Source organism: Sulfurospirillum halorespirans DSM 13726 (assembly GCF_001723605.1).
GTDB classification, from domain to species: domain Bacteria; phylum Campylobacterota; class Campylobacteria; order Campylobacterales; family Sulfurospirillaceae; genus Sulfurospirillum; species Sulfurospirillum halorespirans.
The window spans coordinates 2470073-2527317 of the sequence record NZ_CP017111.1; the positions used below are offsets into that span (position 1 = coordinate 2470073).

Annotated in this window: 65 protein-coding genes and 1 tRNA gene (2 of these 66 running past the window's edge); 8 read left to right on the plus strand and 58 right to left on the minus strand. The window is 42.6% G+C overall.

Translation table 11 applies throughout. The features are described 5' to 3' along the window. The 5 genes in view from SHALO_RS12380 to SHALO_RS12400 are tightly spaced (at most 53 nt apart) and all read right to left on the minus strand, a layout consistent with a single transcriptional unit that may run on beyond the window. A protein-coding gene (locus SHALO_RS12380; protein ID WP_069478785.1) for a chemotaxis protein CheA crosses the window boundary here: on the minus strand, positions 1-1875 show its 5' portion. 147 nt of this gene lie to the left of the window's left edge; only the first 1875 of its 2022 coding nucleotides appear in the window; the start codon lies at positions 1873-1875; the stop codon falls past the left edge of the window. Further along, entirely contained in the window at positions 1868-2137 is a 270-nt protein-coding gene (locus tag SHALO_RS12385) for a hypothetical protein (protein ID WP_025345808.1), read from the minus strand. The genes SHALO_RS12380 and SHALO_RS12385 overlap by 8 nt, the downstream gene beginning before the upstream one ends. 53 nt (positions 2138-2190) lie before the next feature. Next, positions 2191-4170, minus strand: a complete 1980-nt coding sequence (locus SHALO_RS12390) for a methyl-accepting chemotaxis protein (RefSeq protein ID WP_069478786.1) — start codon at positions 4168-4170, stop codon at positions 2191-2193. 12 nt (positions 4171-4182) lie between these two features. After that, positions 4183-4677, minus strand: coding sequence for a chemotaxis protein CheW (locus SHALO_RS12395; RefSeq protein WP_069478787.1), 495 nt, complete (start codon positions 4675-4677; stop codon positions 4183-4185). A gap of 2 nt (positions 4678-4679) precedes the next feature. Further along, positions 4680-5066: a response regulator gene (locus SHALO_RS12400; RefSeq protein WP_025345811.1), complete on the minus strand. Its 387-nt coding sequence runs from the start codon at positions 5064-5066 to the stop codon at positions 4680-4682. Positions 5067-5249: 183 nt separating this feature from the next. On the opposite strand from SHALO_RS12400, the gene SHALO_RS12405 reads away from it, so the two are divergent. Both SHALO_RS12405 and SHALO_RS12410 read left to right on the plus strand, forming a co-directional pair. Continuing rightward, entirely contained in the window at positions 5250-5768 is a 519-nt protein-coding gene (locus SHALO_RS12405; RefSeq protein ID WP_069478788.1) for a J domain-containing protein, read from the plus strand. 49 nt (positions 5769-5817) lie between these two features. Continuing rightward, positions 5818-5893: transfer RNA gene (locus tag SHALO_RS12410), tRNA-Ala, on the plus strand. Positions 5894-5993: 100 nt separating this feature from the next. Here SHALO_RS12410 and SHALO_RS12415 read toward each other — a convergent pair. The 25 genes from SHALO_RS12415 to SHALO_RS12535 all read right to left on the minus strand — a co-directional run bounded on the left by SHALO_RS12415 (position 5994) and on the right by SHALO_RS12535 (position 25750). Beyond that, complete coding sequence (locus SHALO_RS12415) at positions 5994-6428, minus strand: MOSC domain-containing protein (RefSeq protein ID WP_069478789.1); 435 nt, start codon at positions 6426-6428, stop codon at positions 5994-5996. Then, positions 6412-6849, minus strand: coding sequence for a DsrE family protein (locus SHALO_RS12420; RefSeq protein ID WP_069478790.1), 438 nt, complete (start codon positions 6847-6849; stop codon positions 6412-6414). Before SHALO_RS12420 ends, SHALO_RS12415 begins: the two co-directional genes overlap by 17 nt. A gap of 47 nt (positions 6850-6896) precedes the next feature. After that, the gene (soxB, locus tag SHALO_RS12425) at positions 6897-8687 is read right to left on the minus strand and encodes a thiosulfohydrolase SoxB (protein WP_069478791.1); all 1791 of its coding nucleotides are present in this window, start codon (positions 8685-8687) and stop codon (positions 6897-6899) included. A 12-nt stretch (positions 8688-8699) separates the two neighbouring features. Next, on the minus strand, positions 8700-9017 hold the full coding sequence (locus tag SHALO_RS12430; RefSeq protein ID WP_145923260.1) for a hypothetical protein: 318 nt from the start codon (positions 9015-9017) through the stop codon (positions 8700-8702). Between the two features lie 8 nt (positions 9018-9025). Then, positions 9026-9934, minus strand: coding sequence for a sulfur oxidation c-type cytochrome SoxA (soxA, locus tag SHALO_RS12435; protein WP_069478793.1), 909 nt, complete (start codon positions 9932-9934; stop codon positions 9026-9028). A 258-nt stretch (positions 9935-10192) separates the two neighbouring features. Continuing rightward, a complete protein-coding gene (gene soxZ / locus SHALO_RS12440; RefSeq protein WP_069478794.1) occupies positions 10193-10486 on the minus strand; it encodes a thiosulfate oxidation carrier complex protein SoxZ in 294 nt (97 codons plus the stop codon). A gap of 58 nt (positions 10487-10544) precedes the next feature. Next, positions 10545-10997 carry a thiosulfate oxidation carrier protein SoxY gene (gene soxY, locus SHALO_RS12445; RefSeq protein WP_069478795.1) on the minus strand — a complete coding sequence of 151 codons (453 nt, stop codon included), beginning with the start codon at positions 10995-10997 and terminating at the stop codon, positions 10545-10547. 15 nt (positions 10998-11012) lie between these two features. Further along, positions 11013-11381, minus strand: coding sequence for a sulfur oxidation c-type cytochrome SoxX (gene soxX, locus SHALO_RS12450; protein ID WP_069478796.1), 369 nt, complete (start codon positions 11379-11381; stop codon positions 11013-11015). A gap of 10 nt (positions 11382-11391) precedes the next feature. Then, positions 11392-12510, minus strand: a complete 1119-nt coding sequence (locus tag SHALO_RS12455; RefSeq protein ID WP_069478797.1) for a c-type cytochrome — start codon at positions 12508-12510, stop codon at positions 11392-11394. Then, a complete protein-coding gene (soxC, locus tag SHALO_RS12460) occupies positions 12488-13801 on the minus strand; it encodes a sulfite dehydrogenase (RefSeq protein WP_145923261.1) in 1314 nt (437 codons plus the stop codon). The genes SHALO_RS12455 and soxC overlap by 23 nt, the downstream gene beginning before the upstream one ends. 53 nt (positions 13802-13854) lie before the next feature. Beyond that, positions 13855-14592 (minus strand): alpha/beta hydrolase, encoded by a 738-nt coding sequence (locus tag SHALO_RS12465; protein ID WP_069478798.1) that lies wholly within the window; start codon positions 14590-14592, stop codon positions 13855-13857. Further along, positions 14583-15191, minus strand: coding sequence for a pentapeptide repeat-containing protein (locus tag SHALO_RS12470; RefSeq protein WP_069478799.1), 609 nt, complete (start codon positions 15189-15191; stop codon positions 14583-14585). Before SHALO_RS12470 ends, SHALO_RS12465 begins: the two co-directional genes overlap by 10 nt. Before the next feature lie 3 nt (positions 15192-15194). Then, positions 15195-15593 carry a thioredoxin family protein gene (locus SHALO_RS12475; RefSeq protein WP_069478800.1) on the minus strand — a complete coding sequence of 133 codons (399 nt, stop codon included), beginning with the start codon at positions 15591-15593 and terminating at the stop codon, positions 15195-15197. Between the two features lies 1 nt (position 15594). Further along, entirely contained in the window at positions 15595-16374 is a 780-nt protein-coding gene (locus SHALO_RS12480; protein ID WP_069478801.1) for a cytochrome c biogenesis CcdA family protein, read from the minus strand. A gap of 318 nt (positions 16375-16692) precedes the next feature. Next, complete coding sequence (dgt, locus tag SHALO_RS12485; RefSeq protein WP_069478802.1) at positions 16693-18135, minus strand: dGTPase; 1443 nt, start codon at positions 18133-18135, stop codon at positions 16693-16695. Between the two features lie 16 nt (positions 18136-18151). After that, complete coding sequence (locus SHALO_RS12490) at positions 18152-19009, minus strand: transglutaminase-like domain-containing protein (RefSeq protein WP_238585329.1); 858 nt, start codon at positions 19007-19009, stop codon at positions 18152-18154. Between the two features lie 2 nt (positions 19010-19011). Then, positions 19012-19239, minus strand: a complete 228-nt coding sequence (locus SHALO_RS12495) for a DUF350 domain-containing protein (protein WP_069478804.1) — start codon at positions 19237-19239, stop codon at positions 19012-19014. Between the two features lie 8 nt (positions 19240-19247). After that, the gene (locus SHALO_RS15565) at positions 19248-19694 is read right to left on the minus strand and encodes a hypothetical protein (protein WP_069478805.1); all 447 of its coding nucleotides are present in this window, start codon (positions 19692-19694) and stop codon (positions 19248-19250) included. Position 19695: 1 nt separating this feature from the next. Further along, positions 19696-20028, minus strand: coding sequence for a virulence RhuM family protein (locus tag SHALO_RS12505; RefSeq protein WP_069478806.1), 333 nt, complete (start codon positions 20026-20028; stop codon positions 19696-19698). Further along, on the minus strand, positions 20029-21015 hold the full coding sequence (locus SHALO_RS12510; protein WP_069478807.1) for a virulence RhuM family protein: 987 nt from the start codon (positions 21013-21015) through the stop codon (positions 20029-20031). It abuts the gene before it with no gap. 156 nt (positions 21016-21171) lie between these two features. After that, positions 21172-22341, minus strand: coding sequence for a hypothetical protein (locus SHALO_RS12515; RefSeq protein WP_069478808.1), 1170 nt, complete (start codon positions 22339-22341; stop codon positions 21172-21174). After that, positions 22338-23321: a nucleoid-associated protein gene (locus tag SHALO_RS12520; protein ID WP_069478809.1), complete on the minus strand. Its 984-nt coding sequence runs from the start codon at positions 23319-23321 to the stop codon at positions 22338-22340. Before SHALO_RS12520 ends, SHALO_RS12515 begins: the two co-directional genes overlap by 4 nt. 160 nt (positions 23322-23481) lie before the next feature. After that, positions 23482-23856, minus strand: coding sequence for an ASCH domain-containing protein (locus SHALO_RS12525; RefSeq protein WP_069478810.1), 375 nt, complete (start codon positions 23854-23856; stop codon positions 23482-23484). Continuing rightward, positions 23834-24886, minus strand: a complete 1053-nt coding sequence (locus SHALO_RS12530) for an acetyltransferase (RefSeq protein WP_069478811.1) — start codon at positions 24884-24886, stop codon at positions 23834-23836. The genes SHALO_RS12525 and SHALO_RS12530 overlap by 23 nt, the downstream gene beginning before the upstream one ends. A gap of 585 nt (positions 24887-25471) precedes the next feature. Then, entirely contained in the window at positions 25472-25750 is a 279-nt protein-coding gene (locus tag SHALO_RS12535) for a DUF6471 domain-containing protein (RefSeq protein ID WP_069478812.1), read from the minus strand. 123 nt (positions 25751-25873) lie between these two features. On the opposite strand from SHALO_RS12535, the gene SHALO_RS12540 reads away from it, so the two are divergent. From SHALO_RS12540 to SHALO_RS12555, 4 genes are all read left to right on the plus strand, one after another. Next, positions 25874-26512 (plus strand): PspA/IM30 family protein, encoded by a 639-nt coding sequence (locus tag SHALO_RS12540; RefSeq protein WP_069478813.1) that lies wholly within the window; start codon positions 25874-25876, stop codon positions 26510-26512. After that, complete coding sequence (locus SHALO_RS12545; protein WP_084010922.1) at positions 26505-27155, plus strand: YqiJ family protein; 651 nt, start codon at positions 26505-26507, stop codon at positions 27153-27155. The genes SHALO_RS12540 and SHALO_RS12545 overlap by 8 nt, the downstream gene beginning before the upstream one ends. A gap of 3 nt (positions 27156-27158) precedes the next feature. Further along, on the plus strand, positions 27159-28814 hold the full coding sequence (locus tag SHALO_RS12550; RefSeq protein ID WP_069478814.1) for a flotillin domain-containing protein: 1656 nt from the start codon (positions 27159-27161) through the stop codon (positions 28812-28814). A 317-nt stretch (positions 28815-29131) separates the two neighbouring features. Continuing rightward, complete coding sequence (locus tag SHALO_RS12555) at positions 29132-29764, plus strand: cytidylate kinase-like family protein (protein WP_069478815.1); 633 nt, start codon at positions 29132-29134, stop codon at positions 29762-29764. Positions 29765-29773: 9 nt separating this feature from the next. Here SHALO_RS12555 and SHALO_RS15225 read toward each other — a convergent pair whose 3' ends face one another. From SHALO_RS15225 to SHALO_RS12620, 13 genes are all read right to left on the minus strand, one after another. Continuing rightward, on the minus strand, positions 29774-30112 hold the full coding sequence (locus SHALO_RS15225; RefSeq protein ID WP_238585245.1) for a hypothetical protein: 339 nt from the start codon (positions 30110-30112) through the stop codon (positions 29774-29776). Positions 30113-30241: 129 nt separating this feature from the next. Next, complete coding sequence (locus tag SHALO_RS12565) at positions 30242-32341, minus strand: heavy metal translocating P-type ATPase (RefSeq protein WP_069478817.1); 2100 nt, start codon at positions 32339-32341, stop codon at positions 30242-30244. Between the two features lie 4 nt (positions 32342-32345). Then, complete coding sequence (locus SHALO_RS12570) at positions 32346-32648, minus strand: hypothetical protein (RefSeq protein WP_069478818.1); 303 nt, start codon at positions 32646-32648, stop codon at positions 32346-32348. Beyond that, entirely contained in the window at positions 32648-33007 is a 360-nt protein-coding gene (locus tag SHALO_RS12575) for a magnetosome protein MamC family protein (RefSeq protein WP_069478819.1), read from the minus strand. The genes SHALO_RS12570 and SHALO_RS12575 overlap by 1 nt, the downstream gene beginning before the upstream one ends. After that, the gene (locus SHALO_RS12580) at positions 33004-33210 is read right to left on the minus strand and encodes a hypothetical protein (RefSeq protein ID WP_069478820.1); all 207 of its coding nucleotides are present in this window, start codon (positions 33208-33210) and stop codon (positions 33004-33006) included. The genes SHALO_RS12575 and SHALO_RS12580 overlap by 4 nt, the downstream gene beginning before the upstream one ends. 30 nt (positions 33211-33240) lie before the next feature. Beyond that, entirely contained in the window at positions 33241-33900 is a 660-nt protein-coding gene (locus SHALO_RS12585; protein WP_069478821.1) for a ferritin-like domain-containing protein, read from the minus strand. Between the two features lies 1 nt (position 33901). Continuing rightward, a complete protein-coding gene (locus SHALO_RS12590) occupies positions 33902-34219 on the minus strand; it encodes an HMA2 domain-containing protein (RefSeq protein WP_069478822.1) in 318 nt (105 codons plus the stop codon). A gap of 160 nt (positions 34220-34379) precedes the next feature. Further along, positions 34380-34874: a Fur family transcriptional regulator gene (locus SHALO_RS12595; RefSeq protein ID WP_069478823.1), complete on the minus strand. Its 495-nt coding sequence runs from the start codon at positions 34872-34874 to the stop codon at positions 34380-34382. A gap of 9 nt (positions 34875-34883) precedes the next feature. Beyond that, on the minus strand, positions 34884-36005 hold the full coding sequence (locus SHALO_RS12600) for an Opr family porin (protein WP_069478824.1): 1122 nt from the start codon (positions 36003-36005) through the stop codon (positions 34884-34886). Between the two features lie 85 nt (positions 36006-36090). After that, positions 36091-36543 carry a hypothetical protein gene (locus SHALO_RS12605; protein WP_069478825.1) on the minus strand — a complete coding sequence of 151 codons (453 nt, stop codon included), beginning with the start codon at positions 36541-36543 and terminating at the stop codon, positions 36091-36093. Then, positions 36533-38092, minus strand: coding sequence for a PepSY-associated TM helix domain-containing protein (locus tag SHALO_RS12610; RefSeq protein ID WP_069478826.1), 1560 nt, complete (start codon positions 38090-38092; stop codon positions 36533-36535). Before SHALO_RS12610 ends, SHALO_RS12605 begins: the two co-directional genes overlap by 11 nt. Positions 38093-38100: 8 nt before the next feature. After that, positions 38101-38397: a hypothetical protein gene (locus SHALO_RS12615; protein ID WP_069478827.1), complete on the minus strand. Its 297-nt coding sequence runs from the start codon at positions 38395-38397 to the stop codon at positions 38101-38103. A 2-nt stretch (positions 38398-38399) separates the two neighbouring features. Further along, complete coding sequence (locus SHALO_RS12620) at positions 38400-40415, minus strand: TonB-dependent receptor domain-containing protein (RefSeq protein WP_069478828.1); 2016 nt, start codon at positions 40413-40415, stop codon at positions 38400-38402. Between the two features lie 94 nt (positions 40416-40509). On the opposite strand from SHALO_RS12620, the gene SHALO_RS12625 reads away from it, so the two are divergent. Together SHALO_RS12625 and SHALO_RS12630 are read left to right on the plus strand one after the other, a co-directional pair. Then, on the plus strand, positions 40510-41217 hold the full coding sequence (locus tag SHALO_RS12625; protein WP_069478829.1) for a response regulator: 708 nt from the start codon (positions 40510-40512) through the stop codon (positions 41215-41217). Further along, positions 41210-43108: a histidine kinase dimerization/phosphoacceptor domain -containing protein gene (locus SHALO_RS12630; protein WP_069478830.1), complete on the plus strand. Its 1899-nt coding sequence runs from the start codon at positions 41210-41212 to the stop codon at positions 43106-43108. The genes SHALO_RS12625 and SHALO_RS12630 overlap by 8 nt, the downstream gene beginning before the upstream one ends. Before the next feature lie 26 nt (positions 43109-43134). Here SHALO_RS12630 and SHALO_RS15310 read toward each other — a convergent pair whose 3' ends face one another. The 15 genes from SHALO_RS15310 to SHALO_RS12700 all read right to left on the minus strand — a co-directional run. Next, positions 43135-43254, minus strand: a complete 120-nt coding sequence (locus tag SHALO_RS15310) for a FeoB-associated Cys-rich membrane protein (protein ID WP_145923262.1) — start codon at positions 43252-43254, stop codon at positions 43135-43137. A 22-nt stretch (positions 43255-43276) separates the two neighbouring features. After that, positions 43277-45739, minus strand: coding sequence for a ferrous iron transport protein B (gene feoB, locus SHALO_RS12635; RefSeq protein WP_069478831.1), 2463 nt, complete (start codon positions 45737-45739; stop codon positions 43277-43279). Beyond that, positions 45736-45960, minus strand: a complete 225-nt coding sequence (locus tag SHALO_RS12640) for a FeoA family protein (protein ID WP_069478832.1) — start codon at positions 45958-45960, stop codon at positions 45736-45738. The genes feoB and SHALO_RS12640 overlap by 4 nt, the downstream gene beginning before the upstream one ends. A 179-nt stretch (positions 45961-46139) precedes the next feature. Continuing rightward, positions 46140-46559 carry a hypothetical protein gene (locus SHALO_RS12645; protein WP_069478833.1) on the minus strand — a complete coding sequence of 140 codons (420 nt, stop codon included), beginning with the start codon at positions 46557-46559 and terminating at the stop codon, positions 46140-46142. Positions 46560-46688: 129 nt separating this feature from the next. Further along, a complete protein-coding gene (locus tag SHALO_RS12650) occupies positions 46689-49040 on the minus strand; it encodes a TonB-dependent siderophore receptor (protein WP_084010926.1) in 2352 nt (783 codons plus the stop codon). Between the two features lie 90 nt (positions 49041-49130). Further along, positions 49131-50078 carry a FecR family protein gene (locus SHALO_RS12655; RefSeq protein ID WP_069478834.1) on the minus strand — a complete coding sequence of 316 codons (948 nt, stop codon included), beginning with the start codon at positions 50076-50078 and terminating at the stop codon, positions 49131-49133. Next, positions 50075-50563 carry an RNA polymerase sigma factor gene (locus tag SHALO_RS12660; protein ID WP_069478835.1) on the minus strand — a complete coding sequence of 163 codons (489 nt, stop codon included), beginning with the start codon at positions 50561-50563 and terminating at the stop codon, positions 50075-50077. The genes SHALO_RS12655 and SHALO_RS12660 overlap by 4 nt, the downstream gene beginning before the upstream one ends. 5 nt (positions 50564-50568) lie before the next feature. After that, positions 50569-51822 carry an alpha/beta hydrolase-fold protein gene (locus tag SHALO_RS12665; RefSeq protein ID WP_069478836.1) on the minus strand — a complete coding sequence of 418 codons (1254 nt, stop codon included), beginning with the start codon at positions 51820-51822 and terminating at the stop codon, positions 50569-50571. A 13-nt stretch (positions 51823-51835) separates the two neighbouring features. Then, positions 51836-53857 carry a TonB-dependent receptor gene (locus SHALO_RS12670; protein WP_084010930.1) on the minus strand — a complete coding sequence of 674 codons (2022 nt, stop codon included), beginning with the start codon at positions 53855-53857 and terminating at the stop codon, positions 51836-51838. Between the two features lie 104 nt (positions 53858-53961). Then, a complete protein-coding gene (locus SHALO_RS12675) occupies positions 53962-54651 on the minus strand; it encodes a TonB family protein (protein WP_069478837.1) in 690 nt (229 codons plus the stop codon). A gap of 39 nt (positions 54652-54690) precedes the next feature. Further along, complete coding sequence (locus SHALO_RS12680) at positions 54691-55074, minus strand: biopolymer transporter ExbD (protein ID WP_025345841.1); 384 nt, start codon at positions 55072-55074, stop codon at positions 54691-54693. Further along, the gene (gene exbB / locus SHALO_RS12685; protein WP_069478838.1) at positions 55052-55486 is read right to left on the minus strand and encodes a TonB-system energizer ExbB; all 435 of its coding nucleotides are present in this window, start codon (positions 55484-55486) and stop codon (positions 55052-55054) included. Before exbB ends, SHALO_RS12680 begins: the two co-directional genes overlap by 23 nt. Positions 55487-55602: 116 nt before the next feature. After that, the gene (locus SHALO_RS12690; protein ID WP_084010932.1) at positions 55603-56577 is read right to left on the minus strand and encodes a cation diffusion facilitator family transporter; all 975 of its coding nucleotides are present in this window, start codon (positions 56575-56577) and stop codon (positions 55603-55605) included. A 15-nt stretch (positions 56578-56592) separates the two neighbouring features. After that, entirely contained in the window at positions 56593-57153 is a 561-nt protein-coding gene (locus SHALO_RS12695) for a manganese efflux pump MntP (RefSeq protein ID WP_069478839.1), read from the minus strand. Next, positions 57132-57245, minus strand: the end of a protein-coding gene (locus SHALO_RS12700) for an MFS transporter (RefSeq protein ID WP_238585246.1). Its footprint extends 1068 nt past the window's final position; only the last 114 of its 1182 coding nucleotides appear in the window; its start codon lies beyond the right edge, outside the window; it ends in the stop codon at positions 57132-57134. Before SHALO_RS12700 ends, SHALO_RS12695 begins: the two co-directional genes overlap by 22 nt.

Sequence of the window (57245 nt, forward strand, 5' to 3'; positions counted from 1 at the left end):
TGCAAATTTACCCCGCGCATTTTCAATGCAAACCAGCGTACACTCCCAAGGATTTGGCATGCCATCATCCAATTCAAGCACACGAGAAAGGCGCACAATCGGCAAAAGTTCGGAACGCAACTGCACAAATTCCTCTTTGCCGCCTGCACTGTGCACGCTCGTCTCTTTGGGTCTAAAAGACTCGGTGATGCACAGCGTTGGGATAATAAAAATCTTCTCGTTGGAGCGGACAATCATTCCATCAATAATCGCAAGTGTGAGAGGTAAAACGATGGAAAACGTCGTTCCTTTTCCCTCTTCTGAGCTAATATCAACTTTCCCGCGCACCACTTCAATGGCTGTTTTAACCACATCAAGCCCAACACCGCGCCCCGAAATGTCGCTGATAACATCGGCAGTCGAAAACCCTGGTTGCATGATGAGGGCGTAAATTTGGGCATCGCTGAGCTCTTCATCTTTTGACACAAGCCCACGCTCTAGCGCTTTGTGATAAACTTTGGCTTTGTTGATGCCTCGTCCATCATCTTTCACTTCAATGATGATAGTGCCCCCTCGATGGTAAGCGCGAAGGTTCACCATGCCCTCTTCGCTTTTACCTGCTTTGAGGCGCTCTTCCACACTGCTTTCGATGCCATGATCGATGGCATTACGAATGATATGCACCAAAGGATCCGAAAGCGCTTCCACCATCGTTTTATCGATCTCGGTCTCTTCACCCTCAAGCATCAGATGAATCGGTTTATTGACCTTTTTAGAAGAGTCCCGCACCACACGTTTCATCTTATCAAACGTGTCACGAATCGGAATCATCCGCAAACTCATCACACGGTTTTGAATGAGGCGCGTGATCTTGGAGAGGTTTTCAATTGTTTTGGTCACCTCAGCATCGGCAATTGCTTTAATTTTCGTATTTTCACCCAGATAATTTTGGGCAATCACAAGCTCGCCAATAGAATCAAAGAGTTCATCCAGTTTCAGAGCATCGATCTTGAGGAAGTTTTTAGAAACAACGGTACTTCGTTTGATCTCCTCTTTCTCTTCAGGCAAAACCACACTTTTAGATGCCTCAACACTCTGGGGCGCAACTGCTTTGGCGTGGATTTCTTCCACTACGTACTCATTCTCTTCTAAAAAAGCAAAAATATCTGCAATGCTTTCAGCCTCTTTTTCACTCGCGAGATACAGAGTCACTTCTTGAATAGCGTTACGCTCAACATCGAAAAGTTCTTCAGCACTATACTCAGGCACTCGCCAAAATGAGGCTAAAATTCTCCCTACATGTAAAAGGTTTTTGAAGTATAAAAAATGGTCAAATCCGCGCAGGTAAATATCTTCATCAAAGCGCAAAATGATCTTAAAAAGGGTTTCATTCGGGCGCAGTTCTACTAAAAAATCTTCACTGACTGCGCTGGGAACTTGAAAAAAAGCATCATTGCCAAACTCCAAAGAGAGGTCATTATTGGAGCTCTCTTCAGGGGCTTTAATGTCGTTTACATGTAAAAGAATTTGCTGAATCTTTGCGAGGCATGGCGTGTACTCCACAGGCAATTTTTCGCTCTCATCCACCTCACACAGCAGTGTCTCTTTGATGACATTGACACTCTCTAAAAAAAGGTCCACATCCACACTGCTCGGCGTTACATCGCTGTTTCTAAAGTAGTCAAGGACATCTTCAAAATGGTGAACAAACTCTCCAAGTCGCGCAAAATTAAACGCATTGGCACTGCCTTTGAGGGTATGGACACCTCTGAAAATTTCATTGAGCAGTGCTTTATCATTCGGCGATTCTTCATAATTGATAATATCGACATCCATCTTTTCGATGATCTCGTTTGCCTCTTCGATGAAGATTTGTCTTAGTTTTTCTCTACTCATGCGTTATCCAATTCATCATACCATACGACTCAAGATCAAGACGCATTGAGTCAATAAAATCGATCTTAAGAGAAGGTTTGGTCCGTTTGATCCAAAAAAGCAACGCGAAAAGTGCCGAAGTCGAAGGGATGCCATCGCGAGAGCGCAATAAGACAATCTCCTCAATATACCCCAAACGATCTTTGATGAACTCTTGAAGCGTTTTGACCTCTTCTAAATCCATCTCAATATCCAGTTCTAGCACATCTCCATCTATATACATTGCACACCTTTGTCACAGATCTTTTACACGACGCTTTACATGTAAAGGGAACACTAAAACTCTTTTAAATCATCTTCATCCAAAGGGAACACCTCTTCGTTACTGCGTTTTGAAGCAGAACTAAAGGTCGACTTTGTTCGTTTAGGAGCCATTGCTAAACGCTTTGGAGGCATACTAAGGCTTGAAGTCGAGGCACGTTTAAGAGACGCTGCTTTTGAAGCCTCTTTTCCCATATCGTACCCTGCAAGAGCTGCAATCTCCGCCACACTCTCCAGCATCGAAAGCGCTTGCGCATTAAGCTCCTCAGCCGCTGCTGCGGTCTCTTCAGACGCTGAAGCATTTTGTTGGGTGATTTGATCAACCGAACCCATTGCTGTAGCGATTTGATTCATCCCTTCGGCTTGCTCTTTAGCTGAAATGGCAATCTCACCAATCAAATCAGAGGTCTTTTTAATGCTTGTCAATATCTCGGTAAACGACTCTTTCGTACGGTTCGCCACTTCGGTTCCCATCTTCACTTGATCGATGCTCGCTTCGATAATTCCCGTAATCTCTTTCGCCGCTCCCGCACTGCGTTCTGCTAGGTTTTTAACCTCTTCCGCGACCACGGCAAACCCAAGACCATGCTCACCTGCACGCGCCGCTTCTACGGCTGCATTGAGCGCTAAAAGGTTGGTTTGGAATGCGATTTCATCGATTGTTTTAATGATTTTGGCAATTTTTTGAGACGAATCGGTGATCTTCTCCATCGCCACCATCAGGTCGCCCACTTGTTGATTGCCGATGCGTGCAGCGTCATTGGAGTGTTGCGCCAAAAGATTGGCTTCACGGCTATTGTCTGCGTTTTGATTATTGCTTGCCGTTGCTTCCTCGATGGTTGCACTGACCTCTTCCACACTGCTCGCTTGTGAACTTGCCCCTTCAGCCAAAGAGACTGAAGCAGAGCTAATTTGCTCACTCGCGCTTACCACCTGAGCCGTTCCCTCGGAAAGGGATTTGACAGAGTCAACGACCACTTTTACAATACTTCGGATCAAGAAGAATGCAAGAATAATACTAATGATTAAACCTACGATCACACCCACAATCATCGCAAAAGAAGCAGTAGAAAGTGAACTACTGGTCTCTTCCGCAATGGTGACAATGGAGTTAAAGCCCTCTTCTGTAATAGCATCAATCGCGATGGAAAGCTCCCCAACAACTTGCAAACGTTTCTTTTGCACTTCATTCGTCTCTTGCATGACCGCAACAAACCCTTTTAAAGACTCTTCATACACTTTAGCTGAAGATTCAATGGCATTAAGATACCCTAAAGCGACACTGTCCGTTGTTTGCGCCTTCAATGCGCTTACATCTTGAAACAAAACATCAAATTTTTTGATCGCACTTTCAAGTAACGCTGGATCTCTCTTGACCTGAGCACGTTGTCCATAGACCCTTGAGTAGGTTCCAATACTTAGAACATCATCAATTTTTGCAAGTTTACTGTAGCGTTGTTTTAATTCAGCAGGCGAAATACGATCATTCATCTCTTTAAAAAGCTGCTCTTCTTGTGTCTGTCGATACAACTCAACGCTTTTAAGAAACAGTGCTGCGTTGTTGACAGTCGCTTCATCAAATAGTTTTTTCTTAACTAAAATCTTCTCATTTTGCTCTACTGTGGTGACATACTCTGCCAATGCTTTCGCTGCTGCTTTTTGATGTTCCAATAATTTTTTGAGATTGTTTTTTTTACCAAGCTCTTCGACTTTAAGAAGATTGGCTTGAAGATCTGCAAAATTGGTTTTTGCTTTGCTTAAAGCCACTTCATCATCAATGGAGATAAAACTCAAAATGTTATAGCGTGCATTGCTAAAATTTTGCATCACCTGACTTGCAAGTGTGACTTCTGGCACATACACCGCTGAAAGACGTGTCGCATCCGAAGAAGCACTGCGCATTGAGATAATACCTGTTAACCCAATAATCAATACGATGGCGATTAAAACCCCAAATCCTAGTGAAATTCTATACCCTAATGTTGCATTTTTCATGACACTTCTCCTTTACGCTTCGCTGGCTGTTTTACTTAAATTTTGTACCATAGTGAGTTCCTCTTCACCAAACAAAGCGAGTAGGTCTAAGATCATGACCACTTTTTGTTTGTATTGCGCCATATTTTTAATAAATTTGGTATCGATGTGACCACCAAATTCGGGTGGAATGCTTAAATGCTCCTCTTCCACATTGATGACCTCTTCCACCTTGTCAACAATAAAACCAATCTGCTTTTCCCCAAGTTTGATGATAACAATCGCGGTATACATATGCGCAGGAATGGAAGGCATATCGAATTTAAGACGCATATCGACCACGGGGATAATATTACCCCTTAAATTCATCACCCCTTGAATAAACTTGGGGGTTTTAGGCACTGGAGTGGTTTTCATCATCGCGATGATCTCTTTCACATCGGAGATGTGCACCCCATAGACCTCCTCTTCTAAATAAAACGTCAAGAAACGATTGCTCGTTCTATCGTTGTGTTTTTTTTGCTCCATTGCTATAGTCCCAATACCATGCTAATCGCTTTGACCAATTTGTCATCGCTAAAAGGTTTGACCATCCAGCCTGTAACGCCGATAGCTTTACCGCGAGCTTTCATCTCAGGAGAACTTTCTGTTGTTAAAATTAAAATAGGTCGATTTTTAAATTTATCATGGGCTTTTAATTCAGACGCAAGATCAAGTCCACTCATTTGTGCCATGTTGATGTCACTGATTAAAAGATCATAATCTTCACTTCCCCTCAAAAGGGCATCGCGTAATTCAGCAGGATTGAGATACGTAGCAAGCTGAATAATTCCTTTGTTAACCATCTCCTCAAGCGCCATCTGCGCTGTTGCAAGAATCGTCTTGGAATCATCCACTAAAATGACTCGTTTACTCACATCATCTCCTTGTTAATTATTGATATGTATCCTACCATAATTGTCATACGGTCACATTACGGTCATATTCGCTTTACCTGAAAATATAACTTAAAGAATATTAAAAAAGTGTTAATACCGACGAAGAAAGGGTACTAAATAAGGAATTAATTTTGCTTAGGTTCTTTAAGCAAAGGAGGAATCATGAAACTGCATCTCAAATCGGATAGTATTACCATTCACGCTGCAGAGAACTCTTCACACTATTTACATGTAAGCCATATTTTGACGCATATACTCGGTCGATCCTTTTGGGTCAATGATACTCTGATTAACTTCGTGACGCCTCAAAACAGTGAACAACGTCAAGCGTTTTTAACCTCGTTATACTACGCCTGTGCCCTTAGCTCCAAAACTCACAATGCCTCGTTCTTAGAAAAGCTCCTACACGCTTCCCAAAAACCCATTCGACTTGTCAAAAAAAGGTTGATTCGCCCTTTCAAAGAGGTACCAATAGATCCTTATGGCTTGCTCAACGCCAAAAAGACAGAGAGTCTAGCCTCCATTCGCAAAAAATACCTCACCCTTGCAAAGCTGTTCCACCCTGATGCCATCGCCCAAGAAGATGAAACGAGTGTGAAAGCATCCACAACAAAATTTCAACAGATTCATGAAGCGTATGAGAGCATCAAAGCAGAAAAAACAAAAAAGATCGCCGCGTAAGAGCTTTTCTTAAGCTACGCTTGGTTAGAATCTCATTTCCACTTTATGTGGGGCATTAGCTCAGCTGGGAGAGCGCGACGCTGGCAGCGTCGAGGTCAGCGGTTCGATCCCGCTATGCTCCACCATTCTTCAAGCCATCTTCTTTACTCTTCCCTCTAAGCAATAAGTCATTTCAACGCATACCATATCTTTACATGTAAAGATATAGAAAAAGAAATGGCGACTCTAAAGCAGTACCACATTAGATTTTTTTGTGACAATACCGCTTTGAATAATCTTGCAATACATTCCACGATGTTCGCATATAAGGGTTGGAAGGGTTGTGTCAAATGCTGATAGGTGCGTGCAGATGGAGCATTTTTCGGTTATTTGAAGTTTGGCATCCCCAATTTGTATCATTTTGCCAAGAGATAATTCATGTGGGTCGAAGCTTAGGAGTATGTTTTCGCCCAAAGAGCCTTGCTCTAGCTCGATACCGTGTTGTTGTGCAATGTCATAAGCGATACTTCCCACTATCATCACAGAACGCTCTACATTTTTGCCAGCAAATTTGTCATTTTTGATGCCGTGTCCTTCGAGCAACTCCAAGTGCTTGACACGGGGTCGAATAGGACCTTTAAACTCGTTTGGAGCGCTAAAGAGTTCAATAAGGTGTAACATCGATCCATCCACCGTTCACGCGTTCTATCACCTCAGCAACCCCTGCTTGAACATAACTTACCCCTTCTATAAGATCACCTGTTTGCCAGCTCATGCTTTCCATCGTATTTTTACATGCAATGAGCTCAATTTCATACGCCGTTAACGACTTAATGCGTGCAAGCGTTTTGGCGTCAAAATCTTTTTTGATGACTCTTACACCTTTTGCGTAAAAAATGAGCGCTACTTTTAAGGACTCTGGTGGGTACTCTTTGAGGACGTTATTGACCGTATCCAGTGTATGGTTGATTGTTTCAAGATCATTGGTGGAAATTCTAATCACCCATTTGCGTGGCGCCTCAAAGCTAGGTTGAGGATCGCTAAAATTCATCTGTGCAAACAGCGATAGACTCAGCATCAAAAGAAGAAGAATTGGTTTCATGTATGGCACCTAAATTTGGACAAAGCAGACGCTTTGTCCTTGTAATGTTAACGTTTGTATAAAGAGAGCTCAATACCTGGATTATCTTTGACTCCGATGATATCGGGAGATTCCAGTTTGATACTTTTGATATGCTTATGATCTTCGAGGTATTTGCTCACCGTATCCCAGATAGGCTCGCCTTCTGATTGTGACCCAACGGTTGACCACCCTGCTAGCTTATACACTTTTGCAGCTTCGATCTCTTGGCCTGAGCTTAATTTCAGATTGGTGATGCGTTGACCTATCTTTTTCATAGGATCGATTGTATACGAAAGCCCACCTGTTCGCACCATATCGCCACCTTGTTGCATGAAAGGATCTTCATTGAACAAGTTGTCGGCAACATCTTCAAGAATAAGATGAATATCACTCCCTTTGACCTCGCGCAGATAAGTTTCAGGATAGGTCATCGCCGTTTGCGTCGCAATGTCTTCAAAGGTGATCGCCTGCCCCATAGGAACGCTGGTTCCCCATCTAAAGCCCGGTGACATGGAGATGTCGGCACCTTTGACTTCACGAAGGGCATCACAGATGATTTGATCAAATGTACCATTAAAGTTACCTCTTCGGTACAGTGTCTCATCGGTTGTGGCTATCTTTTTCTCTAACAGCGCTTTATAGGGTGCTCGAACGGTTTCGATGTAGGCTTTCATCACTTTATCTTCAGGCACGATGTCAGAGAAAACAGGTAAAAGGGTATACCTAAAATCAGTGACTTTTTTGTTCTTAATCTCCAAATCTAATACGGATATAAATTTGCCGTTGGAGCCAGAGTTCATCACGTACGTTGTACCCGCTGCATTTTTCACAGGGTATGCTTCAGGTACGCCATCGTGCGTGTGTCCGCCTAAAATGAAGTCGATGCCACTGACTACTTCTGCCATTTTCTTATCGACATCGTACCCATTGTGAGACAAGCAGATGATCGCATCGGGTTTCTGTTTTTCTTGGATGGTGTTGATGAGCTCTTGCATCTCTTCAGGCTTAATGCCAAATGACCAGTTAGGGATAAAACGTTGAGGATTGGCAATAGTGGTGTACGGAAAGGCTTGTCCAATCACAGCAACTCTGTTGTTACCCATTTTCTTCATCGTATAGGGCTTAAACATTCTTCCGCTGTCTTCATCAAAGACATTTGCAACGGAGCCTTCCATCAAAGCTTCTTCTTTGACAAAGACATTTTGCGCAATGAATTCTGATTTGAGAAGCTTAATGTTGTCCATAATTTCCTGTTGGGTGTATGTAAACTCCCAGTGCCCCGTGCAGACATCAACCCCTAAGATATTGAGGGCTTCGACCATATCTTTTCCACGGGTTTGAAGCGATGTCCAACTCCCTTGCCACGTATCGCCACCATCCAAAAAGAGCGTTTTATCTTTGCCAAAATTCCCGCTAAGGTGCTCCACTAAGGTTTTAATTTGAGCAAAACCACCCACACGATTGAACCGTTTGGCATTGTCGTCGTAATTCAGACAGGTCAGCGCATACTCCATTTTGCTTCCACTGGTGATGCCATAGCGCTTCGCAAAGTTGGAGCCTACGATATGAGGAGGCTTTCCAAAATTAGAGCCATAGCCCAAATTGACACTGGGTTCTCTAAAATAAACCGGCATCAATTGGGCATGCGTATCGGTGATATGCAAAAATCTAGCATTGCCAAAATTTTCGAGATTGTAATAATCCTCAAGCTTATCAATCCCGTATAATTTCTTATGCGACTTTGCAAAGACTTGCGTTCCACCAAGCCCTAAGATGGACAAAAGGTAGAAAAATTCTCTTCTGTTTAATGAACTCATGAACGCTCCCTTTTATTTTACGACGACAGCTTGCCACGTTTTATCATACTCAGCCGATTCTTGAAGCGCAATGTCAGACTCCAATTTAGCACGATTTGCTAAGTCAATCGCCTCTTGATATTTAGCCTCTTTTGACATCACTTTAGCCTTGGCTATGAACTCATGGGTTTTTCTCCATGCCACATTGGCATGAATGGCTTCGCCATAGCGCGCTTCTGCAGCAGCAATTGCCATATCAGCACTTTGCTGCGAAACTTCGCTCGACGCATTGGCTGTTGAAAGTAGTACCATGACTACGGCGTTGATAAGTAAAAATATCTTTTTCATCATTATCTCCTCTACTTTCGTGTGTCTGGGCCATCTATCTTAAGCCCATTTGACATGTATGTTAGAAAATACTCTAAGTTTCGAAGCTCTTTGGATTGCATTTTTGGAGCTAGTGAACCCGTGTCTTCGATACACCCTTGCAATCTTCGCTGAAGCGTACCAATCGCTCCCCACTTCAGTCTGTAAACAGGAAAATGCGTTACCGAACCCAGTGTTGGACTTAAAGCTTCTGCTCTAATTCTCTGTCCTGAACCTGCAATATGACATTCAGCGCAATTCAGCGCAAAATAACCCCGTTGTTTATAAAACTCTTTTTTACCATCATCATACGCTTCCATCGCTTCTTTGGTTGGAATTTTAATGGCGAGAGGTTTGCCTCGTGACTCGAATGCCATATACCCCATAATTTTTGCAATATCATCTTGTTCATATTTCAATGCGTTTTCACCATTTTTAACACGACATTCATTGATGGCAACTTCTAGCGTTACAACCTCTTTTTTGGTCGTATCAAACAGTGGATAGATATCTCTAACTGCAGGATTTGGGAAACAATCCGCATACGATTTACCATTGGCAAATTTTTTATAAAACAACTCTTTTCCCTCATCCAAGGCTATCTCATAAGGAGGAAATTCATTGATTTCAGCTAGTTGTTCTTTGGTTGGTCTATACCAAGAAGCTGTCCCATGAGCAAAATCTTCTAATTTCACAGGATAGATATAATCTTTTTTAATCTCTTCAGGATCAACATACGGAAAATAACTAGCAGATTTTCCCAGTGGATCGCTAAATTTGGTTAAAAAATAGTTTTGCATAGCAAGCCTATCTTTCTCGGCTTGCACATCAAATGCCCCTGCACTTAAAAAGGCACATAGCACTGTTGATGCTACGATAATTTTTTCGATTGCTTTTAACATTGTTCCACCTTTTTTATTTTAGCTCCTGACACGCTTTTAAAGCAAAGCTCTAAAAGCTACGCTAACGCTGTGTTCTCCTCGGCGGAGTGCCCGCGCACCTTTGGTGCTTTTTTCTTTAGCTCCTGACACACTTTTAAAACAAAGCTCTGAAAGCTATGCTAACGCTGAGTTTTCTTCGGCAGAAAGCTCACGCACCTTAGTACTTCTTTCTTTAGCTCCTGACACGCTTTTAAAGCAAAGCTCTAAAAGCTACAAAGTTTATTTGAGATCAAACTCACCTTGTTCTGTTTCGCCCGTGTTGTCTTTCCATGAGACATCAATTTTATCGCCTACTTTGGCACCTTTAAACATAAACTTTATAAAAGGGTTTTCTGAAATACCCACGCTTGGATACATGGTATAAACGGTTTTCCCGCCATGCTTAACCAATAACTCTTGGATATATTTAGCTGTTTTATTGGTTTTTGCATTGACCATTTGCATCGGATGTTTTATGAGAAGTTTGACTTCTGCTACGTCATCTTTGACTTTTGCTATTACTTTGATTCCCATTGTATTTCTCCATTTAAGTATTTATAATATTTTTCGTGCATTGCTGTGAAAGGTTTTATCAACCACCACATCCACCAACAGTCACTTTAACCTCTTTGGTTGCCGTATGAAGTGTGCCATCTTTTGTTTTGACCACTAAAACAACATTACTCGTCTCACCCATTCGTATACGTGTTGAAAAATCAGGGATGGTATTTTCATTGATTTGCCAAACCGCAATGAGTGGGTAAGGGTTTTTCTCAACAAAAAGGGACATCTCTACAACATCGGGTAGTGTCGTTGAAATCGTCACAGGAACAGCTCCACCATTTTCTGCTATATCAGGAACTTTGAGTTCAACCTTGCTGTCTGCTGCTGATTTGGCTTGTCCATATAAATCGCCCATGGCTTCAGGGGCACTTTTAAACGTAAATGCTTTCGCATGATCTTCTAAAAACCCCGCGTACAGTGAAGGAGAAAGTACTCCAAGGGCAATAAAACCACCTATTTTTATAAAATTTCTTCGTTGCATAGTTGTCTCCTAAGTTTATTTAACGGTATATCTAATGTACGCAATAACTGCGTCTATTTCGTCTTTGGTTACCCTAAGATTTCTTCCCAATGGAGGCATCGTTGAGTTGGGGGTATCGACATTGGGGTCCCAAATTTTGTTGAAAAAGTATTCATCAGGAAGTCCTACAAAATTGGCAAGATTGGGTCCCATATTGCCTTCTTGCTCAATCCCCGAACCCGTAAGCGTATGACACGCTAAACAGTTCCCCCTTGATATATCTTTGTAAACGGCTTCTCCAAGCTTAATCTTCGCATCCTTGCTCATCTCTTTATCTGCGGCTACCATACCCGTTACAAGTAGCGCCGTACACGAAAGAGCAATTACTAATTTGATAGGCATCATCGTTACTCCTTTATTTACTTTGGTTGATCATATATGCTGCAGCTTCATTCACGGCATCATCACTTAGATCAGTCGCTCCACCCTTTGGAGGCATTGCACCCACTCCCATGATAGCGTTCTTTAAGACCGTATCCAAGCCTTTACTCATCGCCTTTGCCCATGCGGTTTTATCTCCCAACTTTGGAGAACCTGCAAGACCTGATTCATGACACCCTGCACAGTAGGTCACATAGGTTGCTTTCCCTGGAACATCGCTTTCTGCTTTGCTTCCAACCTCTCCATAAAAGTAGCGCTCTTCTCCAAATTCTGGCTCGACCTCTGTGCCATCGGTTACAATCCGTTGAATCGTCACTTTGTTAAGATCAAGACAATCTTTCATACACCGTTTATTCTGTGTATCGGATTTTCTTAGATTGTTGTATTCAAACCCTTTTTCGTTTGGCATGTGCACCGCTTTGATAAAAGCCGCATCAATGACCGTATCATCTTCGATGGCTTCTCCATTGACTTTGATGTCATTGACTTGGAGCAAGTAGCCCAAAATGCCATACACTTCACTGTTCGTAAGGGATTTAGGCGAAGAGAGTGGCATCGCCGTTTGAATGTACCAAAACATCGGTGCGATGTAAGGAAGATAACTGCCAAATGTCTTTAAGGGGCCAGGTTCTCCGCCATTTTGAGGATGTAGTTTGAGTGTGTTTAGACCTCCTGTAAGCACAGGAAATTTATCCACGCCCTCACCAAAATCGCCATGGCATGCGCCACATTTTGCGATAAACACTTCAGAGCCCTTCGCAACACTCATGCTTCCTTTTGGCAACCCTTTTCCATCCGGTCTGACATCGGTATCCCATGCCTCAACTTGCTCTTTGGTCGCTTTTTCGCCAAGATGAAACCCTTTGGCACTAAAAGGTGAAGCATACACATGGTTAACACTAAAATTTTGAGGCTTTTTGATAGCACCATCATTGTTGATTTTATTGCCGTGCATGTCTATTGTCTCGCTCGGATAGGGGTATTTATCGGGATTGGCGGGTGTATAGCTCAGTGATTCACTCATCGCAGAGGACGCGTACAACAGTGTTATCACACCCGCTATCGCGATATTATGCTTCATAGATGTGAACATTGTGAACCTCCCCGTTGCTTTTAACTTCCCAAGTTTGGATGGCATTTCGATGATACACCGCCTCTTTACCTCGTGCCGCATTGATTTGGGTGGCTACGGGTTGGGTAAATCCTGTATCGTCCGTTGCTCTGCTTTGGAGCATCATAGGCTTTCCATCCCATTCTATTTTAAGCGCGAACCTCGTGACGGCTTTGGGCAGTTGAATACTTGTGAACTTAGCCTCCTTCCATGTTTTTCCCCCATCAGTGGAGATATCAACATACTTTATCGTTCCTTTGCCAGACCATGCGATCCCTTCTACCATGATAGGTCCTTTTTTCTGACCAACCCAATTGCGCTCAGGACACGGCGAGGTAATGACGGAATTTGCTTCAAATACCCAGTTGTACATCAAGGCGTGACCATCTTTTAGCAGCATCGTGTATTTGGTGCTCTCTTCTCTGACCATCCACGATTTCGTGTCAAACTCCAATCGCTTCAACCACTTCACCTGCATAACACCTTCCCAACCCGGCAAGAAAAGCCTGATGGGATAGCCCTGTTCAGGTCGAAGCGCCTCGCCATTTTGGGCATAGACCAGCATCGCATCATCGAGTACTTTTTCTATCGGGATGGAGCGCCCCACACCCGCAGGGTCTGAGCCTTCAGGAAACATCCATTTGGCTTCGGGTTTGAGTCCAATATCTTCCAATATGGTTTTTAAAGGAACACCCGTCCATTCGCTACACGCCAACATTCCATGTGTGACTTGCAAGGAGTCCATGCCAGGCCCACGAAACTCCATACCGTTGTTGGCGGCGCATTCAAAGGAGTGAATGACACTGATGCTTGGGTATCGTTTAATATCTTCGAGTGTTAAAACAACTTCTCTATCCACCAACCCGTGAATCAATAAACGATACTCTTTAGGGTTAATATCAATCACACCCCCATGACACCTCGTAAAATGAAGCCCATTGGGAACGATGATCCCTTTTAAATCCTGCCACGGAGTAAAGCTAACCGATGCTTTTCTATCAGCCGTCAGCCAAGGAACTTCACGCCTAACCACATGTTTCTCAAATCGAGAAGGCATTCCATAAGGATCGCTGTTATTATCCCGTCCCCATTTCAATCCCCAGTCAGGATTGTTCGGAGGTAAGTTGTTTGGATTGATGGGATACTCAGCATGAAGCTGTGTAGCGCTACCAACCGTTGCCAACGCTGCAGCCGAGTAGAGAAAACTTTTTTTTAAAAAATTTCGTCTACTGCTCTCTTCTTTAAAAGAGTCTATTTCATAGGTATCTCGCAAGTTTTCCTCCCGAAGTATATGTATTTCAAATTTTCTAATATTATGGTGATTATTTAGTGACTACTCTTTAAAAAGCCATCGATATACGGTTTCACTCTTGGCAACAACACGACACCATGCCCATCGCTTGAAATCAACAGCAACGAACCGCGCAATGCCTCTTTAGTATACGCAATCGCTCGCTCTTGCGCACCCAAAGGGTCATCTTTACCTGCGATAAACAAGGAAGGCGCTTCTGAGTACATCAGCGATGTTTTGATAGCTTCCTCATCTCCACCACCTGGAGATAACGCGATCAGCGCGATAGGCTCAGCCTCTACCATCAAAGGGATGATCGCCCCAGCCCCAAGAGAGGAACCAACAAGGATCAGCTTGTGCATATCGATCTCTTTTTCGCTAGAGAGCTTGCTTAGCCACTGCGACAAATCACCCGTTATTTTTTCAAATCCCACATTCTTTTTGCTCTCTTCAATCGCACTGGCGATGTGATCCATTCGGGTATCCGCGCTAATTTTGACTGTGGTGCCATTTTTCATAATCGACTTACCATGACCTCGAAGATCCACCATCAAAGTTGCATACCCTTTTTGGTTAAACTCTCCAGCCATCTCTTTCCAGATGGTATGGTCTGCGCCAAATTGATGCGCAAAGAAAACGATGGGATAGTTCGCTTGTTTTTGCGCGGGATAATCCAACCAGCCGTGCATCACAAAACCATCTTCACTGGTGATAGTGATCTCTTTTGCAAACAGTGACATACAGGCAAGGAGTAAAAAGATGACTACAGGCATTGTGTGCTCCCATCCATGATGGCACCATCTTTTTTGGCAGCTTCACAATCTTTCTTCAAGAGTTTTGCACCGTGAAGTTTGGTCTCCCAAAAGATGGCGCCCTCTAAATTGGTGTGGCGCAAATCCACACCTGTCATGTTGGCTTGACCCAGTTGGGCTTCTTTCATCGTGACATTTTTAAGATTTGCCCCTTGAAAATTCACCGCCCACAGTCGTCCACTACTCATATCCGCATTTTCTAAATTGGCATTTTCCAAAGACATCCCTTTGGCATCCGCCCCCACAAAACGTGCATTTTTGAGGTTTGTACCGCTCCAATTTGAGGTATAAATAATCGCCCCTTCAAGATTGATGCCAATGGCTTCGGCATCGGAGACATTGGCTTTGGCAAAACTGGCTCCGCTAAAATCACCTTTATTGAGGGTTGCAAGCGAAAGATTGGCATTATCTAGCACAAATCCTTGCGCTTTAATGCCACTCAGATCTGCGCCACTTAAGTCGCATCCTACACACGCTTTGTCTTTCATCAGTTTATCAACCGCTTCGTTCGCAAACAGCGATGAGAGCACACAAAAGATTAAAATGACTATGTTTCGCATCGCTTATCCTTTACTTTTTGCTTTTTCTAAAAACTGCAAAAATCGATCGCTTCTTGTTCCACCGATTTGCCTCTCTACAATATTTCCCTCTTTGTCGGTGATATAAAACGTTGGAACGCCGATACGTGGGTATTTTGCAGGCACTTCCGTCTCTCTAAACTCAAGGGCGACATTGACAAAATTGGCATCCATATACGCGCGTACTTTTTCATCTTTAAAGACCACATTTTCCATGTAAGCACACTCGGGACAGCCTTTGAGATGGATCATAATCATCATCATTTTGTTCTCTTTTTGTGCCGCTTCAAAACCCGATTTATAATCATGATAGAGCTTTGGACCATCACTGGCTAAAAGCAGTGAGCCAAGAAGAAGAAACATCAAGGCAAAGATTTTTTTCATATCAAACTCCTTTAAAACCGAGATTTAGGAAAAATTCTGTTAGCAAACTGATGCCACCCGTCGCAATCGCTACGCCAATGAGCACCAAAAGCGAACCTGCCACAATTTCGATAAGCTTAAAATGCTGTTTCATTCGGTTCATCACACCAATGGCGCGACTCGTCAAGAGTGCGCTTAGGAAAAAAGGAACGCCTAGTCCTGCGGCGTAAAGTGTCATTAAAATCGTTCCTTGCATCGTGTCATCCCCAAATGAAGCCATGCCTAAAATACCGCCTAAAAGCGGTCCCACACACGGTGTCCACCCTAGCGCAAATGACATGCCGAGTAAAAAAGGGGCAAAGAAATTTAAGACATACCTAAACATGCCGCTCTCACTCTTTTTCATCCCTCCAAAATCTGCTCGCTGTTCGTAATTGAGGAATTTAATATCGATCGCGTGCATTACATGTAAACCAAAAATGATGATAATGACACCAGCAACTACCGCGACGTATTGATTGCGCATCCATTCGCCGATGAATGTTGAAGCCGCTGCGCCTAAAAGAATAAAAATAAGGCTAAATCCTGCGATAAAGAGTAAAGAGGCGGTGAGAACTTTGGTTTTTGTGCTTGAACTCATTTTTTCGTCGTCTTTTAGCTCCGCAAGAGAAAGCCCAGAGATGTACGATAAATAGGCAGGAATCAAGGGTAAAACACACGGACTTAGAAACGTAATAATCCCTGCTAAAAAGCTTACAAGGTACGGCGCACTGGTAAATGCAGCTAAAAGAGCGTCACTCATTTCAGTCCTCCAATTAATGACTACTAAAATGAGTATAATTGAAATATTTATAAAAATAACATAAATTTGTAACTTAGTTTTATATTTTTTTCTAACTTATAGTTGAGAATTGAGGGTGCTTTTTTTCGTTCAAATGAGAAATTATTTCAGCTTAGATGCCAAAACAGGCACCTTGCGTCATGTCATGGCGAAGTGATACATGCGAAATTTGCATAGAGTTTAATCAGAGGGGTCAAAGGGCGTGAGTAATTTTGCACTGCATTTGCAAAAACTTCAACCACTCACGCCCTATGTTTACATGTAAAATGCACACGCCCGCTAAAGCGCCATCAATGTGCGATACTCGTGCAATGCAAAATCATCCGTCATACCGCTGATATAGTCGATGATAAGGCGCGTTCGATAATAAAATTCTAAAAGCATAGCGCTCTCTTCGTCTTTTCCCTCCAACGCTTTCACATCGTTTTGATACGCCACAATTTGCTTGGACGAGATGCGCTTAATCAACCTCATCGCGATGAAACACTCTATTTTTTCATCACTCAACAACGCCTCAAACTCTTTACATGTAAGATTCATCAGCGGTTTGAAAACACTCAAAAGCCCATTGATGATCGCGTAGCCTTGAAGCTCCAAAGTTTGCACATCTTTGTTTTGGTAGATATGCTTTGTGGAGATCGTTTGTAAGATTTTGATCGCTTTGTAGTATTTGCTTTTCGTGTCGTATTCCAGTAGCGCAGAATTAAAACTGCCTTCATATATCGCTTCGTGGTTTTGGGTGTAAATATCGACCACATGAAACACCAACGAGGTCACAAGTTTGGCACGTACGAGCGTAAAAAAAAGATTGAATTGGTACGGTTCTTCATTCTTTTTGGCTTGATCGTACCGATCTTGAATCACTTCCAAAAGGTACGTCTCACCCTCTTTTTCGCACTCCGCTTTGATCAATTCATAAACCTTGTCAAGGCTCAAAATACCCTTCTCCACCGAGTCTTCCAAATCCGCCGTAAGGTAGGAGATGTCATCCGCCGCTTCCATGATGTAAGTGAGAGGAAAACGGTGTCCGTGTTTTACATGTAAAGCACTTTGTATCTTTTCAACAGCGCTTTTTTCACTGAAATAAAACCCTGGCTTTTTCATCAAATAATCAAACGGCTCGCCTTTTTTAGGCTTATCTTCATACGCACCACGCGTGTATTTTACCACCGAAGCGATTTGAGTGTAGGAGAGATTGAGGCGTTGTAATTTGGTGATGACACGAATGGCTTGAGCGTTGCCATCGTAATTGCACAGATCTTTGGCAAGCATTATTTTAAGCGCTTTTGTCTCTTCCGAAGTTGCAGGAAATGTCTCAAACAGAGGCAGCGCATTTTCAGCAATCCATTTGTTGATCGTCTGTTCCGCAAAATGCCCAAACGGAGGATTGCCGATGTCGTGAAGCAGACTGGTCATCTCCACCGTAGAGACAAACGCATTTTCAAGCCCTTCAAGCCCATAGGTTTTCAGCCCCTCTTTTTGAAGCTTGCTCAAAATACTCTTAGCAATAAACCGCGCAGTCTGCGATACCTCCAAAGAGTGCGTCAAACGCGTACGAATCGAAGCATTGAGTTCCAACGCAAACACCTGCGTACGCTTTTGAAGCCTCCGAAACGCAGGAGCGGAGAGAATGCGCCCACGGTCACTCTCAATGGAATAGTCCAGATTGTCGATGGGATTGACTTCTCTGGCGGTGGTGAGTTTTTTGCTGTAATCAATCATGGATGACCTTTTAAATTTATTGGCTAGAAGATGCCATGTTTTCTAAGTCTTTATAATAAGGGTTATGCGGAATGAACTTTCCACTTTTTTTCCACTTTTCATCTGCGTAGTTCGTTGTCAAAATGGTACCTTCATTGACCCAAAACTCTGTTCGATTGAACATGTACTTTGGAAAATAGTTAGGTTGTGTACTTGCCAGTGGGATAGCGTTCCATTTGGACTTTTTCGTTGCTTCGAGAAGATACTCATTTCCCTCGTTAAACAGAACAACCCACGCATGCCCCACAGGCGTTTTGCCACTGGACTTTGCAGTACCAACGACAACCCTAGCATCGTAACCAAGCCCGATAAGCCAGTCGGCTAAAAGCAAAGCATGGTCTTCACAGTCGCCACGAAGCTTGACATAAGACTCTTTTGCCGTCTGCCATACCTCTTTTCTATCGTTATACCCCACTTCGTCTAGTTGGTACTTCAATCTCGTTTGCAGATACTGCAAAATGACCCACATATTGTCCACTTTATAGGGAACAAAACCATTGAGGTAGCCATTGACAAAGTACATTTCATTTGAGGTGGCAGATTTGGCATACGCGAAGATTTGTTGGTTGTAGTTCGTGACAAAGTAGCCGTATCGGGCATTTTCACCTAACTGCGACACCTGCTTGATCTTGGTATGTTGTTTTCGCACAAGATCTTCCGCCTCACCCGCCTTTGGAACTTCGAGGTCATAATGGCGTGCTATATTTTGCACGGGTTTGGGTGTATCAACCTCCACAGGGTTAACAATAAGCGGCGGTAACGGCTCTTTTTTGCGCTCAAACCTCACAAGAAAAATGATGAGCACAAAGATAATGAATAACGTTGAAGTTTTCACGTTCAATGGATGCCCATACCAACTATGATAGCGATAAAAAGCATGATGGAAGAGGCAAAAATCGAAGCGGCGACATTGCCATTTTTGATCTCTTGCTGAAGGTTTATCTCTTTTAAAAGCAATCGATCAATGCCTATCAACAACGTCACACTGACAATCAACGTCACCAGTGTAAAAAGCAGATTTAACCCCAATGTCACGTACGTTGCATTTAAAAATTCTGTTTCCATGTTTGTCCTTACGATTTAATTTTGTTTGCTTCTTTCAATTTCCAAAGCACCTTCACCATCGCCAAAGTATCGAGTTCACAGTACTTCAACAACTGCTCATGCACTTTCATTTCCTCGTCCAAACTCTTTACATGTAAAGAGGCAAAGGTGTTCATGGCGTCTCCTCCGTTGTGGATGCCGTCAAAGATAAACGTTGCCTCGTAGATGTTTTCCACACCCTCATCAATATACGCTTGGGTCAGTCTCGCCATGCTTTTAAAATCGTGTGCATTAAAAGGTATCTCCCGCCCATCAGGAAACAATTCACACGCCAAAGCCCCCACGATATTACCCATCTCAAACCGCGCTTTGGCACTGGCACCCTGTGGGGTTAAAACCTCAGGTTTGTACTTTTTTAGCCAGAGGGATTTTGGGCATTGAATAGCTCTGGTGTAGAGAGATTTTGAGAGGGTCATGTTATTTATTTTTCACTTCTAACAACAGTTTGTCAAAATCACTCCTAAAAAGTCTATCTTGAACCACACGGTATTTTTCAAATTCGCTCAAAGCTTTTTCATCTGCTATCTTTTTAGTGATTTTTCCCGCATCGTGCAAAATTGCTCTATCATCAAACTCCAAAAAGGCATCTAAGTTATAGTATTTTGTGTTATAGGTTTTACCATCATTGGCAGTATGTTCCAAAATGGAACTAACAGACTCTTCAAAAACTTTGACTTCGATGCTGTTTTCTCGACTTTGTGAGGTAAATATCAAAAATTCAGCTGCCCCGTTTCTTATGAGTTTATCCATCTATCGCAACCTTTTTATATCTTCTTCGAGTTCTTTTAAACTTTGAAGTTTTTGCTCAACGTGTTCCATCTCTTTGTATTTGTTATACTCGATTTCACTTTTTGCTTTGGCGATTTCGTGGCTGATTTTTCCTGCATGACTTAGAAGTTCTCTGCCATTTAGAGAGATGACCATATCAAGCCTTCCAATCCAGTCTTTCATGTACATTGGTATTTGTTGCATTGCCATCGTTTCAGCAAATGCCAAATATTGCTCGACTAAAAGACCCAAGAGTTTTATCTCTTCTTCATTCAAATAATTTTTGGCTATGCTGACATCTTTTTTGGTTACATTTTTGTCTTCTTTATCAAAAGAGTTCATTCCTAAAAGAGGTTTATTGACATCTACTCTATTGTGTATGAGTTCTGCGGCGGTTTGAGAAGATACCGCCCATAAAAGCTTATTTTGCACTATTTTAAAAAACTCTAATGTCTTTTCATCTTTTGGGTCATAGTCAATGCTTGTCATATAAATATCTTTGATTTTTTGATAAAAAAATCTCTCACTAAGTCGTATCTCTCTTAGGCGGTTTTGTAATTCATCAAAATAATCAGGCTTACCATCAGGATTCTTAAGCCTCTCATCATCCATCACAAAACCCTTAACCATGTACTCGCTCAGGTTTTTGTTTGCCCACTGGCGGAACTGTGTCCCTCGTTTGCTTCGGACTCTAAAACCGATGGCTAAAATCATCGCCAAAGCGTAGTGGGAAACAGAGTAATTTTTCCCATCGCTGGCAGTTGTCAAGTATTCCTTGACAACTGAATTTTGCGCTAACTCTTCCTCTTCAAAGATATTTTGAATATGCAAACTTATATTTTGTTTTGAGGTCGCAAAAAGTTCCGCCAACTGGCTCTGGCTCAGCCACGCCGTGCCGTCTTTGGTAAGAAGCGAAACAGAAGCTTTACCGTCTGCGGTGTTGTAGATGATGATGTTATTTTCGCTCATTGGTCAAGTTCCCTTTTTTGACAACTATTTTACTCTTCATTGTTCAAGTGCTTTGAAAAAATTTCAATGTGAAATGCTTTGTGGCGCAATGACCGTACGCCGAAGCTCATCGTTTTTTTACATGTAAGAAAAAAAGTAGTCTGTCACCTTTTTTTGTTAACTTCCGCAAATAGTTGGCAGATTTTGAATGAAAATTTTGATTGACTCAATCCACTCCGTGGGTATATGGATAATAAAAAAATAAGCTAGCCCAAGAAAACCTATAGTAAAAATAACTACAACCATCTGATAAAGAGTTGTTAATAATTGTATATTTTTTAATCTATCATCAATGCCATTTTTTTCTTTTTCTAACGTATTTAAATCAATACCAGATTTTTCTGCAATTTTTTTAAATACATTCTCAAATCTATAAGCTAAATTAGCAATGCTCTTTTTTATTGTTAAAATCGAAAAAAGACTAAATAAACTCCAAATTATAATAATTGTACTAGCAATAAGTAATGGATATATTTCTTTTTCAAATCTAAAGAGCATATAAATGTAAACTCCAAATTGGATAGGTAGTGAATTTACTTTTGATAAAAAGTCTGAAAGAGAATCTTGCAAAGTTTTAAAATATTTGTCTCTTTCTTCTTCTAACTTTGAATTGAACTCATCGAATGAAAACTTGTTTAAAAACAGCTTGTATTCTCTATCAGTTTTCTCAATAATGAGTTCTAGCTTACTAAGTAAATAAAAAAATCTATCGTCAACTTCTTTTTTTTCTTCAACAGTTTTAATAATATTGTCTCTAAAAAAAGCAATATACTCCTTTGATAAATTACTCTCCATAGAATCATGTAGCTTTTTTAGGTTGTAACTATTTTCATAAAATTCCAATGGCTTATTTTTATAACCAACTTCAATTTTTCCATTCTTTTCTGAAAGTAAAAAATATTTTTTATTTACTTTATCATTAAAAGATATGACTTCCTTATCTTCTATTAGCTTTTTAATTTTCTGTGAATAGATTAAATTTTCAAAAAATATATTACACTTTGCAGATTTATCATAAATTATTTCATCTTTTATTACGATGACTTCTTTATCTATATCTCCTTGAAAATGTTTTATACAATCAGCTTTAGTTTTATAAATAGAAATGGCTTGATTCGCCAAGTTTATACTAATGCCCTCAGCCAATTCATCATATTGAATGCCCAACTCAGTCAATAATGTTGTTTGACTATTTAAATCATTAGACAAAAAGGTTAATTCATCTGTTTCTACATCTGTGCAACTAGCCAATAAATCAACTATTTTTTTTATAGTTTCTGTTTTCATTGCTCTATATCAATATCAGCATTAAGTGCGTTTAGAATTTGTTGTGCTAGTTCTGAAGAATGAATAACAACTTGTCCATCTATTATTTCAATTTCATTGGGGTTAAAACTACTTCTAGGTGCAGTAAGTTCAATATTATTTGCCTTGACAGAAACTTTATAAAAACGACCCAAATTAGCACCAGTTAATTTAAATTCTCCATCTATATCAACATTATTCTGTTCACAGTATCTTGCAATATAATCTTCATCTTGAAAGATATATGTACTTAAATCTCTTAAATTAACAACTCTTCCGTTGCTACTTTTTGCATAATCGAAAATAGTTCTTTTTAAACTATCTCTTGTCATTCCAGCTAGTAATTCTATTTGGTTTGCTATATTATATAAAGCTTGTGCATCTTTATTTTCTTGCTTTGGATCATCTAGCCCTATCCAAGCTTCAAAATAACTTGAAATATCTGTATTACCTCGAACTAAAGATATATATCTATCTTCTGAATTACTGTTTAAAATAGATAAATTAATTTTTGCACCCATTGCAAAGTGCTCAACATCTAAATATTGAGTAGAGTCCAAATTCCAACTTCCACCACTTGGAATCAGTTTAGAACCTTCTGTATTTCTTACTAAAAAAATCGCTAAAAATTCTTGTGTTGTTGTATATTTAGCAAAAACAAGATAACCACCTTTAGCTGGAGAGATCCCATCAATTTTATTTTTTAACTTTTTTGTTAAAACATCTGAAAAGTTTACAATATCAATAGCACTATAGTCTTGAAAATCCTCTTGAAAACCATCATCTGAAAATTTAGCTCTTTTGAGCGTTTTTTTTGAAAATGATTCTTCCAAAGAAGTAACTATTTTGAGTACATATCCATTAGTAGCATCTAATGTAGTATTTGACAAATATAACGTCGCCGTATTTGTAGTATTAGCTTCCTTTTTTATTTCATGGATAATAACAGAACTTAGTGTCATTGGATTTCCTTTTTGTTAGTTTAGTCTAGTTTTCTACATTAAAAGCTTCTGCAAATTTTCAAGATTTATATAACTATATGCGAATAAAACATTTCAACTTTATGGAAATAGACTTTTCATTCATCTACTAAATTCTGTCTTATGTTTTTACTATTTTCCCTCAAACTACATATTTAAATGACTGTGGGGCAGTAAAATTATCGTACATTTCATGAGGGCATCTAGGTGTGTCGTATTTGTTTAAAGATTTTATCTTTATAGCATAGCCTTTTTCTCTGTCTGTAAAATAACTATCGTAAAAATCAGCACTAATGCCTGAGAAATTTTTTGTCTTTTCCCATAGCGTTTTTGGGTGTTCTTCAAGTATGGCTTCAATGTCAAACTCTCCCACTATCTTCCCCACGGGCATGGTAGAGTATATGACGACTGATTTAATGCCTTTTCGTTTAAAAATACTTTTTCTATACTCAAATTTTTTATTACCGTTAAAAATTTCTTCTACAAATTGGGGCTTAATCGATAATAATACTTTCATCTACTTCTCCAGCTTTTATGATTTTTTTAAATTGTTCATGTGTTACACTAAAAACACCCCAATACTCAGGTGTTATACCAAAACTGTCAATCATTTGACCGTTTGTAACGCGTCTTTTAAATGCGACATTGTATGTCATCTTGATAATAAAAGGATACTTCTTTGTTCTATAGAAGCTTCTTAACTCATCGACTGAAAATATACTATACGGCTCACAATACTTTAAAAATTTCTCTTCTGTACTAAAGTCATTTATAGTTAAAACTTCTTCCACTACACAAATAGAGGTTACAACAGACCTATAGCGTGCGGCACCTTGTCCATCATTTGTACGATATATCAATAAAATATCACCCTTATGAAAGTTTTGAACAGCTTGCATGGCGCAAATATATATTTTATGGATGCTGTTTGTGTGAGATACATCTTTGAGTATATCTACACTTTCATTGTTTAAGATAGAATCTGAAAAGAGTTTTGTATGAAATTGTGGAAGAATCGACAATCCGTATATATGTTTATTCTCAGTTTGCACAATAGGGTAATCTTTTAAAATATCATTTTTGAGATTAAAAAGATTTTTGAGCAAAACCAACTCTTTACCATTTGATGTTGTCTTTGTACCGTATTCTGAAAAACCAAAAGTTTTAAGTAAACTTATTAGTGGCTGATGTTTATCAAATATCGTTACATAAATTTCATCTATTTTCTTTGCTACAGCAACATCAAATATCTTTTTTACAAATCTTTCTCCAAGTTTTGTACCATGTGCATCAATCTTAAAAGTGCCAACTTTTAATCTTTTCTTTTCTGTAAATTTTGGAACGATAGCTTCATCAATCTCATCTTCAATTTTAAGATACAAAAATGCCATTAGCTTAGTATTTTCATACAATGTGAACGCATGTTTGTCTTCTATTGCTTTTTTAGTGAACCAACTACTAAATTCAGAATAATCTTCTTTTAAAGAGTCAAAGAACGCATCATCTAAATCAATATCTTTAAAATACTGTGATTGAATATTTGCCATTGTAAGCCCCTTTTTTCATTTTGATATATGTTAATGTAAATTGTGAATTACCTTTGAAAAAATTTCAATTTGACATACTTTACAACGCTCTCAAACATATCTTTTATTTCTATCTCGTTGAAAAGGTACTAAATAAGATTTTAAGATAAGTAAAATGTATCACATAAATATGAAGTTTTGAAGTGCACAAGCAATTGCCTGTATTATTGAGAGTGTCTAAATCGTTAAAGCCTAAATGCGTGTCCGAAAAATGAATCAGTTTCACGGTGCTTCTTTATGATTAGTTAGACTTTTTCAATGGGTTATGAAAGAAGTCTGTTCGATTATAACCAATATTATTACAGATTAAGAGAAATTTATGATAAAAAAGGAAAGATTTGTGGAGGTTGGAAAAAAAGAAACGCTCGAACCGGGCAATTCGAGCGTTGGTATTACAAGTTGTTAGGTTCTACACAAAAAGGAGGTATGCGTCTTACATGTAAAAGTATAGGGCTTTAGTCTAAATGGGATGTGAACCGTTTGTAAATGAATCATAAATTTTTTTAACACATCATTTTTGGTTGATTTTATTCGCCAAATTTATTGCTAGAAAGAACTTTTTGAGAGCCTAAGATCACAGTTTGAAAGTCTCTCATCAAAAATAACATTCATCGTATCAACATCTAAAACTTCCATCAGTTGCATAAAAAATACAAAGCTAAATCCGCCTCTGTCGATTTTTCGGCGCAAAGAAGCTTCGGTGGTATCAATATAACCGTGGGCTTTAAAAAGCTCAGTGAGTTTGACCATATCTAGCCCTCTTTTTTTAATTTCGCCTTTGATGCTGAGAATCGCAAGTTTTGTAAAATCGTCAGTTGTAACCATGTATTCTCCTATAATAGTCTCATTTAGGACATATTTGTCTCATTAGAGACATTTAAGTCTTGACATTATACTGTATTTTCCTTATAATTTTATCGAATCTATTCAAAACTTAAAGGAGACGCTATGTCAGAGAAGTTTTATTCGAGAGTCAGTCGCATCGTTGCGGGCAGTCTTAATGCCATTATTGATGCCGCTGAGGGTATTTCACCAGAGATTATTGCGAAGCAGAGTATTCGTGAGATTGAAAAAGTAGCAAGTGACATCAAGCTTGAACTGGGCAAAGATGTCGTGAAGCAAAAGCTTATTAAGGAGCGAATAGATTCTTACAACGCTGAGCACAATAAGCTTCTAGCTCAAGTCAAAATTGCGCTTAAAGAAGACAGAGAAGACCTTGCGGAAGCAGGACTTGCAGAACAAATTTCAATCGAAGAAAAAATCAAAGCAAACCAAGTGCAGATGGACGCACTTCAAAAAGAGATAACCACCTATCAGGAGTACCTTGATAAACTCTCTGCCAAGAAAAAAGATATGGACAGTGAGCTTAAAGCTCTTTCGAGCAAACCAAATGCCATTGATTCCCTTGCAACAAAAGATAAACTTGACAAAGCAGAAGAGGCGTTTTACCGTGTCATGGGCGATGAATTAAGAGAAGCGGACAAAACAAGCAAAGACACCTCCAAACTCAATGAACTTGATGAATTGGCTAAAAACAATCAAGTTAGTGAGCGCTTAGCTGCACTAAAGGCTACGTTGAATGTTTGATATGTTTTGGCTCCCAGAACTGCAACCTTTCACAATCGCATTGATTATAATGCTTGTGATTGCCTTGCTTGAGGGCGTTGGTCTATTGCTAGGTGTGGGATTATCAACACTGTTTGATTCTCTTTTGCCCGATATCGACTTTGACATCAATGAACCTAGTGGTGCTTTAACACATTTTATGGGGTGGATGAATATCGGGCGTGTGCCATTGTTGGCTATTATCATCTGCTTTTTAACATCTTTTGGTGCGATTGGATATTTAATACAATCCATTCTATATGGCGTCATGGGAATCTTTCTTCCCTCTGCCCTTGCCATAGTGCTCTCTTTTGCGATGGCACTGCCTGCAACGAGGATAACCACCAATGCAATTCGCAAAGTGATTCCCTCCGATGAAAGTTCGGCTCTTTCGCAAGAAGACCTTATAGGCTCAGCGGCAACGATTACGCTAGGGCGTGCAACAAAAGGTTCTCCAGCAGAGGCTAAGTATGTGGATAAATACGAACAAGCGCACTATTTTATGGTTGAGCCAGAAGAGGGTGGCATTGAGTTTAAAGCGGGTGAGACGGTGATTTTAGCGAAACAATCACCCAAAGGCTTTTATGCTATTAAAAATACACTATCCCAATTGGAAAAGGAATAAACGATGATTAATGATACGATTATAATGATAGCGGGGGCAGCCATCATAGCACTTATAACGATTGCCTTGATTGTCGCAAGACTTTATAAACGCTCATCAAAAGAGATGGCATTTGTACGCACAGGGCTTGGCGGTGAAAAAGTGGTGCTTAATGGTGGTGCTATCGTTCTTCCTATCTTTCATGAAATTGCATTGGTCAATATGCAAACGTTGCGCCTTGAGGTGCGAAGAGAACAGTCCCAAGCATTGATTACGGGTGATCGTATGCGTGTGGATGTGCAAGCAGAATTTTACGTACGTGTTAAACCAGAGATTAGCTCCATTGCTCAAGCAGCACAAGCATTGGGACAAAGAACACTCAACCCCGATATGCTGAAAGAGTTAATTGAAGGTAAGTTCGTTGATGCCTTGCGTGCGGTTGCGGCTGAAATGGAGATGATACAACTGCATGAAAAGCGTTCCGATTTTGTTCAAAAAGTTCAACAAGCAGTTGCAGAGGACTTACTTAAAAATGGTCTTGAATTAGAATCCGTTTCACTCACAGGACTTGATCAAACGGGCAAAGAGCATTTTAATCCTAACAATGCCTTTGATGCTGAGGGTTTACTCCGCCTTACGCAGACTATTGAAGAGCGCAATAAACTTCGCAACGATATTGAGCGCGACACGGCTGTTCAGATTCAACAAAAAAATCTTCAAACAACCAAAGAAGCACTCAATCTTCAGCAAGATGAGGAATATGCCAGATTAGAACAATCACGAGAGATTGAAATGAAAAAGGCACAACAAGAAGCTGACATCAAGATAGAACAATCCAATCAAAACAAAAAATCTGAGACCGTTAAACTCTCTGCAAACCAAGAGATTGAGCAAGCGCGCATCATTACTGAGCGAAAAATTGAAGAACAACATATCGAAAAAGTTAAAACCATTAAGCTTGCGGAACAAGACAAAGAAATTAGCATCAGCAACAAATCCAAAGAAGAGTCTGAAGCAAAAGCGGTAGCAGATGAAGCACGTGCAAAAGCCGTAGAAGCAGAGGAAAAAATCAATACGGCTCGTCAAGTTGCAATTGCCAACAGAAACAAAGACGTTGAGATCATTAAGGCAAATGAAGAAGCGGAAAAAGATGCGGTTACGATTAAAGTGGGTGCTCAAGCAGAGAAAATCGCTGCACAAGATCGAGCTGAAGCGATTAAACTTGAAGCACAAGGTAAAGCAGATGCTGTTAGAATCCAAGCAGAAGCCGATGAAAAGCGTTTTGCCGTTCAAGCCGAAGGTGAAAAAGCCATCAATGAAGCCAACAATGTTTTATCAGCAGAACAAGTGAAAATGCGCATCCAAATAGCGCTTATGCAAGCATTACCCGCTATTATCGAGCAAAGTGTTAAACCGATGGAACATATTGATTCTATTAAAATTATTGATGTTGGGAACATGTCAAATGGTGCATCAAATACATCAGGTGGTTCCACAAGTATAGGAGAAAGTGATTTTTCCGATAATATGGTCAAAGCTGCGATGAAATATCAGGTTCAAAAACCTTTGGTTGATAAATTATTAAACGACATTGGTATCACCGATATTGGCAATCTTTCAGACATCGTCATGTCGCACAAAAACATTCAAGAGCCTCTACAGCCAAATAATCCATCTTAAGTAATATAGGGGCGCTTTTCATAGCGTCCTAATTCTTATAATTGATAAAGTGCGATTTTCACGAGGGTATTTTTGGGGAAGTAAAAAAGGAAACGCTCGAACCGGGCAATTCGAGCGTTTTGTATGAAAAATTGATACATTATTCACAAAAAGGAGGTTTTTGTCTTGGTAGTGAAAGTATAGGCTTCTTGTCTAAACAAGAGATGAACCATTGGTAAATAGATCCTAAATGGTGCACATTTCTCACTTCTTATTCTTTTTATGACCTGCGAAGGAGTATACTTATTTCGAGTATTTGTTTTAAGGAGTTATAGCAAATGAAAGAGCCTTCACATACGATCATCACGATCAGTCGCCAAATTGGAAGTGGTGGTGCGTTTATTGGACAAAAATTGGCAAAAGAACTGGGCATGAGTTATGTTGATCGAGAGATCATCACGCAAGCGGCGAAAGAGTTTTCCCTTGTAGAGGAAGACCTTGAATCTTTGGATGAAAAAACCCCTTCATTTTGGCAATGCTTCTTTCAATCAAGCATTTGCAGTCCTGACGTTTACCTTCCTCCGCAACTCTTTGTACCAACGGAAGAGGCGATTTTTAAAGTTGAGACAAAGATTATCAAACAAATTGCAAAAGATCGCTCTGCTATTATCATCGGGCGATGTGGCTCACATATTTTGCGTGACAACCCCAATCACCTGAGTATTTTTTTACATGCAGACGCTACTTTCCGCAAAAAACGTATCGAAGAGCTTTACAAGGTTTCAGGAAAAGAAGCGGAGAGAATGATCGAGCAAAGCGATGGTGAGCGAGCGCGTTACCATCAGCTCTTAGTGGAAAAACCGTGGAGTGATGCAAGCCAGTACGATCTGTGCATCAACACCTCTAAAATAGGGATTGACAGCGCCATCGCGCTGATTCGTGAGACAATAGAGCGTTACCAAAACCGCTAAAAGAGGAGCTTATGCCTCTTTTGGCTTTGGTTTGCGTGTTCGCTTTGGCTTCGTTTCAGAGGCGACGACTGTTTCACTCGTGCTTTCAGCCTTGTGAGCCGCTTTGACACTGCTTTTTTTAGACGGCTGATAAAGCATGTGATGCCAGAGTGAAAAACCAACCAGCGCCACACCTGCACCAATGTGAAGGTTTTTCATAACCTTAGACTTCATCCCAAAAGAGGTGCCGATCACTATCGCCATTGAAGTGGTCATGCCGATCTTTGCAACCTCTTTTTTTGTGTCTAAGTCCCATGTCTTAAAGCTTGGTAGTTTTAGCTCTTTTTTTGTCAAATTTTCTTTTTGCATTTTTTCCTGTCTCATACGTTAATGCCAAGGTTAAAACCGCGGCAATTCCAAGGGGAAAGAGAAGAGGCATGTAAATCCTTTTATGATATAAGTTATCATAATTATAAAACCTCTCCCCTAAGACTTAGCTTAGCTTTTTTCTATACGAATTTTTTGCATGGAATTGAGTAATAATCCAATCGTCGTTCCATTATGCAAAAAGGCTGTTTTTACAGGACTGAGTAAGCCTACAGCCGCACCCATCAATATAAAACTGTTAATACCCACGGTGGCATTAAAGTTACTCTGAATGCGCGCCATCGTTTTATTTGCCAAGATTTTGGCTTCCACAACCGCATCGATGTCATCTTTGAGCAAGCTAATATCCGCCGTTGCTTTGGCGATGTCAGCACCTTTGTACATGCTGATGCCGACATTGGCGTTCATAAGTGCGGGGGCGTCATTGATGCCATCGCCTATAAACGCGACATGCTTGCCGCTTTCTTTGAGCGCTTGCACGATGTTGGATTTATCGGTCGGTAGCAGTCTTGCATACACGGTGTCGATGCCCAGCTCTTTGGCTAAGGCTTGGGCTTTATCTTCCACGTCACCTGTGAGCATGACGATCTCTTTTGCCCCTAATTTTCTTAGTTTCAAAAGGGCTTCTTTGGCATTGGCACGCACACGGTCTATCATACCGATGGTGCCTAAAAGTTTGTTATCATACGCGATGTAGAGCAAGATTTTGCCATTTTCCAAACACTTCTCGATCTTGGCTTCGTGCTCACTAAAAGAGACCTGCTCATCTTCTTCCAAGAAGTGACGACTTCCGATGATCGCCTCTTTGCCATTGATCTGTGTGCGAACGCCATGCGCAACGATAAACTCTACCTCATCATGGTGCATGTGCACAAATCCACGCTCTTTCGCCGCTTTGACGACGGCTTCAGCGACAGGGTGGAAGTAGTGCTCTTCCGCACTTGCCGTGAGATTTAAAATCGCATCTTTACTCCACTCTTTATCAAACGAGTAAATCTCGACCACTTCAAGCTCACCGTGCGTCAAAGTGCCTGTTTTATCGAAAATAAATGTATCGACATGCGAAAGCGCTTCTAAAGCTTTCGCCCCTTTGATAAGGATGCCATGATGCCCTGCGATGGAAAGCGAATTTTTAAACGCCACAGGCGTAGCGAGTTTCAGTGCACACGAATAGTCTGCTTGTAAAACCGCGGCAACACTTGCCATATCACGACGTATCAGATACGAAAGTCCTGCCATCCCTAAGGTAATGGGAACGAGTTTATCGGCTAAGTGCGTGGCTTTGAGACCAATGGCAGACTTTTCATCGAGGGAGCTTTTGATGTAGTGTCTGATGCGTTGTGTTGCCGTGTCATCTCCGACTTGCTCCGCCCAGATGCGAATGCGCCCTGATTCGACAATGGTACCTGAGATAACCCGTCCACCACGCTCTTTTTTCACAGGCTCCGCTTCACCCGTCATCGAAACTTGATTGATCGACGCCATTCCATCGATGATATGCCCATCAATCGGAATCGTATCGCCAGCACCTACAATAACGATGTCACCGACTTTCACCTCAGCGGTGCTGATGCGTTTTTCGGTTCGTTTGCCCTTCTCTTCCACTTCGATCCACGCCGCTTCCACATTGGGTTTAGCCAGTTCTTTGATGAGATCATCGCTTTTGTGTACCGTGGTCTCTTCGATATATTCGCCAATTTCAAGCATGAGATTGGTGCTATTTGCCGCACTGTAATCGCTTCGTGCCAAAGAGACGCCCACCGCCATCGCTTCAAGGACTTTAGAGGTTAATCCTTCGCTAAAGAGCTCAAAAAGTCCCTCCTTGAGCAAAGGAATGCTCGCAAGGGTACTCACGGCAAGTTTGAGTCGCGGTTGGGGAATGAATGGCTGAAATGCCAGTGCCATACCTGAGCGTACAATGCCTTTCATGCTAGGCGCTTCGTCGTGATCATTGAAGCATGCGTTGATCGAAGCATCGCAGATTTGGTAGTGCCCAATGTCAAGCTGTTGGAGGTGTTTTAAAAGCGCCTTTTCATCCAAATGCTCACCTTCAAATACAACAGAGCCTATTTTAGCATTGACGCGCACTTCACGCACACCTTCAATCTTTTTAAGGTCGTTTGCAAGAGCGTGCGCATTGATCTGCTTAAGCGCAGGAGTCACATAGCGCAGTCGCTGGGATGTTTGATGAATCAGGCGTGTTTTGTGCATAAAATTATGCTTCTTTAGCCGCTAACTCAGCTTTAGCATCTTCAAAACGTTCTTTCATCTCTTCGATGCCTGCTTGGAACATTTCAGTGCCTTTGGCAATCGTTTTGAAAAGATTTTTCTGCGCTTTTTCATTGGTTAGCAAATAAGCACCTACCGCGCCGATGAGGGCACCCATGACAAACTGTTTGGTGTTAAATGCTCCAAAAAGATGTTCAGGATTACTGAGCATTCCGTTTTCGTTTTTCGCCTCAGTGGCAGGCTCGCCCCCAATGTAGGGGTTTTTGTCCAGTGAAGATAATAGTTCCATTATTTTGTTTCCTCTTCGGTTGTTGATACGTCAATCGTTTGTGTGCATGTGCATGTTTTTTCATACAGTTTTTCAACACCATAAATGCCTGCAACGCCCACAGTAAGGGAACCTAAAAGTCCAAGCCAGCTGTTACGTCCAAGTGCATTGGCTGCTGCAATCGCACTGCCCGTGGCGATGCCACCTTGAACGGTTAGTTTAAGGCTCTGTTTGATCGCCTCATCTTTGCTAAGCTCTGATTGTTTGTACTTCGTGTACGAAAGAGCCGTTGCTACCATGCCAGCCGCCAACGCACCACTGATCATATTGCCAGCGACACTGCGAGGGGTTCCTGTATTGATCGTGATTTTAGGGGTCATTGTACCTCCTCTTTTGTTTTTACATGTAAAGCTTTTTTGGACTTAATGCACTCGATGGTTCCATCAACGCTTTTCTTCATCTCTTCCGCGACCTCTTTGGCTTTGCAAACGCCTTGTTCAAGACCTTCTTTAAGCTCTTTTTTCTTAGTAAATGCAATCACAGCAGCGGCACCTGCAAGGGCGCCTACGATAAATGGTAACATGGTTTTCTCCTTAAATTAGTCTTTAAAAGCTTACGCTTCGTTTTTTTCATCATCAGGGGCGATGACACCGCCCAGCACACTTGCACCCACAGCGCCTATCAAGGCGCCTGCTACAAACGAAAAATTGGTGCTTAAGAGCTTAGTGATCTCCTCTTGATTGATCTCACCTTTGGCGATTTTTTGCGCCATGTGGCTGAACTCACCCCATTGTCCCATCATGCCTTCCAGCGCTGCCATCGGATTGGCTTCTGCTGTGTGATGGGGCGTAGCATGTGAGGTCACACCGTTTCTAAACGCGGGTAAATGGTTGTTAAAGGAAGCGGCTTGAAGCCTGTAAAAAAGGTCTTGAACCTCTGCAAAATCTTTTACATGTAAAAGAAGTTCGTTGTAAAGCTGAATGTTTTGAATCTCTGCAGCAACGCCCAGTTCGCAACATTCGCGAAGGGTGTTAGGAATGCTAATGTTTTCGGGTACCCTGCGAACAAGCGTGACATTGTGCGCTGCAGCAACGGCGATGAGCGCTTCTTGGTGGGTCTGTTCGGCTTGGATGCTGTTGACAAAAGGTGTAACAGCGCCAAATTTTTCAATGACCGCACTGTACGTCTCATACGCTTTGACTTCATCATCAAACGCGCGTTGCAACGCCTCTTCTAGCGCTTTGTTTTCGTGCACGGGTGGGGCTACTTTCATATCAGACAATCTCCTTTGCGAGTTGGTCTATGATCGTTATAATTTCATCAAGTTTTTCGCCTTTGACTAAATTTTCCCACAAATGATCGGGAAAAATAGCGTGGTCATACTCAACGGTTAAAGAGCCAATCATTTTGTTAATCTTAATCGATTTAATGCCATTAATGCGAGCAGGCAATGCTTCGATGTCTTCAATACCGACGTGATGCTTATGCTCTTTAATCTTAGGACTCACGCGCAAACGAATGCGCCCTTTGATGTGATGAACAATGGAAAAATAGCCTCCAAGTTCAACTAGTTTTTCTGCTGTAACGTTCATAACTTTCCTTTGATAATTACATTGTAAGGTGGGAAGAATAAATATTAGCTTAATATTTTTTAAGAATTATTATCAATGGTCCAAGCCATGCGAGAAGAGTTTGCCATGATACCAATTTAGTAGTTTTGAGCGATTACATGTAAGCTTTTGAACATGGCTTTTAATGGCTATTTTGAGCATTGTGGCACCTTTCGCAGACACCATACAATGTCAGCGTATGATGGGTTCCTGTAAATTTATGGGAGGCGAGTATTTCGTTTTGTTCCGCTTCGATGGCGGTATCGCAAAAACGGATGATGGCGCCACAGGTGAGGCAGACCAAGTGGTCATGATGCACGGCGCGTTTTAGTTTGTATTTTTTCATCTTTGAAGGGTAACTGAGCACCGTACTGACCATATCAAGGCTCTCAAAAAACGCCAGAATTTTATAAATGGTGGCAAGAGAAATCCGCATACACTGCTTCGTGTAAAGCTGCTGATGGATCTGTTCAGCACTCATGTAAGCATCGCACTCATAGAGTGCTCGAAGAAGAAGTTCGCGTTTTGCGGAATGGCGAATCCCTGCTTTGGCAGTCAGTTTTAAAAAGTGGGTGTAAAAGTGTTCAAACGAAGAAGAGCAAAAATTCTCTTGCTCTTCTAAAAGGTTCGCTGACAACCGCTTTCCTTAAAAAGTATAAGCGATGTGCGCTTTAAAAGCATCGTAACTTTGAGCGTTGTCATCGTTGTCAATGTTCACGTAGATCAAAGAGGCTTCAAGATTTTTAACAATCTCATAACCAACGCTTAGATCAAGCTCTTTTTCTTTGAATTTTAAACCTGCGTCTTCATACTTGGTTTGACCGTACAGTGCAGAGAGTTTGACCCCTTCAAGTTCGTATTCGGCGCGAACATACGGTGTTTTAGCATCGGTTGCAAAGACATAATTTCCCTCTTCAAACGGAGATTGATCGCCAAATGACTCAATGCCACCTGTTCCGTCTTTATCGGTTTTCATGTAGCCAAGACCGAGGTTGAGTCCTGCAACTTCCACACCTTGTTCCAATTGCATAAAAGAGCCATCTTTGACATCGACCACATCGCTACTTACGCTGACATAATGTGCGATCGTTGTGGTTTTAACCTCTTCGCTTGGCTCTAAGTTCAGTGTTGCTTTCAAACCATACGCACTTAAAAGGTCACTCCCGTAATATAGATAAGGATTAAGCTCCAAAGCCTCGATCGGTGTGTATTTGGCTTCGAGCATGTAGATGCCATCATTGCCGTTCATTTTTGTAAAAGATTCCGAAATTTCATCGATGTCAATGACCGCTTGTCTGCGCGCCCATACCATGCTGAGCACTAAGTTTTCCACCGCAGTGATTTCAGCGCTGACGCCATCAACGTAATCCGTTAACCAGTTAAAATCCACCGCTTGGCGACCCAGAACAAGCGCACCTAAGCCTTCGTGTTCCACTTTGATGTACGCTTCAGAAAGTGCGCTGCGATCAGCGATGGCATTTTTAAAATCGTCATCGTTTTTTTCGCTGGTTTTCATACTGCCCCAACCCGAAACACCTAGGCTTACACCATTATAAGGTGCGGTGACAAAACCCACATTCAAATAGCCATTGGAAAAACCATCATCGACGCTGCCGCCTTTACGATCGTTATTAACGCCAAACCAGCCCACGGTTCCTGTAAGTTCACCTTGCGTGAAAACCTCTTCTAAATTGGTTGCTTCTGCAGCAAAACCCAGTGAACTCCCCAAAACAACCGCCGCGACAATACGTGAAAAATGTATTTTCATCCATGCTCCTTTATGATGATAACTATTATCGAATCATAGCGAAAGGAGCTTAATATTTTATAACATGATACTTATTATCAAATATTTATCTGGGCATTTTGCGTCTGCGATAGCCATAAACTCGGTAAGCGCTTATCCCAAGAAAGAGTGCGAAAAACCCCAAGGAGACGAACCACATCGTGCGAAACGCTCTCTCTTTTTGTGACGTCGCTACCTTTTGAAAGCCATTTTGTGGAGAGGGTCCCTCTTCCACGACGTCCTGATCACCCACGTAGAGATAAACCCAATAAGACTCCTGCGGAATCTTTACATGTAAAGGTTTCCCCACCTCTAAAAAGAGCTCTAAAAGCACGCGCTTGTCGATCATAGAGATGAGTGCGACTTTGTTGCCTTCGAGTTTTTTACCTGAACCTTTCATCTTGCCTTCGATTGCAATCGTGTCGTTTTCAAGAGGCGTGAGCAGAAGGGTGATTCCTTCAATTTTATGCGCCCAAAGGTGTGTCGCTAAAAGAGCGATAAAACACAATTTAATACCCATCAAAGACTCCTTTGCGCTCATAACGGTAAAAAAGCTCTTTTTTCTCAACTGCTTTTGCCAACACAAAACAGAGCAAGGCACTGAGCAAAAACATGACATCCATGCCAAAAAGCGTCCATGCCCCTTTTTCAAAACTATCCCAGATGAAAAACCCACTTTTAAGCCCATGAAACAGCACAGCAAGCACCAAAAGCCACAAGGTGCTTTTCAGCATACGTCCAATGATCGTAACAATGGCGCGCTCAAACACCGTGTAAAAGAGCCAAAACGACCAAAACGCATAAAAAGCGCCTCGTATCCACACCTCTTTATCGAAAAGATCAAACGCTAAAAGCCACTGCAAAAAAAGCACCAGCGCACTGCTAGGCAAAATGCCAATGAGCACAGCGATGCTAACACGGTTGGTAAGATCCCCCAGCCACCCTTTTTGATGCAGATTTTTCTCCGCCCACAAAAGATAGCCTGTTACCAAACAAAACGCTAATGCGACACCAAAACAGGCTAAAACAATGCGCACGCCTAGCGTCTCATCGGGCACAAAGTGAAGGTAGTAAAAAAGGGAAAGCGCTTGGTTGATGCCATGCGTGTTTTCCAAACCACGCTTCTCCACCACGACGCCACTTCGTGCATCAAGGGTGATACTAAGCCGATTGATTCGCCCTGATTGAGCCACACTGTTTTTATCGAACCCACGAAAGCGTACTTTTGCCGCGTCGGTTCCATAGTGATAGAGCGTTGCATTGGTAATTTCAAGACTGGGGTAATGCTCGTTCGCGATGGCACGCAGTGTTGAAAAAGGAAGCATAATTGCCTTGGTTTCAGAGCTTTTATAAACGGGTTGCGCAAAGATGATGGGGCTCACAAGTTTGCGCATATTGCTCTCCTCTTTGCTGCTTGCACTCCAAGCAAAAGGGTGAGAATAAGAGAGCATTAAGCCCAAAAAGGCTCCCGTGCAAGCAAACACAAGCGCGTAGGGAATGATCCCAAGCCCCATGATTTTATGCCACGAAAGCCACCTGCTTTTCCAGCCCTCTTTTGATCTCTTCGTCTGCGTGTGCTTATAAAAGTAGAGCCAAAAACCGCCCAAGGTTAAGAACACTATACCAATGCTCATGATGCCCATCAGCGGCATGCCGATGAGTGGAATCACCACGCCTGTATGCAGTTCGTTAAAAAAAGTGGAGATCAGATTCTCCTCTTTGGAGAGTTTGATCACTTCGTTGGTGAGGGGGTTAAGGTAGAGGCTATTTTGAGACTCAGACGAGAGTTTCAAAAGCGGATCGCGAAAGCTTGGAAGCGTTATATCAACGGGTTTTGAGCTCAAAAGGTGCTGCTTTTCTAACAGCTCACCCAAAAGAAGATCGATGTTAAACGCATGCTCTGCCAAAGGAACAAAATGGCGCGATGGCGACTCCCACACTTTAAGATAGGGCATAAAAAAAGTGAGCGTTCCAAAGTAGGTGCTCATGTAAAAAAGGAAAAGTACCACAAGTCCGATGATCGTGTGCGAGCGGTGTAGGAATTTAAACCGTAATGATTTTGCAAGCATGAAAACTCCTACACAAACGCGATAATACAGGCATTGAGCAGTGCCATCAACACGATTTTGAGCGTTACATGTAAAAGGTTTTTAGAGAAAAGCAACCAAAACCCAAAACCGCAGACCAACAGCGGAAAGAGAAACATCGAAGGAAAAATGCGCTCTGCCATATCGCCCCACAAAAGGGCACTTAAGCTCGTGCCACACAGGTACGCCAAGCCAAAAGCACCCACAATCGCCAAAACGCCGTGAGCCCAACCGATAACGGTTTTGGGCTCTTGAGATAGACGGCTCATTTTAGAGAATAAGAGCATGATTAAAATTCATACGAGAACGAGAGTTTGATGTTACGTCCAGGTTCGTAGTCTGAGAGTGAAACACCACTAAGAAGTCTGTTTTCAGAGGCATGAGAGACGTAAGACTCATCAAAAATATTATCAACTCCTGCGATTAAGGTAAGCCCTTTAACGCTACTTGGTTTCCATTTCACTGCAATATCATGCACATCGTACGCCTCTTTGGTCTGTTGCGCGGCAATATACTGACGCTCTTCTTCCATCACAAATAACGAATCCCATGAGAGTGAGAGGTTTTTCATAAACGCATAATCAAGGTTAACGCTTAAGCTGTCTCCCGGTTCTCTTTGCGTTGAAAGTCCTGTATTTCTAAATTTTGAGTTGGAGTGCGCATAGGTGATTAAAGAGCTAAGAGCGCCTATGTCATACACAAAACTTGCCTCAAAACCTTGAATATCAAGGGTTCCACCGTTGGTCATCTCCGCACTTGTACTGGTCGTCCATGTCGTGATAATGTAGTCATCAATACGTGTATCAAACACTTTGAAGCTAAAGCCAAGGTTTTTGGCGCCCAGTGTGTTTTTGTTCTGATATTTAAACCCAACCTCTTTGTTAATGCCCGTTTCTGCTTTAAGACCAGAGTTGTCATTGACATACATACGGTTACTGGCTAGTACATCCACCATCTCAACACCTTTGTAAAGCGTTGTGGCACTTGCAATGAGACTGAACGTGTCGGAGAGAGGATACTCCGCCGCCAAACCGTAGGTAAATTTACTATCAGAGATTTCGCCATACACGCCATCGTATTGATAGTTGTTGTAACGAATCCCTGGTGTTAAGATAAAGCCATTGCTAAACGCGATGGCATCTTCAACGTAAAGCGCGCCCGTTTTGGCTTTCTCATTTTCACCGTATTGCTCGCCACTCCACTCAACTTCACTGCTCTGTGTGTCGTACAAGCCGCCATACGTAAAGGTGTTATTGAAACTTCCAAGCGCGATAGTAGACTGTGCTTTGGTGTTGATACCATAGTTTTTAACCACGCCATCCAAGAGTCCTTCATACGGGTTCATGCCCGCAGGAACAGCTCTGACACGTTGGGTGGTTCCATCGCGTTTTTCATAGCGTTGCAGCTCATTTTCATTGCTGTAAATCGAGGTTTGCAAAAAGAGATTGTCGCCTAAATCAATCTGATGTTTAAGCGTGATCGTCTCTCTGGTGTACTCGGTTGGGTAGAGATAATTTCCCGTTGCATATTGGTTATACGCTTTGCCAAAGTCAGGACGTGGCACGTAATCGCCTTCGTCTTTGAGTTTATCGTACGAGAGTGTGATGCGTTGTACATCGCTGATGTCATACCCAACTTTAATCAACGTATTGCCAACCTCGCCATCGGTTCCAAAACTCTCTTCGCCTCTGCCATCTTCCCACTCATTCTTGTCCACGTAGTGATGATACAATAAAAGATCGACCTTATCGGTGACTTTGCCATACGCTGCCACGGAGCCACCAAGGCTGTCATTGGAGTTGTAATTGCCCTGAATTCGTGCGCCATACTCTTTGCCATCTTGCAAAAGGTCTTTGCCGTCTTTGGTTTCAAACGCAACTGCACCACCCAAGCCTCCATTGACAACCGAATTAGTACCCACTTGGACATCTGCTTTTTTCAAGATGTCAGGATTGACCAGCAAGTTACCGATGTGATGGAACATATTGACATTGGAAACTTTCGCGCCATCGATGCTAATATCGAGGTTTTCATCCTCCAAACCACGAATCGCAATACGGTTGTTGATCGAGCTCGTACCTCCCACATCCACACCAGGAAGATCGCGCAAAAGATCGCTTAAATGATCGGCCTGTTTGGTTTCAATCGAAGAACTTCCAAGATTGAGGGAGGAGCTGCTGACCTGTGTTTCCCACACTTCAACACTCTCTAACTGCTGCTCTTCCGCCATAGCAACACTGCATAAAAGCGTGGTTGTGACAAGTGATAACCTTAATGTCTGTTTTATACGGAGCGAATTTAACATACGTAACTTCCTTTTAGTATCTTTTTAAATGATATTTGTTATCATAGTTACAAGAAATCATATCAAAATCTCAATATGAGGAAAATAAACCAAAATGGGCAAAAAAAACGAAGATATTAAGATTTTGGTCGTGGAAGATGAGACTATTTTGGCATTGCAACTCAAAATGAGCCTTCAAAAATTTGGCTATGGCATCAGCGGTGTGGAAGCAACCGCCAATGATGCGATGCGTCACGTCGATGCCAATCTGCCCGATATGGTGCTGCTTGACATTCATCTAAAAGGTGAAAAAAGTGGTACGGAAGCGGGGCGTTACATCTGGCAAAACCACCATATTCCTATTATTTATCTAACCTCCTATTGCGACAATGCGACGATCAAAATGGCGATGGATTCGGAGCCTTATGGCTATTTGAGCAAGCCCTTTCGTGCCAATGATCTCAAAGCAACGCTTCAAGCCGCGTGGTACAAACACACCTATTTTCACCCCACGCTAGAGCTTACACGCACCTCCAATCCTCTGATCAAACTGCCGTGCAACTACATCTTTGATCGCACCAGTGGCGTGCTTACATGTAAAGATCAAAGCGTGAAATTAACAGGCAATGAGATCAAATTTTTCCAGATTTTAAGCGAATCGGCTGGCAATACGGTCAGTTTCGAGCAGATCAGTGCGTACATTTACAGAGAAGAGTCACACGATCTCTCGCGCCTGCGCAACCTTGTGTATCGTCTGCGCCAAAAGATCGATGCAAGCCTTTTAGAAAATGTCTTTGAGGCAGGATACCGTCTCAATGTTTAACGCGTTTCGAACCCTTTCGCTTTCGGCGAAATTTGCCCTTAGCTTTAGTGCGATTGTGCTTTGCATTCTTGCCGTGATGATGGCGATTGTCATCCCCACTTGGCAAAATGAACGCCTCAAAAGCGAGACAGATACGATCGATCGCTTACTCACCAACATGGAGCATCAAGTCCTTCTGACCATTCACGTCAATACGCTTTACAACGCTTCGTACTGGGAAAAGATGAATTTGCAGATGCAAAACAGACTGCACGCACTTTTGGATGCATACAAAGAGGCACCAACTAAAGAGTCTTCCACGCTTATTGCGCTTTTAAATGAGCACTTTTCAGGCTTTACATGTAACGCAGTGCTCAGACAAAATGACCAAGCCCTTTACAGCACACACAACGCTTTGGAGCAAAACTCCATCTTCTTTTCCACGCAAACGCCGCTGTATGAGCAGTGGAATGTGCACGATAAAACGAAAAAAATCAACATCTGTCCTGCGGGCGATAAAGAGTACCTTTTTGTCAAAAAAATTCCTCACAGTGAGTATGATATAGCGCTTTTTTGCCATACGCAGGAGTTTTTGAAAAGCCGCAGTGAGTTTGAGACCACCATCGGTTTCATGCTCAAACAGAGCTTTCAAAACCTCAAAAACCAAAGTGCAGGCTTTGCCTACATGATGTGGGTCGATGGCAGTGAAAAACCCTGCGATCACAACGCCACTTTTCGCAAAAGCCACGAGAAAGACGCCAAAAACTACAACACCACCTGTTGCGTTAGCGAATCTTCTCCGACCGATCAGCCGCTTACGGGAACACTTAAGAGTTCGGATTATCTCAAAGCCGCACACGAGGGCAAGCCGATACACCATCTCTTGCCCAAGCTGGATGACCCCTCGGGCAAACTCTACCCTGCCCTTACGTGGGTGCGCTACTTCAAAGGCAGTCGCGAATACCCGTTTGTGCTCGCGGCGAGTCTCTACGAAGAGGAGATCTACAGCGATCTTGACCCCATCATCGTGAAGTTTCTGCCTGCCATTCTTATCGCCCTTTTTTCGGCATTCGGGTTGGGATGGCTGCTTTTTCGAGGCTTTACATGTAAGATCGACCGACTGCTCAGTGTTGCTAAAACGATCAAAAATGGCAACCTCAAAGAGCGAAGTCGCATCACAGGCGATGATGACATTGGGCTTTTGGCTGAAACCTTTGATGCGATGCTTGATTCGCTGGAGGAGAACATCCAGACGCTTGATGCCAAAGTAGCAAAACGTACCTTAGAGCTTGAAGCGCTTCTCAAAGAAAAAGAGGTGCTCTTAAAAGAGGTTCACCACCGCGTGAAAAACAACCTCTCGATCATCATCGCCCTCATGCAACTCAAGGAAAACCAAGCTCAAAGTGAAGAGTCGCAAACGCTGTTACTTGAACTTCAAGAGCGCATCTATGCGATTGAACTCTTACACCGCCAACTCTACCAGTCCACAAGTATTAAAGAGATCGCGTTTGATGTCTATGTGAGTGGTTTGGTCGAAAACATGCGCCAAACCTATGCGACGGATGAGAAAAAAATTGGTTTACATGTAAGCATTGAACCTGTCTTTCTTGGCATCGAACAAGCTCTCGCCTGCGGTCTTTTGATCAATGAATGCGTCACCAACGCGATCAAACACGCCTTTGATGCAAACGGTGGAAAAATCGACATTGGCTTTACATGTAAAGAGCACGAATGTACACTGAGCATCAGCGACACGGGCAAAGGATTGCCAAAGAATTTTGCGCTTGAAAGGGCACAAGGGCTTGGAATGCAGTTGATCGAAGGCATCGCATGCCAACAACTCCAAGGCAAACTGAACTATAAAAATTCAGGCGGAGCGCACTTTGCGATCCGCTTTACGCAAGAGGCTTAGTCATTGAGCGAAGCCTCTTAATGAGGCTATTTTTTTTCACCACAACTGCTTTTACCGCACCCGCATCCTCTATTTTTTACCAATTTTCGGTAGAGGTAATAGAGTGCTCCTAAACTAATTGCCACCAATAAAACATCTTCTAACATGCTCTCTCCTTGTACATTTTTTTCACGGTCTATTTCTAAATCCACCCGTCCACGCGTGACCTCGTTGCGGTAATAGCCCTAAAATAAGGGCACTCAAAACAATAAAGGCGTAAAAATAGCTCATCGCCTCCACCCCACTCCACCCTGCAAGCGTGCCAAAACTAAAGATAAAAGTCGAAAAGAATACGCCAAGACCGATGGGGAAGAAAATCGCAAACAGCATCCATTTATAGCTGTTAAACTGCATCTTCACCACGATCATCGTCGCAATGCACGGTGGCGTTAAAATCATAAAAATCAAGATCGCCACGGCATGCAGAGGTGTATAACCGCTATTGGCATACATCGCCTCTTCGGCGCGCATGGAGTCGGCTTTGTTGTTCTCATACAGTGATCCGAGTGTGGCAACCGCACTTTCACGCGCAGCAAATGAGCTTAAAAATGCCACGTTGATCTTCCAATCAAATCCTGCAAATTGGGTCAAAGGCTCCATGGAACGCCCTACCATGCCTAAAAAGCTGTTCTCGATTTTCTCATTTTTCATACTGCGCAAGATCTCTTTGCGCGCATTGGAGAGTTGCACAAGCGCTGTATTGATGCTTTTGGCTTCCACATCTTTTCCCGGTTTTAGCAGTACAAACCCTTTTTCAAGCTTCTGCTTAAACGCCTCATCGACCTTTTGCGTCGACTCACTGCTACTGACCAGCATACGTTTTGCTTTGTAGCTATCGTACGCATTTAAAAGGGCTGAGACCTTCTCACGACTGTCCACGCTTTCATAATACGCCGTTGTTTGAGCCGTCGCATCAAAGCGGCTGAGCGCATCGCTGAGTTTGAGTTCAAACGCCTCTTTGGACGTTTCGCTCAAGCCTGGAAATTGCAACAAAGCAAATAAAATAATCGCCACGGCAAGCACGATACTCACAACTTTTTTGATGTACACCCACACCCGTTGCGCCGCTTTAATCACGACCCCTTTAAAAGTCGGCAAATGATACGGTGGCAACTCCATCACAAAAGGTGCTGTCTCTTTGGTACGAAGCACCGTACTGGTGAGCAGTTTGGAGACGATAAGGGCTACAAAAAGGGTTACCGTTGAGATGTAAAACATCATGAGTCCCATCTCTTCTTTGAAAAAACTTCCCAAAATGAGCGTGTAAAACGGTACTTTGGCTAAACAGTTCATGTACGGCACTGCCAAAATGGTCGCCATGCGCGCGCGCTCATCGGCAATGCCTTTGGTCGACATGACACCAGGAACGGCGCACCCTCCAACCATCGCACCCCCAAGAACTAAGGGAAGCGTGGACTGCCCGTGCAGACCAAATTTTTTAAAGACGCGATCAAGAATGAACGCCAGACGCGGCATATACCCCACATCTTCCATAATGGCGATCATCACAAACAAGATGAAAAAGACGGGAATATAGTTCATCAGCGCATTGGCACTGTTCACCATCCAGATCGCAAGGTCGGTAAAAAGTGGCACATAAATCAGATCAGGTGAGGGCACACTTTCAATCACAAAATTTTTAAACGCCGCCAAGATCGGCCACGTATAATCGGTCAGCTTGTAGCCGCCCACAATGGAGAGCTCATAGACCAAAAACATAATCAAAATTAAGATAGGAAACGCCAACCAACGGTTGAGAATGAAGTGATCGACTTTATCACTAAGCGTTTCACCTTGAAGTTTGCTCACCGTTGCGCATTGATGAAAGATAATCTCGGCTGCCTCATAACGATGGAGCGCAAAAGAAGCGGCACTGTCTTTGCCATACATTGTGTGAAACCGCTCTTCACAAGAATCCACTTCGGCTCTTTGTTCGTGCGAAACGGCAAGTTTTTCGAGAATCGTCTCATCATTTTCAAGCACTTTAAGAGCAAGCCAACGCTGATTGAGTGCACTCTCTTGGGGCACGATCGTGTTTTGAATCTCTTGGATAAACGGCTCTAAACTATCATAATCCATTCGAAACGGAACGTACTGCGCTTTAGCATGATACGTCTCAAGCAGTGCTTGCATGATCCCTTCGCCACCCTCGCCTTTGGAGCCACTCGAGCACACGACAGGACAGCCAAGCAGTGCTTGCATTTTTTCGAGATCAATCTCAATGCCCCTTCGTGTGGCAACGTCCATCATATTGAGCACCACAACGACGGGGATGCCGATCTCCAAGAGTTGAAACGTAAGGTAAAGATTGCATTTGAGGTTGGAAGCATCCACAATGTTCAAAATCACATCGGGCGTCTCCTCATAGATAAACCGCTTCGCCACACGCTCTTCAAGCGAATAGGAGCTAAACGAATACGTACCTGGTAAATCCACCATCTCGATCTTTTCACCGTGATGGCTAAACCGCCCGATCTTTTTATCGACCGTGACGCCTGGATAGTTGGCAATGTGTTGGTGAATGCCGCTCACTAAGTTAAAAATGGTCGATTTGCCACAGTTGGGCTGACCGGCTAAGACAACTTTGATCATATGGCTTCTACCTCCAACATCCCAGCTTCCGTGCGCCTTAGACTGATGAGATAGTTATGAATGCGCAGTTCCATCGGGTCATACAACGGTGCTTCGCGCACCACTTCAATGTCCGCTCCAAAAATAAATCCCATATCCAAAAGCTTTTGCCTTAGTTTTCCGCTCGTGTGAATCTTCACCAACGTGCACTTCTGCCCTTTTTTCAGCTCATTTAAATACATCAATTTCCCTCGGTTTTAATCCACTTATCATAGATTAACTTCACTTAAAAGCGAATAACATTGATAGTTGTTTTCAATTAAGATGAATATTTGAGAATTTCTTTGGCGTACATGTATCGTGTTGAATGCAAAAGTAAGCTGTATTTAGTTAGGGAGTATTACTGTGGCGGTTGTTAAGATTAGAGCGCAAACATCGTTTGAGAGAGCATGACGATACATACCATCAAAGCAAACATGACGTGATGGTAAATCGTCTTGATTTTACGCTTCTTTTCACCCACAAAACGGTGCATGATCAAAGGAGCTCCAAAGAACATCGCGATCACGATCAGCCCTAAGGTCATCTTTACATGTAAAAGCACATTGGTTGGATCAAAATAGGTGTATGCGAGGAAAAGTCCGCTGAAAAGTAACAGGGTATTGTTGATTTTGCCCATCAAACGGGTACGAGGGGAAAGTGCACTCTCCATTGCTTCAAATTGGGCACCATCCAGTGCCAAGCGCGCACGCGGTAAGATGAAGTTACGAAAATAGATACATCCGATAAACAGTATCGCCGAGGCGATGTGGATAAGTTTTGCCGCAATCACTAAGCTCATGCCTTCAACTCCTAAAATGATTTAGAAAAGTATAGTCTCTTTTGCGAACATTTTTAGGCGTTTATCTGCCTATTTTTTCGTCATCTTGACTGCTGCCAGAGTGAATTCTATGGCAGCAGTCAGAGAGATTTAAAAGGTATATTTCATCGTGAGTGTCACGGTGCGTGGATCACCGTAAATCACTTGCGTGCTGTAGTCGATGTTGGAGTAGTACTCTTTATCGAAGAGGTTTTCAACATTGAGTTGGGCTGATAAAGCTTTGGTGATTTGGTATTTTGCCATCACGTCGACTAAGAAAACAGCGTCTTGGGTCAGATCGACCGCATTGCCGAGTGAATCGTTGGTAGACTCATAAAACTTACTTTGCCAACTGAGCACCGTACCCAAGGTCAATTGACCCATTTTATAGGTCGTACCCAGTTTTGCCTCTTTGCGTGGATGGGTGGTTGTGACATCAACATTCTCAGCATCTTTTGCGCTAAACTGTACCCACCCAGCAGAAACGCTCCATTCAGGCGTGATAGAACCAGAGAAGTCAATTTCATACCCTTTGCTCACAACACCTGCCGCACCATAATAGGCTTGGGTTGTCGTGCCTGGCACAAAATTTGCCCCATCGGCTTCGGCAACATTGTCTTGCTCCATTCTAAAAACAGCCAGTGCCGCGTTTAGTTTTCCACCAAAATATTCACCTTTAATGCCCGCTTCATAGCTTGCCCCTTCTTTGGGATCAAGATAATTACCACTTTTATCGCGGTAATCTTGCGGCTTAAAGATGTCGGTGTAGCTTACGTAAATAGAATGTGCCTCATCTAAATCGTAAACAACCCCTGCATAAGGCGTTATGACATGGTCATGCTCATAACTGTAGTCACTCAGCTTATTCTCATACTCCCAATTGCTCACGCGACTTCCAAGAATCAGCTTCAGATCTTCACGCAAAGCAATACGCGTGGCAAGATACGCTCCTAACTGCTTCGTTACCGTATCTTCCGTTTTGTAAAAATCTGACCAATCGGGCTCTGGAATATTGCCATTCCAATTGTAAACGCTTTGTGTCGAAACGGAACTCAGTGGATCACTCGTATGGGTGATGCTGTCTTCTTGATTGTAGGCAAGCCCTACAAGAATTTCATGTTTCAACCCACCGACTTCCAAAGGAATTGAGGTATAAATATCGATCGTATCTTGCTTGTTTTCTGTCTGATATTTGCCTGCATAAACCGAATTGAGCCCTAAGCCCGTTGTGCGATCAGGAAACTCATAATAGCCTGAAAGTGCCAGTTTTGAGTCGGATTCAAATTCTAAATGGGTGTAATTGGCTTTGAGCTTGACGTCATTGGCAAACGTGTGCTCAACGCCTGTAAAAATCGTTTTAGTCTCGGTTTCCCAATAGGTCCATTTGGGCGTAAACGAAGCGGACGCACCAAAATCAGTTCGTGTGCCATCACTAAACCACGCAGGAACGCCACCCCAAGAGCTTCCATCGGCACTGTTGTTTTGATAACTCACCCCTGCATAAAAGAGCGTATTGTCCCCAATATCAGCATCCACGATGCCATAAAAGGCTTCTGTATCTTTATGGTAAAAATCAACAAACGAGTCTTTATCCTCTTTGCTTACAACCACGCGCGCTCGCACACTTCCTGATTCATTCACACCCGATTGGACATCGACCGTGCCTCGGTAATTGTCCCAACTGCCCGCTTTGGCAGTCACGCTACCTGTTGCCTCTTTGGAAGTTGCATGTTTTCGCATAAAATTAATGCTCGCTGCTGGCTCACCCGCCCCACTCATCAAACCGTTCGCACCACGTACCACTTCCACGCGGTCATACATCACCAAATCTTGCTGAACATTGCCACCATAATAGGTAGGCATTCCATCGATTTGGTAATAATCCACCTCAAAACCCCGCATCGTAATATACGTCCGATCCGTATCCCACACAGGGGCATTAAAGCCTGCGATGGAGTTGACCACATCTGCAAACGACTCTAAGTTTTGGTCTTCAATTTGCTGATGCGTGACCACAACAACCGATTGAGGCGTATCGCGCAGTGAGAGATTGAGTTTGGTGGCGGTATTTGTTGAACCTGTCGTATACGAGCCTGTGCCCTCCGTCGTTGCTTGCGCCGCACTGATTGTGATCGCATCGAGGGCAACTTCCGCGTCATTTTGAGGCTTAATCACCATTACATCCCCTTGAATCGTCGCCTCCAAACCTGTACCTTTGAGCAGTTTTGAAAGTGCCTCTTTGAGACTCATGTCACCTTGAAGTGTCGGTGCTTTTTTGCCCTCAAGCAATTTAGAATCAACAATGAGTTGAAGCTTCGCTTGCTTAGCAAATTCGCCAAGGGCAGAGCTTAAACTCTGCGCTGCAATGTTTACATGTAAAGACTGAGTACTTTCCGCCATAAGAGGCGAACAAAGCGCCAAAGCCGCCGCCACGGCAATGGATAGGGTGCGAAATTTCATCATAAATCTTCTCCTTATTTGATAATAGTTTTCATATAAGAGAAGACGTAAGGAAAATTGAAAACCTGACATCCATTATCAAAAAATAAAAATTTATCGTTTTTCAATGACGATTTTATCGCCCATCGTGGCAAGCTTCAGCGGTAATACTTTGGGAAGCATCTCTAAAAAACTGGCAAATCGCTCGACCTCAAAACTCCCCGAAAGCGGCATGGAAGCCAGTTCCAAAGAGGCGATCACGGTTTTTTTCGCCCCATAACGCTCAAACTCAAACAGCACCTCCCTAAGCGGTGTCTTATCAAAAATCAAACGACCACTGCGCCATGGGGCGACCGAGTCATTGTGCAGTGTGGAAGAACTCAGAACAAATCCCCTCCCATCCAGCGTGATCTGCTCTTTCGCGCTCAAATTTGCCAATGTTAAAACACTGCCATCTTCCAAGCGTTTGTGCGACACCTCCACACTCCCCTCTTCCACGCTGACACGGACGTGATTGTCCACATTGCGGACTTCAAAGAGCGTTCCCGTGACGCGAATTTGCACATTTTTAGCTTCGACAAACAGCGGTCGAGCGGCATCTTTGCTTACATGTAAAACCAATTGCCCCTGATGCAGTTTTACCAAACGTTTCTGCTTATAGTACTCCACACTCACGTTGGTATCCGTATCAAGAAACAGCGTGGTGCCATCTTGCAGCGTATATTCACGCATCGCACCTACTGGTGTTGCTATATTTTGTGCAAATTCAAGACGACTGTTCCACGTCTGCCACTGCAAAAAGGCGATGAAAAAACAGGCAACCGCGCACGCACACGCGTACCCAAACCACGGTTTGATCCGCTTTTTCAAACAGGTGCTATTTTGGACTGGTACAAGCCCATCAAGATCGCGCCACAACGCTTCAAACTGTGCGTACGCTTTTGAGTGTTCTGGGTTTACATGTAACCATTTTTTAAACGCTCTTTGCTCTGAAAAGCTGAGCCCATCTTGGACTTTTGTAAACCAAAGTGCTGCCATTTCATCAATCCATGCTTGACTCATGCCTCCTCCTTGTGCATCGCATCCACCGAATTTTTGCAGGCGATGAGGGCACGCATAATGAGTTTTTCAACCGCATTTTTGCTGATGCCCATTTTTAAAGCGATCTCTTTATGCGAAAGCCCTTCAAATTTGTGGAGTTTAAACGCCTCTTGGGAACGCGGAGGCAACGAATTGATCGTATGATGTAAGGTTTTCATGCGACTAGAAGAGAGCAGATGCTCAAGCGGCTCTTCATGATCAGCACTGATCTGCTCTGCTTCACGAAGTTCCACCGCGTCAAAATGCCTGTTTTTACGCCACTCGTCGATGATAATGCGCTTTGCCGTTTGGTACAAAAAAGCGCGTGGCTCTAAAACAGCGTCCGCACGCTCCCCCATCGCACTGATACGAAGATACGTCTCTTGCACCACATCTTTGGCTTGCTCAGCATCATTAAGCGTATGACTAAAATAGCCTACGAGTTCCTTATAGTAGCGCTCAAACACCTCTTTTACGGCTCCTTTAAAGATGGATTTAAAAGTGTGATCAATCCATCGGCTAAACTTCCTCGCCAATGCGCATAGTCATGTCCACTGTAAGACTCTGCATAACTCACTTCGTAGCCTTTATCCATTAAAACATCCCTAAAGTGACGCGTCGACTCTAAAATGCCTACTTTCCAAACGCGACTTACTTCGAAAAGGCCTGCTTCCAAATAAAAGCGAATGGGTTCGCGCGTACGTTGCGCATACGTACGACTTAACCACTCAGGCTCTTTCTCCTCTTTAGGTGACCACCAAAAAGAGCCAGACTGGGCGTAAACATTGCCAAAAATTTCAGGATAACACAGTGCGATATACGCAGACGCAAGCCCACCGTAACTTGAGCCTGTTATAACTGTCTGTGAAGCAGCGGCATAAATGCCCTGCTCTTTTGCCCAAGGCATCACCTCCTGCGCTACAAAATTAGCAAACAACGGATTGGGCGGAAGCTCGTTTGAGCGTGTTGCACTGCTTGGATTGGAGATCAAGATAGCAGCGAGGGGTGGCAACTTTTTGGCGGCTACGAGATTATCTAAAATCGTGGGCGTTGGCACATGTGAAGCGTAAGATTCGGCATCAAAAAGTACCACGACCGCATCGCCACCTTTGTACCCGAACGAGCGGTAGAGGTAAATATCGCGGGTATTGTTTAACGTTTTACTGAAAAACGCGTGCTTTTCAAGTGTTCCTTTGGGCACATCGCGTTCTTGAATCCAAGGCTGTTTGGGCGCAAGCGGAAGCTCAACAAGTGATTTTATAAAGTCTCTCTCACCGAGTTTAACGCTTAGCATTTTTGGGTTGAGAAAATCGTGTTGCATGTTCTCAAGCAGTGCTGTGCGAAAAGCAAGTGGTGAGTCATCGTTTGGTTTAATGTCAGGACTCAACTGATATGAAAGTCGTGTACGTTTATCGACCACGTAGCTTCTGTACCACACATCACTCGCTCCAAGACGATACAACGCATCGTGCTCACCTGAGGGTGCGCCAAAAAGATAGACATTATGGCGCGCACCTCGGTATAAGAAGGTTAGTAAAAGCTCATTTTCCAAACCAATCTCTTCCATCAAAGGCGTTTGTTGCACTGCCATCTGCTCCCAAAAAGCTTGCGTTGTACCACCATGCTCAAGATGATTTATTAAAGCCTGAAGTCTAGGGCTTTGAGGAGGCAGCGTTGCACTAAACACATCCATGCACAAACATAACAGCATCGCAAAAAAACGCATCTACTTTTTTCTCCTAAAATCGGTAATCAAAGGTCACTCCAAAGGTAGTAGGTTGCACGACATTGGCAGAGCCACCATTTTTATTGGAAACGAAATAGGCCGCCTCTTCATCAAACGCATTTTTAACATACGTTCGAATCGTATAGTGTTTGGTCTCATACCCCACATTCATATTGACAAGCACGTATTTACCAGCTTTATAAAGCTCATTGTTGTCGATATCGGAGTAATATTCACCCACATACGTCACGTCTGAGCCAAAAAAGATCCCTGAGCTCAAGCGTTGCTTAAAACCAACATTGCTTGTAAAATGAGGTGCATAGTTAAATTCATTGCCGACATACGTTTTATTTTTTGTTACTTCTGTGTGCAACAGACCGATGCCACTGAAAACCTCTAACAGCTCTGAAACTTGATATCTAAGCTCCGCTTCAAAACCGTAACTCTCACCTTCATCAATATTGGTAAAGCGGTTTGCAGCAGTGAGGGCTTGGTAGCCATCGTATTCATTGTAAAAAAGATTGGTATTAAACGCCAATGACTTGTCTAAAAAGAGTGAACGCGTACTGAGTTCATACGTTGTAACCTCTTCTTTATCGTACTCATAGTACGTAGCGGGTGTTGTCGTTGTATCAACCGCACCACCGCCAGGGCTGTAACCTTTTCGCACCGTAAAGCCAATGTTGTGCTCAGGATTGAACGTATAAATCACCCCTGCTTTGGGAAGGAAAAGCGTTTCTGCCACATCGGTGATTACGCGACCTTTAGCAAGATTACTCGGCTTCACCAATACATCGCGTTCTTGTTTTTCACGTTCAACTCTACCGCCTAAAATCACATCGATTGCATCGTTTACATGTAAGGTATTTTCCGTAAAAATAGCGGCTGTATTAATCTCATCATTGCCCGTATAACTGTCTGGTTTAACCGCCAAATCTTGGGTACGGTTGTAATAATAAAGCCCGACCATGCTGCTTAGAAATCCGCCACGAGGATCGTAAACAAGCCTTGTTTCAACCGTATTGCTTTTTTCATCCAAATCCATCGTAAGGGTGGTTGGCGACTGCTTAAATTTCGTCTCATTTTCACTATGCCCCACAAGAACATACATTTTTAGGTCATCATTAATCGCATACTCAACATCGGTGCTCACCGCATCACTCGTAGCATCGCCGTAGCGAGCATTAGCACTGCTAGTTGCTTTATAATTGTAAGCATAGAAGTCTTTTCCATTGACAAGATTCAGGAACTCTCCTTCATATTGGCGGTGCGAAACTGTTACCTTAGCAATTAACCCCTCGATATCTTTAGGAATCCAAAGCAATTTAGCACGGACATTGCCTTGCTTCATTTCGGAAGGATCAAACGCACTTGCACCTTGATAGTCGATATAGCTATGTCCTTTTGTTCCTTGTGCGCTGAGCCTCATCGCCAATTCATCTGCAACCAAAGGGCCTGAGATCATCGCAGCAAGCGTTGCTTTGTCTTCATTGTTTTCATAGCCCAAGCGCACAGCACCTTCACTCTCAAACGTAGGGTCTTTGGTGTTAATAACCACCGCACCACCGATGCTATTACGCCCTTGAGTTGTCGATTGAGGGCCTCGTAAAACCTCTACTTGCTCGACATCCCATGTCCCAATATCCATATAGCGCTGACCACTCCAACTCTCGCTTAAACCATCCACACTTGTACTCACACGAGGACGTGCCCCTGACATAATCGCCATACCTCCAGTGGCAGCTCCAATGCCTGAAACACCCCTAATAACAGGAATATCCGCAGGGTTGTTAATCATATTGGGAACTTGCGAAGCCACATCATAGGCTGATTTTGTTTCCGAAGAATCAATACTATCGCCTTTGACAACCGTAATAGCCGTTGTCGTTTCATGCAAAGGGCGGTCAATTTTTTCACCCGTAACCGTCACTTCTGTGAGCTCAACGGTACTGTTTTGATCGGCTAATGAGAATGTTGGAAACAAACTCAGCGAAGTAACCACACTGATTTTACATAAAGTATTTACCACAGACATACGAATCCTTTAATTCAAATGATATTCGTTATCATAAGATAAAGAAATCGTATCAAAATCTCATTTTTCACAAATCACTCTGCTCACGTTTTTATAACAGGGTGTTATTTGAGTTTAAACGCAATCGGTAAGATGACCGTACTTAAACTTTTAGGTTTAGGGAGTTGGTCGCCTCTCAGTTTTAAAGCGGCGTCCAATGCTGCATCATCAAGTAGTGCCCTACCAGAGCTTTGATGAATCGTCGCACTCACCAGCCTTCCCTCAGGATTGATGACCAAAGCGACCTGCACGACACCGTTCCACCCCATACGACGCGCAACGCTTGGATACACAAGGCGAGCTAAAACTCTATCGCGAATAATCTCAAAATCGGTGCGCTCATACGGCTCTGCGCTGGTTGATGTGGGCGTCACGGGTGCCACTTCTTGCGGCGCAACAACGGGTTTGACCGCTTCAACGGGAGGTTGAACAACCTCTTCACGAATCGGCTCTGGATTGACCATCTCTTTTTTGACAATCGGTTTGGGAAGTGGCTTGATCTTTTCAATCGGCTTAATCGGTTCGACTTTTTTCACCTCTTCCACAGGCTCAGGCGGAGGCGGAAGAACGGGCTTTGGTGCAACGCGTTCGATGTTGGAAATCTCCAAAACCACGGTCTTAGAAGGGATAATATCCAAAGGTTTTTGATGCAAGAAGAGAAGATAAAACCCAATTACGCTTACATGTAAAAAGATCGAAAGGCTCAGCGCTCTTCCTTCATAGGTTTTCGTTGCAGTGTAAGTTTGGTATGTCATTTTTTTTCTCTCTTTTAGCGTTTTATTTCGTCACAATAACTATTCATTTTTATTGACCACCATGCCAATTTTTTCAATCTCTTTGGATTTTAACAGATCAATCACGTAGATAAAATCTTCATATGCTGCCATTTTATCGGCACTGATGGCAACCGAATCGTCTTTGGTGAGGCTATCAAATTTGACAGAGAGCTCATCTCTGGGCGTAAATTCGTTGTTGATAAAAAATTGATGATCGGCTGTGATGCCAATCTCGTAAAATTTGGGTTCAACTTTGCTAAAGTTGGTCGCTTGTGGAAGGGAAATCTCGATCTTGCCAAGGGCGATGAACGACGAAACCGTCATAACAATCGTGAGAAGTACCAGCATAATGTCGATGAGTGGGACGACATTGATCCCCTCAACTTTTTTTAATGCTCTCATCTTCCCACTCACTCACTGCCAAATCCACTTTGCGCAAAAATCCCCCGTAAATCATTGTCGAAGGAATCGCTACGATAAGCCCTGCTGCCGTTACTTTCAGCGCCAAAGCAAGTCCTACGATGACTTTAGACGTATCGAGCGCTCCACCGCTAATGCCGATCTCGTAAAAGACCACCATGATGCCACCAACCGTTCCTAAAAGCCCGACATAAGGCGCGTTGGAGCCGATCAAAGAGATGATCGTCAAGTTCTTTGAAACATCGCGTTCAAGCCTGTTTTTGCTCTCGTAACTCTTTACATGTAACGCTCTAAAAAAAAGAAGGCGTTCGATCGCATACCCTAAAACCAAAATGCTCATAAAAAGCAAAATCCCAAGTGCGCCGTAATCTACGGCAAGTTTAATATTTTCCATTCGACCTCTATTTATGTAATAACCATTATCAGAATGTTAGACTGTTTGAGCTTAATTTACCATGAAATCAATAACTTTTATCAAATTTATCTGCCTAATTTTTCGCCACTCTCATCTTAAAAGACCCTTTTGAACGATGCTTTTTCGTGTTCAAGTTGCACTGTAACATGCGCTATCGCAAACTCTTTCTCCAAAAATGAGCTTATTTTTTGAAGCAGATCATTATGAGATTCATGGGCAAATGGATGCACTTTTATATGCGCACTAAAGCAGTAGTAGTTATGGCTAATTTCCCAACAGTGCATGTCATAAACCGAGGCGATAAAGGGAAATGCTTGCAGTAAACGTGTATAAATTTCAGTCGTATCCAAGGGTGATCCCTCTAGGAGAATGTGCAAAGAATCGTGAATCAACCCCCATGCCCATTTTAAAATAACCATCGAGATAAAAAGCGCTAGAAGCGCATCTAAAAGAAAAAAATCGGTGTAGTAAATAATGACGGCACCTATAATGATCGCCACCGAAGAGAGCGCGTCGGTGAGCATATGCAAAAAAGCGGATTTGATATTGATATTTTCTCTATCTGCCTTGTAAAGAACTACCCCAGTGATGATATTAACAACTAAACCGACAATCGCAACCATCAAGGTTGTCTCACTTAAAATAGCCTCAGGGGTTATCAAACGCTCAATCGACTCATACACAATCCAGACAACAGACACAGCAATGATCAAACCATTTACAAAAGCCGCTAACACTTCTGCTCTGTAGTAACCAAAGGACTTTTGAGCATTCGCCTTTTTTGTACGAATGATCAAAGCACCCAACGAGAGAAAAAGTGCAAACGCATGGGTGAACATATGGATACCATCTGAAATCAATGCTAAAGAGTTGGCATACATACCTGCGACAATCTCCACAATCATCACCAAAAAGGTAATGCCAAACGAAAGCTTAAGCAGAAACTGGTCGCTTAAAGAATTTCCATGATGATGCGCATGGGTATGATCATGGTGATGATGCTGTTCCTCTTTCGCCTTTAACGGTTGATGCTTGTGCATACTTTGAAAAGATGATGTTATCGTTGCCATAAGCTTCTCCTTCTTTTAAAATAGACTCTTCATGTAATCTTCCCATAAAATCTTAAACCCAATCGCAATGAGTACTATCCCTCCCATACGCTCAGCCCCTTTTTCAAAGTGCTGACCACCTTTATGCCCCAAATAAATGCCTAAAAAGCTCAAACAAAAGGTTGTTATACCAATGATCCCTAATGACCAAAAGATCTCAACATCAAACAGCTTCAGTGAAAAACCAGCTGCCATTGCATCCACACTGGTCGCAAGGGCAAGCATTAAAAAGATGCGGTGCGTCAGCTTTTTAAAATCATTTTGCGTGCCTTCCTCAAACGATTCATACACCATCTTAATGCCGATAAGCAGTAAAAGCGCAAACGCAATCCAGTGATCAATACTGGCGATATAGTGCATTAATCCCACACTGCCTAAATAACCTATAGCGGACATCACTATCTGAAATCCACCAAAATAGCATCCTGCTTTTAATGCAAGAGAGAGCCATGTTCTCTTCTGTTTGGAAGCAAGTCCTATCGAAACAGCAAAAGCATCCATACTAAGAGCAATGGCTAGCACAAAGACGTCATACATGCTTTATGCCTGAATGCAAACACACCTAAAAGTGCAAATGCGATGGAGGCGACCACAAAAGGAAAAATGGGGTTGATTCCATACAATGCCGT

Coding starts and splice junctions, on each gene's coding strand:
- SHALO_RS12385 (WP_025345808.1), bottom strand. CDS start 2,137: ATGTATATAGATGGAGATGTGCTAGAACTGGATATTGAGATGGATTTA.
- SHALO_RS12390 (WP_069478786.1), bottom strand. CDS start 4,170: ATGAAAAATGCAACATTAGGGTATAGAATTTCACTAGGATTTGGGGTT.
- SHALO_RS12395 (WP_069478787.1), bottom strand. CDS start 4,677: ATGGAGCAAAAAAAACACAACGATAGAACGAGCAATCGTTTCTTGACG.
- SHALO_RS12405 (WP_069478788.1), top strand. CDS start 5,250: ATGAAACTGCATCTCAAATCGGATAGTATTACCATTCACGCTGCAGAG.
- SHALO_RS12415 (WP_069478789.1), bottom strand. CDS start 6,428: ATGTTACACCTTATTGAACTCTTTAGCGCTCCAAACGAGTTTAAAGGT.
- SHALO_RS12420 (WP_069478790.1), bottom strand. CDS start 6,849: ATGAAACCAATTCTTCTTCTTTTGATGCTGAGTCTATCGCTGTTTGCA.
- soxB (WP_069478791.1), bottom strand. CDS start 8,687: ATGAGTTCATTAAACAGAAGAGAATTTTTCTACCTTTTGTCCATCTTA.
- SHALO_RS12430 (WP_145923260.1), bottom strand. CDS start 9,017: ATGATGAAAAAGATATTTTTACTTATCAACGCCGTAGTCATGGTACTA.
- soxA (WP_069478793.1), bottom strand. CDS start 9,934: ATGTTAAAAGCAATCGAAAAAATTATCGTAGCATCAACAGTGCTATGT.
- soxZ (WP_069478794.1), bottom strand. CDS start 10,486: ATGGGAATCAAAGTAATAGCAAAAGTCAAAGATGACGTAGCAGAAGTC.
- soxY (WP_069478795.1), bottom strand. CDS start 10,997: ATGCAACGAAGAAATTTTATAAAAATAGGTGGTTTTATTGCCCTTGGA.
- soxX (WP_069478796.1), bottom strand. CDS start 11,381: ATGATGCCTATCAAATTAGTAATTGCTCTTTCGTGTACGGCGCTACTT.
- SHALO_RS12455 (WP_069478797.1), bottom strand. CDS start 12,510: ATGTTCACATCTATGAAGCATAATATCGCGATAGCGGGTGTGATAACA.
- SHALO_RS12465 (WP_069478798.1), bottom strand. CDS start 14,592: ATGCCTGTAGTCATCTTTTTACTCCTTGCCTGTATGTCACTGTTTGCA.
- SHALO_RS12470 (WP_069478799.1), bottom strand. CDS start 15,191: ATGCGAAACATAGTCATTTTAATCTTTTGTGTGCTCTCATCGCTGTTT.
- SHALO_RS12475 (WP_069478800.1), bottom strand. CDS start 15,593: ATGAAAAAAATCTTTGCCTTGATGTTTCTTCTTCTTGGCTCACTGCTT.
- SHALO_RS12480 (WP_069478801.1), bottom strand. CDS start 16,374: ATGAGTGACGCTCTTTTAGCTGCATTTACCAGTGCGCCGTACCTTGTA.
- dgt (WP_069478802.1), bottom strand. CDS start 18,135: ATGATTGATTACAGCAAAAAACTCACCACCGCCAGAGAAGTCAATCCC.
- SHALO_RS12495 (WP_069478804.1), bottom strand. CDS start 19,239: ATGGAAACAGAATTTTTAAATGCAACGTACGTGACATTGGGGTTAAAT.
- SHALO_RS15565 (WP_069478805.1), bottom strand. CDS start 19,694: ATGACCCTCTCAAAATCTCTCTACACCAGAGCTATTCAATGCCCAAAA.
- SHALO_RS12505 (WP_069478806.1), bottom strand. CDS start 20,028: ATGGATAAACTCATAAGAAACGGGGCAGCTGAATTTTTGATATTTACC.
- SHALO_RS12510 (WP_069478807.1), bottom strand. CDS start 21,015: ATGAGCGAAAATAACATCATCATCTACAACACCGCAGACGGTAAAGCT.
- SHALO_RS12515 (WP_069478808.1), bottom strand. CDS start 22,341: ATGAAAACAGAAACTATAAAAAAAATAGTTGATTTATTGGCTAGTTGC.
- SHALO_RS12520 (WP_069478809.1), bottom strand. CDS start 23,321: ATGACACTAAGTTCTGTTATTATCCATGAAATAAAAAAGGAAGCTAAT.
- SHALO_RS12525 (WP_069478810.1), bottom strand. CDS start 23,856: ATGAAAGTATTATTATCGATTAAGCCCCAATTTGTAGAAGAAATTTTT.
- SHALO_RS12530 (WP_069478811.1), bottom strand. CDS start 24,886: ATGGCAAATATTCAATCACAGTATTTTAAAGATATTGATTTAGATGAT.
- SHALO_RS12535 (WP_069478812.1), bottom strand. CDS start 25,750: ATGGTTACAACTGACGATTTTACAAAACTTGCGATTCTCAGCATCAAA.
- SHALO_RS12540 (WP_069478813.1), top strand. CDS start 25,874: ATGTCAGAGAAGTTTTATTCGAGAGTCAGTCGCATCGTTGCGGGCAGT.
- SHALO_RS12545 (WP_084010922.1), top strand. CDS start 26,505: ATGTTTGATATGTTTTGGCTCCCAGAACTGCAACCTTTCACAATCGCA.
- SHALO_RS12550 (WP_069478814.1), top strand. CDS start 27,159: ATGATTAATGATACGATTATAATGATAGCGGGGGCAGCCATCATAGCA.
- SHALO_RS12555 (WP_069478815.1), top strand. CDS start 29,132: ATGAAAGAGCCTTCACATACGATCATCACGATCAGTCGCCAAATTGGA.
- SHALO_RS15225 (WP_238585245.1), bottom strand. CDS start 30,112: ATGCAAAAAGAAAATTTGACAAAAAAAGAGCTAAAACTACCAAGCTTT.
- SHALO_RS12565 (WP_069478817.1), bottom strand. CDS start 32,341: ATGCACAAAACACGCCTGATTCATCAAACATCCCAGCGACTGCGCTAT.
- SHALO_RS12570 (WP_069478818.1), bottom strand. CDS start 32,648: ATGGAACTATTATCTTCACTGGACAAAAACCCCTACATTGGGGGCGAG.
- SHALO_RS12575 (WP_069478819.1), bottom strand. CDS start 33,007: ATGACCCCTAAAATCACGATCAATACAGGAACCCCTCGCAGTGTCGCT.
- SHALO_RS12580 (WP_069478820.1), bottom strand. CDS start 33,210: ATGTTACCATTTATCGTAGGCGCCCTTGCAGGTGCCGCTGCTGTGATT.
- SHALO_RS12585 (WP_069478821.1), bottom strand. CDS start 33,900: ATGAAAGTAGCCCCACCCGTGCACGAAAACAAAGCGCTAGAAGAGGCG.
- SHALO_RS12590 (WP_069478822.1), bottom strand. CDS start 34,219: ATGAACGTTACAGCAGAAAAACTAGTTGAACTTGGAGGCTATTTTTCC.
- SHALO_RS12600 (WP_069478824.1), bottom strand. CDS start 36,005: ATGAAAATACATTTTTCACGTATTGTCGCGGCGGTTGTTTTGGGGAGT.
- SHALO_RS12605 (WP_069478825.1), bottom strand. CDS start 36,543: ATGGGTATTAAATTGTGTTTTATCGCTCTTTTAGCGACACACCTTTGG.
- SHALO_RS12610 (WP_069478826.1), bottom strand. CDS start 38,092: ATGCTTGCAAAATCATTACGGTTTAAATTCCTACACCGCTCGCACACG.
- SHALO_RS12615 (WP_069478827.1), bottom strand. CDS start 38,397: ATGCTCTTATTCTCTAAAATGAGCCGTCTATCTCAAGAGCCCAAAACC.
- SHALO_RS12620 (WP_069478828.1), bottom strand. CDS start 40,415: ATGTTAAATTCGCTCCGTATAAAACAGACATTAAGGTTATCACTTGTC.
- SHALO_RS12625 (WP_069478829.1), top strand. CDS start 40,510: ATGGGCAAAAAAAACGAAGATATTAAGATTTTGGTCGTGGAAGATGAG.
- SHALO_RS12630 (WP_069478830.1), top strand. CDS start 41,210: ATGTTTAACGCGTTTCGAACCCTTTCGCTTTCGGCGAAATTTGCCCTT.
- SHALO_RS15310 (WP_145923262.1), bottom strand. CDS start 43,254: ATGTTAGAAGATGTTTTATTGGTGGCAATTAGTTTAGGAGCACTCTAT.
- feoB (WP_069478831.1), bottom strand. CDS start 45,739: ATGATCAAAGTTGTCTTAGCCGGTCAGCCCAACTGTGGCAAATCGACC.
- SHALO_RS12640 (WP_069478832.1), bottom strand. CDS start 45,960: ATGTATTTAAATGAGCTGAAAAAAGGGCAGAAGTGCACGTTGGTGAAG.
- SHALO_RS12645 (WP_069478833.1), bottom strand. CDS start 46,559: ATGAGCTTAGTGATTGCGGCAAAACTTATCCACATCGCCTCGGCGATA.
- SHALO_RS12650 (WP_084010926.1), bottom strand. CDS start 49,040: ATGATGAAATTTCGCACCCTATCCATTGCCGTGGCGGCGGCTTTGGCG.
- SHALO_RS12655 (WP_069478834.1), bottom strand. CDS start 50,078: ATGAGTCAAGCATGGATTGATGAAATGGCAGCACTTTGGTTTACAAAA.
- SHALO_RS12665 (WP_069478836.1), bottom strand. CDS start 51,822: ATGCGTTTTTTTGCGATGCTGTTATGTTTGTGCATGGATGTGTTTAGT.
- SHALO_RS12670 (WP_084010930.1), bottom strand. CDS start 53,857: ATGTCTGTGGTAAATACTTTATGTAAAATCAGTGTGGTTACTTCGCTG.
- SHALO_RS12675 (WP_069478837.1), bottom strand. CDS start 54,651: ATGACATACCAAACTTACACTGCAACGAAAACCTATGAAGGAAGAGCG.
- SHALO_RS12680 (WP_025345841.1), bottom strand. CDS start 55,074: ATGAGAGCATTAAAAAAAGTTGAGGGGATCAATGTCGTCCCACTCATC.
- exbB (WP_069478838.1), bottom strand. CDS start 55,486: ATGGAAAATATTAAACTTGCCGTAGATTACGGCGCACTTGGGATTTTG.
- SHALO_RS12690 (WP_084010932.1), bottom strand. CDS start 56,577: ATGGCAACGATAACATCATCTTTTCAAAGTATGCACAAGCATCAACCG.
- SHALO_RS12695 (WP_069478839.1), bottom strand. CDS start 57,153: ATGTATGACGTCTTTGTGCTAGCCATTGCTCTTAGTATGGATGCTTTT.